Origin of the sequence: Nemorincola caseinilytica (assembly GCF_039540515.1) — a bacterium.
In the GTDB taxonomy this organism is placed as follows: domain Bacteria; phylum Bacteroidota; class Bacteroidia; order Chitinophagales; family Chitinophagaceae; genus Nemorincola; species Nemorincola caseinilytica.
Genome location: NZ_BAABFA010000004.1, coordinates 288,356 through 346,026, shown reverse-complemented (window position 1 = coordinate 346,026; position 57,671 = coordinate 288,356). Strand labels below are relative to the sequence as shown.

Genomic DNA, 57,671 nt, shown 5'->3' with positions numbered 1-57,671 from the left:
GATATGACCATTATAACAAGAACATTGACAATTCGTCAAAAGTCATTTACACAGTCAATGGAGAAGTACTCACAGAATTTAAAGGTGTTTAGAAAAGTTTTTATAGCTTAGGAAAATAATGCACAAGAATTTCAAGAATATAGGTAAAGTGGTCTTCGGCAGGGGTAGTTTCTCTATGCTGGAGAGCATACTGGAGGAAAGGCGCAACGAGAACAACCGTTTTTTCCTGTATGTGGTAGATGATTTCTTCAATGGCAAAGACCTGGCCACCAGACTACCGGTAAAAAATGGCGATGTGGTACGCTTTATAGATGTGGACCCGCACGAGCCTACTACCGAGCAGATAGACGAACTGCGCGATACCGTACTGAAAGAACATGGCCTGCCTGCGGGTGTGATAGGCATAGGCGGTGGCAGCATAATGGATATAGCAAAGGCAGTATCGCTGATGTTCACCAATGAGGGCTCCTCTACCCTATACCAGGGTCTGAACCTGGTAAAGAAGCCGGGCATTTACCACCTGGGCATACCTACCATATCGGGTACGGGTGCAGAGGTGTCTATGACGGCAGTGCTTACAGGACCTGAGAAAAAGCTGGGGCTGAAGTGCGACTGGACGGTATTCGACCAGGTGATACTGGATGCCGAACTGACCGTGACCGTACCCGTGGACAAATGGCTGTATACGGGTATGGATACTTATATTCACTGTATAGAATCGGAGCAGGGCACTCTGAACAATGCCTATAGCCATGCCTATGCCGAGCAGGCGCTGAAACTGTGCCGAGAGATATACCTGGGCGAGAACGCAGGCCAGAACCCCGAGAACGATGACAAGCTGATGGTGGCCAGTATGATGGGCGGCCTGAGCCTTACCTACTCGGAAGTGGGTGTATGCCATGCGCTGTCTTACGGGCTATCGAAGATACTGGGAGAGAAACATTGCTATGCCAATTGCCTGGCGTTTCAGCACCTGGAGGACTATTATGGCGAGGGCGTGCGCGAGCTGAAACAGATGCTTACCCGCCACAATGTGACCCTGCCTACCGGCCTGGCCAAAACATGGACGGACGAGCAGATAACCGCCATGGCACATGTGGCCTACAACCTGCCACATATGTGGAACCACGCCATAGGGCCCGACTGGAAAGAAAAAGTAACTATAAAGACGATAGAGGACCTCTACCGGAGAATGTAAAAAGCCCCCTTTATGCACTTAGTGAAAAAACTTTGTGTCCTTTGTGAAATATCCTTAGTGCCCCTTGTGGTAAAAAAAAAATAAAATGAGCGTTAAAAAAGTAATAGTAGGCAATATAGTATGTGGTAATGAGGAGCTGTTCCTGATATCGGGGCCGTGCGTGATAGAGGATGAAATGACGATGATGAAGACGGCCGAGAAGCTGAAGGAAGTAAGTGCGCGTATGAACATACCCATCATTTACAAATCGTCTTTCCTGAAAGACAACCGCAGCAACCTGAGCTACTATGACGGCCCGGGGCTGGACAAGGGGCTGAAGATACTGGCCAAGGTAAAGGAGCAGTTCGGCTTTACCCTGCTGACGGACATACACTACCCGGACCAGGCAGCACCTGCCGGCGAGGTGTGCGATGTGCTGCAGATACCGGCCTACCTGTGTATGCAGTCGGGCCTGCTGGTAGCGGCGGCCAAAACGGGCAAGGTGGTGAACATAAAACATGGCCAGTTCCTGGCGCCCGACAATATGAAGCATCCCGTGGGCAAGGTGGTGGCCGCAGGCAACGACCAGATAATACTGACGGAGCGCGGCTATACTATGGGCTATAACGATCTGATAGTAGACCCCCGCAGCTTTTACCATATGGCGCAGATAGGCTACCCTGTGGTGTTCGATATAACGCATTCCATACGCAAGTACGGCATACCCAGCGCCGATGCGAAAGGCGGTGCAAGGGAATTTCTGCCGGTACTGAGCCGCGCAGGTGTGGCCGCAGGTGTGGACGGCATATTCATAGAAACGCACCCCGAGCCTGAGAAGGCCCTGTGCGATGCCGCCAGCCAGCTATGCGTATATGACCTGGAAGAGTTTCTGAAACCGCTGATAGAGCTACATGCCATAGAGGTGAAATACAGGAACTGATAAAAGAGAGTATCTTGCAGGCCTTAAAGGAAAAGTAAACACACGATAACAACATAATACAACATAAAATGGAATTATATCTTGACTCGGCCAACCTAAAAGAGATCGAAGAAGGTTTCAAACTGGGGTTCCTTACTGGTCTTACCACTACACCTACCTTCATGCAGCGCGAAGGTATAACCGATATAGACGGCACTATAGTGAAACTGTCTAAAATAGTGCCTGTACTGCAGATAGAGGCGCTGGGCAATACCGCGGAAGATGTGGTAAAGGAGGCTGTGCGCCAGCTGGAACTGGGCCTGGACCCGAAAAGGACGGTCTTCAAGATACCGGTATCGCTGGAAGGCCTGCGTGCGTGCAGGATGCTGCGCGACAAGGGTCTGATGGTGAATGTACACCTGGTGTATACCCTGCAGCAGGCCTATATGGCCATGCAGGCAGGCGCTAACTATGTATGCCCGCTGGTGGGCCGCCTGCAAGACCAGGGCCATGATGCCGTGGCGCTGGTAGAGCAGTGTGTAAAAGCCGTGGAGCGCTATAAGTATGATACAAAGATCATGTTCAGCTCGGTGCGCAACTCAGAGCATGTACGCAATGCACTGAGCGCAGGCGCACATACCATAACCGTACCGCTGAAGATATTGAAGTCGCTCACGGAGAACAACTTCACCACTGTAGGTACAGAGCAGTTCCTCACTGATACCCGCCTGATGACGGTGCGTGTGAAGGATGCCATAAATGGTGTGAACCCGCTGGTACATGCCGATACCAACCTGAAGGACGCGATAGTGAAGATGACAGGTTTCGGCTTTGGCTGTGTGACCGTGGTGAACGATGCGGGCGATACCATAGGCGTATTTACCGATGGCGACCTGCGCAGGCTGCTGCAGAGCGATGGCGAGCATATACTGGACAAGAAGATAGGCGGCCTGGAATACAAAACGCCTATAAGCGTGAATGTGGACGCCCTGCTGAACGATGCCGCGGTCATCTTCAAGAAGACGAGCGTGGACACCATACTGGCCGTGGACAGCAACAACAGGCCTGTGGGCATGCTGGACATACAGGACCTGAAGGGTTTTTAAGTCGAAAGTAGATAGTAATTAGTAGATAGTCGAAAAGGGCGTACCCCTTACTCGACCCTACACAATACCACCCTATCTTTCGGAGAGGGATGGGGAGAGGTCAGCATATGAACGACACCAATATAGAACTGGCAAAAAGCATCTTCGGCGGCACATTCGTGACCGCCGCTGATGTTATTGCAGAGCGTATACCGGGCATCAATGCCTGGATATTCGACTGGGATGGTGTGTTCAACAATGGCAGCAAGGGTGCCGATGGATCGAGCCCCTTCAACGAGGTGGATTCTATGGGCATCAATATGCTTCGTTTCAACCACTATATACGCAAGGGCCGCAATCCCATAGCAGGTATCATTACCGGGGAGAAGAACCCCGTGGCGTTCACATTTGCCCGGCGCGAGCACCTGCATGCGGTATACTACGGTATAAAGAACAAGAAAGATGCGCTGATGCACCTGTGCGCAGCACACGATATACAACCATCGGAAGTAGCCTATTTCTTTGACGATATAACCGACCTGGAGGTGGCATCTATGTGCGGCCTGCGCGTGATGATAGGGCGCAAGGGTATACCCATGCTGCACCGCCTGGCACAGGAGCGGGGCATGGCCGACTATATAACCGCCAACGATGGCGGCAGCAATGCCATTCGCGAGGCCACAGAGCTGATAAAGACCCTGAGCGGCCGCTACGAGGAGACCATAATGCAGCGGGCCACATGGAGCGAGCACTATCGCGACTACCTGAACAGCCGCAACATACCCTCGCCGGCATTCTATTCATTCATCGACTCACGCATCACAGAACATACCCCCAAATGATAGCAGGTATCATACCGGCGCGCTATGCGTCTACCCGTTTTCCCGGCAAGCCCCTTGCCGATATAAAGGGCAAGACGATGATAGAACGTGTATATGAGCAGGCATCGATGAGCAAGGCGCTGTCCACCGTGGTGGTAGCCACCGATGATGAACGCATAGCCGCACATGTACGCAGCTTTGGCGGGAATGTGGTGATGACGGCAGCACACCACCCCAGCGGCACCGATCGCTGCCACGAGGCACTGCTGCAGCTAAAGGGCAGCTACCGCTATGTGATGAACATACAGGGCGATGAACCCTTTATAGTACCTGCACAGATAGACGAGTTGGCGGCAGCGCTGGCAGATGGCACTACCGAGATAGCCACCCAGATGATAGCCGTACGCAGCTATGAAGAACTGGCCGACAAGGGCGAGGTGAAGATAGTGCTGAACAGCCGCAACGAGGCCCTCTACTTCAGCCGGATGACGATACCCTTTATAAAGGGTGTGGACGAGCGCGAGTGGCACCTGCACCATACCTACTACCGCCATGTGGGCATGTATGCCTACCGGGCCGATATACTGGAAGCCATAACGCGCCTGCCGGTATCGGCGCTGGAAAAAGCGGAATCGCTGGAGCAACTGCGATGGGTAGAGAGCGGCTACCGCATACGCTGTGTACCTACCACCTACGAAAGTCACTGTATAGACACCCCCGAGGACCTGGAAAGGATGGTGAGGAGGATGTGATGTGCTACATATGTATCGGGCGTTACAAACGCCCTGCCGTGGCATCCTCGTTGTAAACGAGGACGAGTAGCGACTATATTAGGCAGATGATCGAGGAAACACATACACCAACTTTATCTTTACGTCATAGCTGGGTCTCCTATGCATAGCCTTGTGCCGGGCAGGGACCCGGCGCCTACTTGGCATAGTTATCCAGCTTGCCCATACCCCGAATGGAAAGTATTACATATCTACACCTGCCCATTCATCGCAGCCCTCAGATCAGCCGTAAGTTGTTCAGCCAACTCGGGGTGGCCATGGTAGGCGGCGGGTGTGTTCTGGAAGAGGGCGATGCGCCAGTTGCCATCTATCCTGGTGGCGGTGATGGAATGTATGGCATTGACAGATGGGGTGATATCGGTATGGCCCTCGGCCACCATGCCTGCTACGGCCAGCAGCAGGGCTGCGTCGGCCGATAGTATGCGTACTTCCTTTACGATACTTACATAGGCCGCGGTGGGAAAGTGGGTGAATATCTCATCGAACACGGAATATATCTCCTGCTGGCCATTGAGCTGGCTGCCATCGAACCCTATGAAGGTGCCATTGGGCGCGAGCAGGGCCGTCATACCGGCAGCATTGCGCTTATTCCATTGCTGCAGTGCCTGGTGGTATAGGGCTACTATCTCTTCCTGTGTGGCGGTGGTATCCATATAATTTGGCATTTAGAACCGCAAAAATGGTGCATTTGGCGGAATGCAGCAAAATGAGATGGCGCATGTACGCAGTATTTCATTACACCATATGATAATATGCGCTACCTTTGAAAAGATATATCCTTCTTCATAACCTAAAACTACCTATTATGCTTAGACCACTATTAGTTTCCGCATCCCTTCTTGCCGCTACTACCTCATTCGCACAGGCCACACTTACAGGAGACAATTTTAACCCGCACATCGGCGAGGCTTTCCAGCTACGCATATGCGATACTACGGGCATCACTCCGGGCCCGGCGGGAGCCAGCATCACCTGGAATTTCGCCACGGGCGCCAATGGCCTTACCGTGACCTCGGTAGATACCGGAAGGGCCGTATCATGCCTGTCCACACCGTACTTCTCTAACTATCCTACGGCCACCATAGCGCTGAAAGGGCCGTCCATAACGGCAGATGCCACTACCTACCTCATAGCCAACTCTACCCGGCTGGCGCAGCTAGGTTACTATGCATCGCCTGACACGAACCTGATACTGACCAATGCGGCCGACCAGATACGCTATCCTTTTACCTACCCCAATACCTTTACCGATACCTATGAGGGTACCTTTCACCTGAACCCGCTGACGGCGCACCATACGGGCACCATCACGGTGACATGCGATGGCTGGGGCACCCTGCAGCTGCCCGGCCGTACCGACAACAATGTACTGCGCGTAAAGACCACACAGACCTTTACCGACAGCGCAAATGTATTTGGCACACCTATAATGAAGACGTATGAGATACTGTCTTACGACTGGTACAAGCCCGACTATCATACGGCACTGCTGACCATACAGACAGTGACAGAAGTGGGATCGCCCACTCCCGACTATCGCTTCATAGCATTTGCAGGTATGCAGATAACCGGGGTGCCCGATATGGACCCGACCCTGGCCGATGTACAGCTCTTCCCCACCCCTGCCACCGGCGAGCTGAACATAACCTTTAGCACACCTGTAACACAGCATGTACGCATAACGCTGCACGATATGGCAGGCAGGGAAATAGCGGCTATAGCAGATGGAAAGTACAGCGGCAAACAGCAACTGCGCTACAATACCGCAGACCTGGCAAGAGGCCTTTACTTTGTGAGCGTACATACCGACGCAGGTAGCGTAACAAAGAAAGTAGTGCTGGAGTAGTAAGGTGCATAACCAACAACTATATTACCGGGTACCGAAACATCAGTTTCGGTACCCGGTTTGCTATGTACAGATCTCCTATCTTTGTTATAGATGACATTTACAGACAAACATATCATTGATGCTTATTCCGACATGCTTAAAGGCCTTCAGCCAGACAGTAAACTGGAGTTGATAGAGCGTCTTCTTCGGTCTGTAAGAAAAGACGATCGAAAAAAAGAAAGGGATTTCTTTCGTTCTTATGGCGCATTCGTATCAGACAGTTCTGCTGAGGACATCATAAAGGATATTAAGGCGAATAGAAAATTCAGCAAAAAAGATATACGTCTCTGATGCGTTACCTATTAGATACGAGTATCTGTGTATTTTATTTGCGTGGCAAATTAGATCTGAATGATATCATAAAGGAAAAAGGGCTCACCAATTGTTATATCTCTGAAATAACCGTACTGGAATTACGATATGGAGCTGAGAACAGCAATGACCCTGCCCGATCGAATAAAGCAGTGGATGCATTTTTGTCCGGTCTTGGCATCATACCTATTTCCGGCTGTTATAAAAGATATGCAAAGGAGAAGGTGAGACTTAAAAAAGCGGGGAAACCAATTCACGATGAATTCGACCTGCTGATAGGTGTGACCGCTATAGAACATGACCTGATCCTGGTGACCGATAATACAAAAGACTTTATCAGGCTAAAGGATATAAGAACGGAGAATTGGGTAATAAGAAAATGACCTTGCCCCTTTTATCTTCCACGTTATTATTTATCCACACTGCCCCAACATGCGGTATATACTCATTCGCAGTGCGGGTGCAAGAGAGTAAATTTGGGGCGTGGCAAAAAATGTAGCGGAAACACCCCTGATGAAGCAGCACAAGGATATCAAAGCAAAATATCCTGATGCCGTGCTGCTGTTCCGCGTGGGCGATTTCTATGAGACCTTCAGCGACGATGCGCTCATCGCATCGCGCGTACTGGGCATTACCCTTACCAAGCGTGCCAATGGTTCGGCATCATCTGTAGAGTTGGCGGGTTTTCCGCACCACTCGCTGGAGACCTACCTGCACAAGCTGGTAAAGGCGGGCTACCGCGTGGCCATATGCGACCAGCTAGAGGATCCCAAGCTGACCAAAGGCATAGTGAAACGCGGCGTGACCGAACTGGTGACACCCGGCGTGGCCACCAGCGACAAGCTGCTGGAGAACCGCACCAACAACTTCCTGGCCGTGCTGCACCTGGCCGAACCCATGTGTGGTATCGCCTTCCTGGACATAACGACGGGAGAGTTCTATACCGCCGAGGGCAATACCGAATACATGGACAAGCTGATGCAGAGCTTTCAGCCATCAGAGATCATATTGTCCAAATCGCAGGTGAAGCGATTCAGGGAGCAGTTCGATACCAAGGTGTATACCTTTCAACTGGATGAATGGGTATTCCGCGAGCAGTATACCTATGAGCTACTGCTGCAACACTTCCAGACGCAGTCGCTGAAGGGGTATGGCGTAGAAGATATGAAGGCTGCCACAGTGGCCTGCGGCGTGGCCATACACTACCTGAAAGATACGGAACATGCCAACCTGCAGCACATGAACACACTGCAGCGCATAACGGCCACCGACTTCCTGTGGATGGACCGTTTTACCATCCGCAACCTGGAACTGATACACAGCAGCTACGAGCAGGGATGCTGCCTGCTGCAGGCCATAGACCATACGCATACGCCCATGGGCGCACGCCTCATGAAGCGGTGGATGATATTTCCCCTCTACGACATGCAGCGCATAGAGCAGCGGCTGGACCTCGTGAGCTACTTTGTACGCGAGCAGGAAATGAACCATGCCCTGAGCGCACTGGTAAAACAGACGGGCGATGCAGAACGGCTGGTGGGCAAGATACCGCTGAAAAAGGCGAACCCGCGAGAGGTATTGCAACTGGCCCGCAGCATATACCATATGCAGCATATGCGCGAGCTGTGTGTAGCCTGCGACAATGAGGCACTGCGTGACCTGGCCATGCCCATGCAGCCATTGGCAGAGATAAGACAGCGCATAATAGACACTATAGCAGAGGATGCCCCGGCAGTAGCCGCCAAAGGAGGTATGATACGCGAGGGCATATCTGCCGAGCTGGACCATTTGCGCACCATATCGCGTAGCGGGAAGGACTACCTGCTGCAGATACAGCAGCAGGAGGCACAGCGCACGGGCATCACATCTCTGAAGGTATCTTACAATAATGTGTTCGGGTACTACCTGGAGGTGACACATGCACACAAGGAAAAAGTACCTGCAGAGTGGATACGCAAGCAGACACTGGCGAACGCGGAACGCTACATAACGCCCGAGCTGAAAGAGTACGAAGAGAAGATACTGGGCGCCGAAGACCGCATACTGGCCATAGAGCTGGACCTGTACCAGCAACTGCTGGCAGCCATAGAACCATACATAGCGCCCATACAGCACAATGCCAATGTGACCGCGCAACTGGACTGCCTGCTGTGCTTTGCAGCAAATGCGCAGCGGTATAACTACCACCGCCCGGTAATGGTAACCGAGCCGGTGCTGGAGATAAAGGAGGGGCGTCACCCTGTGATAGAACAGCAATTGCCACCGGGCGAAAGCTATATAGCCAACGACATAACGCTGGACAAAACAGAGCAGCAGGCCATAATACTCACCGGCCCCAACATGAGCGGTAAGAGCGCCCTGCTGCGCCAGACGGCCCTGATAACGCTGATGGCGCACATGGGCAGCTTTGTACCTGCTACCGCAGCCACAGTAGGGCTTACGGACAAGATATTCACCCGGGTAGGGGCATCGGACAACCTGAGCGGGGGCGAGAGCACCTTTATGGTAGAGATGAACGAGACGGCCAGCATCATTAACAACATAAGCGAGCGCAGCCTGGTGCTGCTGGACGAGATAGGCCGTGGAACGAGCACATATGACGGTATATCGCTGGCGTGGAGCATAGTGGAATACCTGCACAACAGCCCGGCAAGGCCCAAGACCCTTTTTGCCACGCACTACCACGAAATAAACGAACTGGAACGCCACCTGCCACGGGTGCGCAACTACCACATAACACATAAGGAAACAGGGAACAAGGTGATATTCCTGCGCAAGATGGCGCCGGGTGGCAGCAGGCACAGCTTTGGTATACAGGTGGCCCGTATGGCGGGTATGCCCCCTAACCTGCTGGATCGCGCCAACGAGATACTGGCACAACTGGAAGAAAAACATGCCGATACGGGTGCGGACAGTAATACCAATGTGCAGGAAAAAGTAAAGAAGATAAAGCCTGCGGATAATTATCAGCTGAACATATTTGACGGTGTGACGGAGGATCTGCGCCGCATACAGCAACTGCTGGATGAGACCGACATCAATACCCTGACGCCCGTAGAAGCCCTGCTGAAACTGAACCAGATGAAGGAGATAGCGCGGCAGTACCGGAAATAAGATAGAAAGACCTGGCTAAATACACGAACAATACTTTATTTGGCCCAACGAAAGCTTTACCCATATCTTTGCAAAAAAACTAACACATGAAACTCACATTTATCACAACTGCCGTGGCTGCCCTGTTCTGCGCCAGCACGGCCCATGCACAACTGGGCGTAGTAAAGAAAGTAGCACCCGTAGTATCTCTTGGCGTGAAGGTAGGCGCCAATATGCAGAAAGTAGATGGCGGTGGCCTGGATGATGCCTACAAAGGCGGTTTCGTTGCCGGAGCATTCGTATGCGTTTCGAAGAAAAAAATGGGCGTGCGCGTGGAAGGCCTGGTAAAGTCGGCCAAGATAGACTACTCTATCTCTACCGTACCATCTGTAAAAACGGTAATGCTGGATGTGCCTGTACTGTTCGAGTATGCACCCATCAAAAGGCTGAAACTGCATGTGGGCCCGCAATTCACTACCATGCTGTCGGCAAAGCAGAACGATGTGGATGTGAAAGACCAGTTCAAGTCTGCAGAGCTGTCTGCAGTTGCCGGTGTAGAAGTGAACCTGCCGCTGAAGTTCATAGTGGGCGCACGTTACATCTATGGCCTTACAGACGTAAGCACTATTTCGGGAACAAAGGTGACGAACTCATCTATACAGGTATCTGTAGGTTACCGCTTCCTGAACTAAGAAAAGCAAAGAACTATATCAACGAAAAAAGACAGGCTTTCGCCTGTCTTTTTTCGTTGGCGCATGTAGCGCCTATAGCAATGTAATAGTACCTACATTGGCGATGACGCCGAAAGAGACATTGACATTGGTACTAAAGGAAGCAAAGGTGAGCACGGCGGGCTCTATGTATAGCTGGTAAGAGCCCTCTGCCAAGCCACTGATGACGAAGTGCCCATCAGGGGCCGGTATGGCAGATACCGTATCTGCGCCATTGATGGCATATACCGTGGCCATAGCGCTGAGGGGTAACACATATCCTTCTATGCGGCCATTGGTAAGGGCGCTGTAGGCGCGTATCACGGGCTTTAGTTGGTATTTGCCGCTGCCGGTATGGTTCACCGACTTGCCTGCATCGAAGTCGATCCACATATCGTAGGAAGCATTGGCCTCGATAGTAGTATGCAGGTTCAGCTTCACTCCGCTCTGCTGGCCCGATGGAGTAGTGAGTGGATAAGTATCGCCATCTACCACCACATAGTTATTGGCGCCCAGTATCAGTCTTACCTGTTCTATATCGCCCACGGGCACGGTGGTATTGACAAGAAGGGTATCGGTACCGTTCCTGAAGTTGAGGACGTTGTACATACCGGGCCTGTTGGGGGTGAGCATGATGGCGGCGCGGCCACGCATCTTGAACTCTACCTGCTGAATGTCGATGTATACCGCATCGTAGTCGGCCGGGGCATCGGTAAGCCGCATGCTTATGCGCCCGGTATCGTCGTTGTTGTTCTTATCCTTGCGGCAGGCAAGGGCACCGATCAGCATCAATAAAAAGATACCGGTCAGTATCAGTCTGTTCGTTCTCATAGGAGTGGTCTTTATTTCACTAAAAAGGGCACAAAAACCGTACCTGAGGCTGTTAAAAAAAGCTAATAATTCTTACCAATAATTAATAAAATATTGAGCAGATAAAACATCAACACACTGCAGACATATAGGAAATTGCAAGACAGAGCGTTGTATCGTTACCCGCTATTGCTGTGTAGCAGTGGGAGGGGCGCATATTTTACTATAGAACGCCAGAGCATCGATAACAGAGCTTTGCTATTCATTGCTGCCGAAAAAAGTTCGAAATTCGCATGTCTTTCCCGGAAGGGGTAAAGGACGAATAACACATCATGCATACCCTGGCACAACTGCGCAATGGCGACCTCGCCGGCACTACCATACTGAAGCTCTCTGAAGACCTTACCCACTTCCCCGAGGAGATATTCGCGCTGGCAGATACGCTGGAGGTGCTGGACCTATCGCGCAACCGGCTGAGCGAACTGCCGCCAGACCTGGGGAGGCTGCGAAAGCTGCGTATCCTCTTCTGTTCCGAAAATCCCTTTACCGTTCTGCCCGAAGTACTGGCCGACCTGCCTGCGCTGGACATAGTGGGCTTCAAAGCCAATAAGATAGAGACCGTTCCCCAACGGGCGCTGAACCCCAACATACGCTGGCTGATACTGACCGATAACCGCATAGCATCACTGCCCGGCGAGATAGGTAAGTGCCACCGCATGCAGAAACTGATGCTGGCCGGGAACCGGCTGAGCGAACTGCCGCAAGAACTGAGCAATTGCCGCCACTTGGCCCTGCTGCGCATCTCTGCCAACCGACTAACGGCACTGCCCCAATGGCTGCTATCTATGCCCCGGCTGGCATGGCTGGCCTTCTCGGGAAACCTCCTTGGTACGGGTACACATGGCACATCTGTCCCCCATATCGCATGGCCGGAGCTCGATGTTCACCACATACTGGGTGAGGGTGCATCGGGTGTCATTTACAAGGCCGTATGGCTCAATGGCTGCTACCGCAAAGATGTGGCCGTCAAGCTCTTCAAAGGCGCCGTTACCAGCGATGGCCTGCCGCAGGACGAGATGGACACCTTCATGGCCGCAGGCACACATCCCGGCTTGGTAGGCCTCATAGGCCAGGTAATACAGCACCCCGATGGCAAAAATGGCCTGGTGATGGAGCTTATTTCACCACGCTTCTGCAACCTGGGCCTGCCGCCCACCTTTGCTACCTGCACCCGCGATGTCTTTAAAGAAGGTACCACCCTTTCTGTAGCACAGGTACTGAAGGTAGCCCGCACCATAGCATCTGTGGCACAGCAGTTGCATGGCCGCGGCATAATGCATGGCGACCTATACGCGCACAATACCCTTATAGATGATGAGGCCACTACCCTGCTGGGCGACCTCGGCGCAGCCTCTTTCTACGATATTGCGGATGCCCCCACGGCCTATGCCCTGGAGCGTATAGAGATATGCGCCTTGGGCTACCTGCTCGATGACCTGCTATCGCTCTGCCACACGCCCGGCCCACATACCGCACTGGTGGAACTGGAAAAAATGCGCGATGCCTGCCTGCTACCGGAAGTGGGTAAGAGACCGGGCTTCAGTGCGCTTATAGCTGCATTAGGAGGGCTATAAAGCACCCACCCCACCACTCCCGGTCATTTTCCGTAACTTTGCAGCGTTTTTTATGGCCAGGATAGGTAATATAGACCTGGGCGAGTTTCCGCTGCTGCTCGCCCCTATGGAAGATGTGAGCGACCCGCCATTCCGCGCGGTGTGTAAGGAGAATGGTGCCGACCTGATGTATACAGAGTTCATATCATCGGAGGGGTTGATACGCGATGCCATCAAAAGCCGCCAGAAACTGGATATCTTCGATTACGAACGTCCCATAGGCATACAGATATTCGGCGGCGATGAGGATGCCATGGCCATGAGCGCCAAAATAGTGGATGCCACCAACCCCGACCTGCTGGATATAAACTTTGGCTGCCCGGTAAAGAAAGTAGTGTGCAAGGGCGCAGGCGCCGCCGTACTGAAAGACCTGGACCTGATGGTGCGCCTCACCAAGGCCTGTATACGATCTACCAGCCTGCCGGTGACCATAAAGACCCGCCTGGGCTGGGACCACGATAGCCGCAACATAGAGGAAGTGGTGGAGCGCATGCAGGATATAGGCGTACAGGCTATATCCATACACGGGCGCACGCGCATGCAGCTATACAAGGGCGATGCCGACTGGACCCTGATAGGCAAAATAAAGAACAACCCACGCATACACATACCCATCTTTGGCAATGGCGATATAGACACCCCCGAAAAAGCCCTGGAATACCGCAACCGCTATGGCGTGGATGGTATAATGATAGGCCGCGCGGCCATAGGTTACCCGTGGATATTCAGGGAGATAAAGCATTATATGGCCACCGGCGAGATACTGCCGCCACCTACCATAGCCGAGCGCCTGGGCGCCTGCCGCAAGCATCTGCAGGGCTCTGTGATGTGGAAGGGAGAAAAACTGGGCATACTGGAGATGCGCCGCCACTATGCCAGCTACCTGAAGGGACTATCGCATGTAAAGGAATTCCGTACACGCCTGGTCTCTACCGACAGCCTTAACCACATAGAGGACATCTTTGGAGAGATAGCCCGGCAGTATGCAGAGATGCAACCCGCATAAGGAGAGCGGTGAACGGGAGCCGAGAGCATAGCCCTGTTCCCTACCCGAGGTTTACCTGAAGTTCATTACCAGCCCTACACCTGCAGCGCCCTGCGGCAATACTACGGGCCTCAGCTGCAGCGATATATCGCGCGACACATCGAAATTGCGCAGGTGTGCCGATGTTATGGCATCCAGTACCTGCATCACATAGGCCACCCCGCTGAATACCACCGTCATGTTCAGCAGGCGCTCTGCATCGTCCTGTAGCTGCTTCAATTGCGAAGCGTCATCGTAAATGCCTACATATTTATCGGTATACGGGCCATTGCCCAGCCTGCCTATGTATGCCTGCCTCAGCGACCTATACTCCTGCCCGTTGCGCACTATGAAGTAGCCCGCTACCGATAGCCCGGCATATACTATAGGCAGCTTCCAGTACTGGCGGTTGTATATCTGCCCCAGCCCCGGCACCAGTGCCGAGTAAAGACCTGCTTTCTTGGGGTTGGGCTGCCACAGTACCTTCCCGGGCAGCATTATGCTATCGGCAGTGGCCTTCTTTTTATCGGTGGCTATAGCGCCACCCTGTGCATATGCCAGCACAGACATGCCGAGGCATGCTGCGAACAGAAGAATAGAAAGACCACTTTTGAACATCACTGCCATATAAGATACGGGCGTAAAATTAGTTCCTGTTCGCGAGAAGTTGCTACTTTTCCACGGCTACCGTATGCATACAGATCTTTTTATAACAATTCCTTGCAGGTGCATTTCTGCCAATTGGCATTAAATTTGTCTCTGCATCATAGCGCAAGCACACACTGCTACGGCCCTGCGCTTCTTACATCACATCCACTGGGGCCAGTGGACAAAAAACAAGAACATGAAAAAAGTATTCTTTCTTCTCCTCGCTGCAAGTGCATTCATTTTCACGGGTTGTACCAAGACCGGCCCCGTAGGCCCGCAGGGTCCCCAAGGGCCACAGGGGCCGCAGGGCAATGCCAATGTCATCCCATCTTCGCCCTTTACGGTCAGCTCATGGTCGACAAGTGGCGCTACTTACACCGCTTCTTTTACCAGTGGCGACATAACCCCCGATATAGTGGATAATGGCATGGTACTTCTGTACAAATCGTACGGCTCTAGCAGCGCCCCCAGGTGGTCGCCCCTGCCCGATATAGATGGCAATGTATCGACCGTGTTCGACTTTTACGATAACGGTTTCCAGATATATGTGCAGACCAGCGACGGCAGCATGCCTCCTTTCCCCGGCTCTGTCACCTTCCGTATGGTAGTGGTGTCAAGCGCATTGCGCAAGGCTAACCCTAATACCAACTGGAAAGACTATGACCAGACCATGGCAGCTATACAGGGCACCAATACTACCGTGCTGAACCTGAAAAAGTAAAAGCCATTAAAACAGACACTATAGAACGGGCGGGCCGGCACAATGATGCCGGCCCGCTTAGTTATTTATACTTAGGTATCAATTACTCTTTACCCCGCTCACATAATTCTCTATGGGCAGCCTGCGCGCTATCGATCGGGCAAGGGTCATCTCATCGGCATATTCCAGTTCGCCGCCAAAGGCTATGCCCCTGGCTATAGTGGTGATATTCACCGGCAGGTCGGCCACCTGACGGGCTATATAGTATACCGTAGTATCGCCCTCTATGGTGGGGCTCAGGGCCATTATCAGCTCTCCTACCCCTGTTTCCCGCACGCGGCTATTCAGGGTGCCTATATTCAGCTGCTCGGGGCCTATGCCATCCAGCGGCGACAGTATGCCACCCAGCACATGGTATAGCCCGCCGTACTGCTGTGTGCTTTCTATAGCTATCACATCGCGAATACTCTCTACCACGCATAGCTGCCCACGGTTGCGCCCGGGATTGGCGCATATATCACATACCTCCTTGTCAGAGATGTTATGACAGTGCGAGCAGAAACGTATCTCGTGCCGCATACGCGCCACCGCCTCTGTGAACCCATCTACCTCGCCCTTATCCGTCTTTAGCAAATGCAGCACCATTCGCAGCGCCGTTTTTTTGCCTATGCCCGGCAACTTTGCGAATTCCTGCACCGCATCCTCTATCAGTTTCGAAGAAAAGATCATCCTGTTCCTTTGTTACGCCCACACAAAAAAGCGTCTGTAAAATTACCCCTTTTACTGCATAGATAGCCGTACTCGTTCAGTGAATATCGCGCTATATCGCAGACACAAAAAGGCGACCTTAGCGAATAGTGTGTTTAACATTTATTTAGTCCACTGCCCTGTGGCTGTTGCACTTTTATTTGTTACTTTGCGCAGATATATATGAAGGGTCTTATCGCATTTTTCTTCTTACTGGTCTTTTCCTTCCAGGTCTTGCCCGTCAAGGCCCTCGGAAAACTGCTGGCCAAGGCCCAGATGACCGAGGAAGTAAAGCATAGCTGCGACGATGATGCTACCGATGACAATGGATGCCCCGACGATGAAGGCCCCGGAGGCAATGAAGGTTCAAAGGACTCTAAAGAAAGCAAGGACGAGACAATTGATAAATTCAACGATCTCATCCACTACGACCACTCCATATTCCCCCTTCTTAGTAAAAGCAGTTCGCCGGGCTCGCTAAGCCATCCGGCAAATGAAGATCTGCTGCATCTTTTCAAAAAGGACATTCACTGTCCCCCTCCCAATTGCTAGAGGTTATTTTCCGCAAAACATATACATGCACAGGTATATACTGTAGCATAGGTATGTGTATACATCCTCATCCTCTCTTTTTTTAACCTCTACATCTACCTTAAACGCAGTGAGAGCGGTAATACCGTTATCGCATTGCTGCATATCAGCATATGGAATCCCGTAAATACACATTCGATATATTCAGGAAGGACTTCCTATCCGGCCTCATCGTCTTTCTTATAGCCCTTCCCCTGTGCCTGGGTATAGCGCAGGCATCGCATGCCCCACTTTTTGCGGGCATAGTGGCAGGCATAGTGGGCGGTATAGTGGTAGGCAGCTTCAGCGGCTCCAGCCTCAGTGTCACTGGTCCGGCGGCAGGTCTTACGGCCATAGTGCTGGCGGCCATCACACAGATGCAGGCATTCGATATCTTCCTGTGTTCTGTTATCATAGCTGGTGCCCTGCAACTGGTCTTCGGCTTTCTGAAGGCCGGCGGCATAGCCAATTACATACCGTCCAGCGTCATAGAAGGTATGCTGGCGGGTATAGGACTCACCATCATCATCAAGCAACTGCCCGAGGCAGTGGGCTACCTGAAGAATGCCGAGGACTATATGGAAGATGCCGACGACGGTTTTGTGGCCAATACCATAGGCCTGGCCATGCACCATATACAGGAAGGTGCGCTTATCATATCTCTTGTGGGTCTTTTTCTGCTCATATTATGGAGTACGAAGGCCTTCAGGCGTATACAGCTCATACCCGCCGGGCTGGTAGTGGTGATAGTGGGTACATTGCTGAACCTGCTGTTCGCGAATGTGGCCCCTACACTGGTGCTGGATAGCGCCCACCTGGTGAAGCTGCCTGTGCCCGATACCTTTTCGGACTTCATGGGAAATTTCATGTTCCCGAACCTGAGCGGCTTTACACTACCCAAGGTATGGGAGACCGGTGTGGTGATAGCAGTAGTGGCATCGATAGAGACACTGCTGTGCATAGAGGCCACAGACAAGCTGGACCCTATGAAACGCTACACATCTACCGACCGGGAGCTGAAAGCACAAGGTATAGGCAATATAGTGAGCGGCCTGCTGGGCGGCCTGCCGGTAACATCGGTGATAGTGCGCTCATCGGCCAACGTGAACGCAGGCGCCAAGACCAAGGCATCGACCATAGTGCATGGTATGCTGCTACTGGTATGTGCGGCCTCTATACCTGCGATACTGAACCTGATACCCAAGGCCGCGCTGGCCGCCATACTGCTGTACACAGGCTATAAGCTGTGCAAGCCATCGTTCTTCATACATATGTGGAAGGGCGGCCGCACGCAGTTCATACCCTTTGTGGCCACAGTAGTGGGCGTAGTAGGGCTGGACCTGCTGAAGGGCGTGGGCATAGGCCTGGCCATAAGCATCTTTTACCTGCTGCGCCACAATGCCCGCATATCGTACTATATGCAGCGCAAGCCTGCTACAGATGGCGAGGCCGTGAAACTGGTGCTGGCACAGGAGGTGTCTTTCCTGAACAAAGCAAGCATAAAGAATACGCTGAACGGCCTGCCGGCCAATAGCAGCGTGACCATAGATGCCAGCCAGGCGCAGTACATAGACTTCGATGTGCTGGATATGATACGCGAGTTCTGCAATACGCAGGCCATAGACAAGAATATCAATATGTCGCTGGTGGGCTTCAGGGATAAGTACAATATATACCCTCACAAACCCAACGGCGGGGGAGATAACGACAATTAACAACAACGATCAACAACTAAAAAACCTGTCCAATGACGGGCAACACAAAACACACAATAAGAACAATGGAAAGATCATATCAGAAACTGCTGGAGAACAATAAGAAATGGGTACTGGAACGCACATCTGCAGATCCCGACTACTTTACCAACCTGGCCAAGGGTCAGTCGCCGGAATACCTGTGGATAGGCTGCTCTGACAGCCGTGTACCTGCCAACGAAGTGACCGGGACAAAACCGGGCGAGATGTTCGTACACAGGAACATAGCCAATATGGTGGTACACAGCGACCTGAACCTGCTGAGCGTGCTTGCCTATGCGGTAGAGGTACTGAAGGTGAAGCACATAATAGTATGCGGCCACTATGGCTGTGGTGGTGTGCAGGCCGCTATGGGCAACAAACAACTGGGCCTTATAGACAACTGGCTGCGCAATATAAAGGACGTATACCGTACACATGCCGAAGAGTTGGATGCCATAACAGACGAGAACCAACGCTTCAGGAAGTTCGTAGAGCTGAATGTGCAGGAGCAGGTATTCGACCTCGGAAAGACATCGATAGTGCAGAACGCATGGGCAAATGGCCAGGAGCTGCATATACATGGCTGGGTGTATGACATAGCCGATGGTATACTGAAGGACCTGAACGTGACCTTCAGGAACGCATCGGACCTGCCACGCGTATACCAGTTCGAAAAATAGTTTCCTATCCCCGTGAGAACCGGAGACCGCCCGACATGGGCGGTCTTTTTTATTTCTTTAGATGCAAAAAGGAGTGCAACGCATCAATATTCGATAGACAGGCCCAGCCCTTCCTTCAACCGGGCAAGGTTGGGGTTCTTACCAGACATCACCTCATATATCTCGTTCTTGCTCAGCACCTTGTTCTGCTCGGGTATAAGGTTCTTGTCCTCGCGTATCTCATTGGTGATGCGAATGACCATACCTGTGTGGCGGCTGAAGTGCTCTATCATGGGGGTGCGCTGCTCGCGTGCATAGGTATCGGTAAGCTCGTGTGGCGATATGATGCGCACCTCATCGGGCGGATGCACCTCTATCTTCATCATAGAGCATTGCGAATAGAGCACGCCCTTACCGGCCGCCTGCAACTCTTTCTTGTATATCTCGAAGACCTCATGTGCACGGGCCTCACTTATCTCCCTGGGCCTGTCGGCCATGGCGGCGGTGGCCTGGCTGATGGCAGCATCGAGATCGCCTATGAGGTTCATGCTCACCTTGCGCGAGCGGGGTACTACCTGGGGGTCGGCCATAGCAACAGGCGCTGCCACAGGCGGCTGAACAGTGGATGCCATAGGCACCGCAGGCTGCGGAGGTGGAACAGGAGCATGTGCTATAGGTGTAGTAACAGGAGCCTCTTGCCTGGGCGGCGGTGCAGCAGCAGGCTGCGCAACATGGGCAGGCTGCGGAGCAGGAGCTACAGGCTGCTGCATGGATGCAGGAGCTACACTACTGGTGTTTTTTTTTTCGGCGGTATGGTCGCCCATACTCATTGCACTGCCGCTAACTGTCTGTAGCAGGAAGCAGAGCCGTATGAGGCACATCTCTACATGCAGTCGCTTATTGGTAGCGTTCTTGTACTGCAGCTCGCTATCGTTGATGACGTTGAGGGCCGATATGACGAAGGCCGGCGGCGCCTGGTTCGCTTTTTCGTAGTAAAGTTGCTTGTGCTCGGCCGGTACATCCAGCAGCTTTGCCATACGGGCATCCTTGCACAACATCAGGTTGCGGAAATGCTCTGCAAGACCGCCAATGATCACATCGCCCTCAAAGCCGCGTTCCAGCGCATTATCGAGCATGAGGAGGGTACCGGCCACATCCTGTGCCAGCATAGCATCGCTCATCCTGAAGTAGAGGTCGGCATCGAGCAGGTTCAGATGCTCCATGGTATTGGTATACGTCAGCATACCATTGGTGAAGCTGGCTATCCTGTCCAGCATGGAGAGGGCATCGCGCATACAGCCCTCGCTCTTCTGAGCTATCACATGCAGGGCGGCCTCGTTGGCTACCATACTTTCCTTGCCTGCTATACTCTGCAGGTGGCCCACTATATCACCGGTAGTGATGCGCTTGAAATCGAATATCTGGCAGCGGCTGAGGATGGTGGGCAGTATCTTGTGCTTTTCGGTGGTGGCCAGTATGAATATGGCATAGGGCGGCGGCTCTTCCAGCGTTTTCAGGAAGGCATTGAAGGCCGAGGCACTGAGCATATGCACCTCATCTATGATGTATACCTTGAACTTGCCATGCTGGGGTGCGAAGCGCACCTGGCTGGTAAGTTCCCTTATATCGTCTACAGAGTTATTACTGGCGGCATCTAGCTCGAAAACATTGAAAGAGGTACTGTCTTTGAAGCTGGTACAGGTGCTGCAGGTACCACAGGCCTCCATATCGGCCGTGGGCGACTCGCAGTTGATGGTCTTGGCCAGTATACGGGCACAGGTGGTCTTGCCCACCCCGCGCGGACCACAGAACAGGTAGGCATGTGCCAGGTGCCTGTTCTTTATGGCATTCTTCAGCGTGGTAGTGATGTGCTCCTGCCCTACAACGGTATCGAATGTTTGGGGGCGATACTTCCTCGCCGATACTATATAACTATCAGACATTTACCTACTCTCCTCTCTTAAAAGCAAATTTACCTTTTATTAAAAGCAAAAATTAAAAAGCAAAAATTAAAAGATCTGTATTATCAGATCATCTCATTGTCATATCGCCACATTGCATATGCGTCTGTTCGTGCTAAGTTCTGCAATTAAATGCTTTTCATTAGCACATTATCGCATTTGCACATTTTTCACATTATCCGTAGTAGGCCACTTCTTCCCTGCCCTCACTGTTGCACATGCCGCGATACATACCTGCCGAATTGAAGCAGAATTCGTACTCCCCACGCGCATTGACAGCTATCATGCCGCCCTCGCCGCCCATCTTCACCAATTTCTCCTTTATCACCATATCGCAGGCCTGGCGCAGCGATAGGCCTTTATATTCTATGAGGCAGGAAACATCGTAAGCAGCCACTGCACGCAGGAACAGCTCGCCATGGCCGGTGCAGGAAATGGCACAGGTGCGGTCGTTGGCATAGGTACCGGCGCCTATAACGGGGCTATCGCCTATGCGGTTGAAGCGCTTGTTGGTCATACCGCCGGTAGAGGTGCCCGCGGCAAGGTTGCCATTGGCATCACAGGCTACGGCGCCCACCGTACCGAACTTGTGACCGGTATTGGGTATGGGGCCTGCGCCTTTGAGGTTATCTCCCTTATGATCGAGCTGGGTATAGTCGGTATCGCGTATCTCTACCCACTGGTCGTAGCGCGACTTGTTGAAGAAATATTCGTCGGGAGCGAACTCCAAGCCCTGCTTCAGGGCGAACTCGGCAGCACCCTCGTTGCTGAGGAACACATGGCCCGAATGCAGCATCACCTCGCGGGCCAGTAGTATGGGGTTCTTTATGTTGCGCACACCGGCCACGGCACCTGCCGAGAGGTCGCGGCCATTCATAATGGCGGCATCCATCTCGTTGAGGCCCTTTTTGGTGAATACAGAGCCACGCCCTGCATTGAAGACGGGGTTATTCTCCATCTCTGCTATAGAGGCGGCTACAGCGGCCACGGCATCGCCACCATTCCTGAGCACAGCCGAACCGGCAGCAAGGGCGGCCCGGAGGGCAGCAGTGTATTCTGCCTCCATTTGAGCGTCCATGATAGCGGGAGTGATATTGCCGGCGCCGCCGTGTATGACCAGAGTATATGACATCTTACTGAAAATGAGCGGCCAAATTAGAAATTAAAACCAAGGTGACCAAGAAGCAAAGTAATATACATCCTACTTTACCTTGGAGATTTTGTATATTATCTTATCAGGAAAGAGGTTGGATGTAGCGACCTGTGTATATGTATCGCCTATTACCTCGGTGATGGTATTGGTAAGCACCATGTTCCTGCTCAGGTCTTTCGTGTTATTATCCGGGTCTCTTATCACCCTTGAGAATGTGAGCTCATAGGTACATTCCTCTATCCACCTGATGTGCAGTTCTATGGTACAGTTCTGCGAGGGTATGATCTCCACCTGTACCGAATCGTTGCGCTCTATGATGGTCTTACCTATTTCGCTTACCATCTCGAATCTTCCCTTCCTGAACTTCTGACAGTTCATTTTTCCACCCCTGTCCCTGCCCTGCGACATGATGGGTAAAAGCAGTAGTGCTGCTATGGCATATATTTTCATGGCCCAAACATATAGAAATTTTACAAAATCATACCAAAACAAAAGCAGGAAACAAGTGTACTCACCCCGGTGCTACGAACTGATGTGGATAATTAAAACAAAAGATAGGCAGAGATGAAGAGTACTCTTCTTATTTTAATGTTACCTTTGCGCAATTTGTTTTTTCAATGACAGCTACACGAACTAATTCCCCTGCATGGCTGCTGCTGCAGGACGGCACTTGTTTTGCAGGTACATCTTTTGGCGCGAAAGGCACGGCAGGTGGCGAAATATGCTTCAATACGGGTATGACGGGCTACCAGGAGGTATTCACCGACCCATCGTACACGGGACAGGTACTGATAATGAACAATGCCTATACGGGCAACTATGGCGTGAAGAACGATGATGTGGAGAGCGACTCGGTGAAGATAAGCGGCCTCATATGCAAGAACATGGCCCACCGCTACTCGCGCATGGTGGCCGACGACGGCCTGGAAAGCTACCTTACCAGGAACAATATAGTGGCCATATACGACGTGGACACCCGCGCACTGGTGCAGCACATACGCAGCAAGGGCGCTATGAACTGTGTCATATCGACAGAGCATTCGGAGATAGAGGCACTGAAGGCAGCACTGGCCAATGTGCCGGATATGGCAGGGCTGGAGCTTTCGTCGCAGATATCTACAAAGGAGCCCTACCATGTGGGCAAGGCCGATGCGCCTATACGCATAGCCGTGATGGACTATGGCGCCAAGATAAACATACTGAAATGCCTGGCCGACAGGGGCGCATACCTGAAGGTATTTCCCGCGAAGACGGGTATAGAAGAGCTGAAAGCCTTTGAGCCGCATGGCTACTTCATATCTAACGGACCGGGCGACCCTGCATCTATGAGCTATGCAGTAGATACCGTAAAGGATATACTGGCCACAGAGAAGCCCCTGTTCGGGATATGCCTGGGACACCAGTTGCTGGCGCTGGCCAATGGTATACCTACCTTCAAGATGCACCACGGCCACCGTGGGCTGAACCACCCGGTAAAGAACCTGGTAACAGGCCGGTCGGAGATAACGACGCAGAACCATGGCTTTGGCGTAGACCCAGAGGCCATAAAGAAGTGCGACCATGTGGAGATAACCCATGTGAACCTGAACGACGGATCGATAGAGGGTATACGCCTGAAGGGAAAACCTGCCTTCTCGGTACAGTACCACCCCGAGGCTACGCCCGGGCCACACGATTCGCGCTACCTTTTCGATGACTTCCTGAAAATGATAGAGGAAAGTATGTAACTGATACTTTTTCGCAAAATGATACAGCCCCGCCATCAATAGGCGGGGCTTTTTTTGTATACACCTGTGATTTATATAGATCATTCGCTGAACCGTATAACACATACGGCTCATATGGTAGCGAACTTTACAGCAGTAAATCGCTAACCAAAAACCAACAGCTATGAAACACAACACCCGAGTAAACGACCCTGCATTTATGCGTTTTCTGAGGAGAGTAAAGATGAGTGTACTAGTACTGACCCTGATGTTATCCGGTATCTCTTTTAATGCCGCCGCTGCCGAAAAGGTCCTGACCAAAGAACAGACCGAGGCAAGGGTGCTGGCCATAAAAGAACGTGTGACCGAGATACAGGCCATGGACATGGAACACATGTCGCGCCTGGAACGTAAGGAGATCCGTACCGAACTGAAAAATATGAACAAGGAGCTGCGCCAGATGCACCCTACATATATATACATATCTGGTGCCGGGCTGCTGCTCATCATCATACTGCTTATACTGCTGCTATAAGCCGAACCGTGCTCTAACAGGCATAATATCATGTTCTCTCTCAGAAGAGACAATTGAAAACACACAGCTCTCCGGTCTGCCCCGGCGGAATAATATTCAAAGGGGTAGCACCTGTGCCTATTTTTCCTTTCCAATTATCACCATAATCATTACCTGCTCACGATCCGCGCTTCCGGCACAGAAGCGCGGATCGTTCTTTTATGCCTGGCCCAAAATACTATCCTATACATGCATGTATACCGTACCGCTACATACAGATAGGCGGGAAATAGCTATCTTTGGGCGTATGCGTAATATAAAGATACTGGAAGTACGCTCGGAGATAGGCGCGGGCACAAGGGGCGCAAGCCTGGGTGTGGATGCCATAAAAATAGCCGCGCTGGACTTCATGAGCAATCTTTTCGTGAATTTCCCATCGGAAGTCGTAGAGACGGAGAACAGGCTGCTGTACGAACCTGTGGCATCGCCCTATGCGAAAAGGATACAGGGTATACATACTATGTACGAGCGGGTATCTACCGCAGTGGCCGATACTGTACGGTCGGGTATATTTCCGCTGGTGCTGGCGGGCGACCACAGCACTGCAGGCGCTACCATAGCCGGCCTGAAAATGGCCAAGCCCAAGCGCCGCCTGGGCGTGGTATGGATAGACGCACATGCAGATATGCATTCGCCCTACACTACCCCATCGGGCAATATGCATGGCATGCCGCTATCCATATCTATAGCCGATGACAATGTAGAGAACCGGATACACAACCCCGATGCGCAGACCACCGAGTTATGGCGCAAGCTGAAGAACATGGGCAAGATAGAGCCGAAAGTGCTGCCGGAGGATATAGTGTTCATAGCCCTGCGCGACTATGAGAAGGAAGAAGAGGCGCTGATAAAGAAGCACAATATAAAAGTGATACCCGTGGCCGAGGTGCGCCGCAAGGGTGTGGAAAGCATAGTAAGGCAAACATTCCTGCACCTGTCTAACTGCGACGATATATATGTGTCGTTCGATGTGGACAGCCTGGACAGCTCTATATCGCGCGGAACGGGTACACCCGTAAGCAATGGACTGAAGGAGCGCGAGGCAGAGGACCTAGTGGCCTCTTTCATGCAGCACCACAAGATATGCTGCTTCGAGATAGCAGAGGTGAACCCCACCCTGGACAAAGAGAACCTGATGGCCGAGATAGCCTTCAACATACTACAGCGCAGTGTGAACCTGCTGATGTTGAATTAGCCGTGAGCAGTAAAGGAACATAAACAAAACAGGCGCGATGATCGCGCCTGTTTTGTTTTTAGGAAGTATAAAGTAGTTTTACCGTATGTCTGACAGGATAAGGAATGCCGGCTATTGGAAAGAAAAGCTGCAACTGACGAGCCATCCCGAGGGAGGCGCGTATGGCGAGATATACAGGGCGGCAATGGTACTGCCGCAGAGTGTGCTGACCACTATGCATAATGGCGACCGCAATGCCATGACAAGCATCTACTTCCTGCTGGGCGAGGGAGAATATTCGGCCTTTCACCGTATAGCATCAGACGAGCTGTGGCACCACTACGATGGCGATACCCTGTGCGTATACGAGATAACGCCCGATGGCGTGCTACACACTCATTTTCTGGGCCTGGAGGATGGAGCCATACCTTTTGCGGTCATAAAGGCAGGTAGCTGGTTCGCATCGCGGGTAGCGGCAGGTGGCAGCTATACCCTGTGCGGCTGTACAGTAGCGCCTGGCTTCGACTTTGCAGATTTTGAGCTGGCCAACAGGACCGATCTACAGGCACAGTACCCGCAACATGCTGCATTGATAGCAGAGCTCACACCTTAAGGGAATTACTCTTCGCGTACCACCCAGTCCTTCAGTATCTGGCAGTCGCGGAACTCGGGGGCTATCCACAAGTAGAAGGTAGGGGCTTTCTGCTGCACCCAGTCCTGTATCTTCTTTTGTTTCTTCTGCTGCAGGGCCACGTCCTGTATACGGCCATAATCCTCTTTCAGGTTGGCACGGTGCGGCTCGGTACGGCTGCGCATATATACTATACGGCAAGAGCGTTCGCGCATCTCGTTCATATACACATGTGGGGCCGATACGCTGCCGGGCTTCAGTGTGTCCAGCATCAGTATCATATCGCGGTCCAGGCGGGTCACATCCAGCTCGGTATTGCCTGTAGTGGGGTCCATCACCATACCGCCCGTACGTTTTGCAGCCTCATCGGTAGAGAATTTGCCCACAGCCTCGGGGAATGATATACGGCCCGACACAATGAGGTTCCTCACGCTATCCAGCTTTGCGATGGCCTTATTGTAGTCTGAAGAAGTGATGGTGGGTTTTATGAGTATATGACGAAGCTCGGCCTCATCGCCCTTGCGGTTCACCATCTGTATGATGTGGTAGCCGAATTTGGTCTTTACTATAGGCGATATCTCACCGTTCTGCAGCTTGAAGGCCGCATTTTCGAACTCGGGTACGAACTGGCCATTGCGTTTTACCTCGTAACGGCCACCCTCATCGCGGCTGCCCGGGTCTTCGCTGTATATGCCCGCTGCGGTCTCGAAGCTGAGCTTGCCTGTAATGATGTCGGCCTTTATATCCTCTATCTTCTTGTGGGCATAATCATCCATTTCGGCGCTCACGGGCGGGTCTATCACTATCTGTCCTACCTCTACCGATGCCGGGAAGAGCGGCAGGCTATCTACGGGTATCTTCTTGTAGAAGGCATCTACTTCGGCCGGCGTTATCTTCACATGCTCCAGCACCTGGCTCTGCACCTTCTCGGCCAGCATCTGCTCGCGCACCACATCGCGGTAGTCTTCTTTCAGTTGGTAAACGGTCTTGCCCGATACCTGCTCCAGCTTTTCTTTAGAGCCGTATAGCTGGGTGAAGTAGCGTATACGGTTATCTAGCTGGCCTTCCACATCCTCATCGGTCACGGCCACACTGTCACGGTCGGCCTGCTCTATGAGCATCTTCTGCAGCACCATGCTGTGCAGGAGTACACAACGCGATGAGTCGCTGAAGTCGGGGTCCTGCTGGCGTGCCTGTGCCACCTGTATATCCAGCTCGGAAAGCTGTATGATGCGGTTGCGGCCGATCTTGATGATTATCTTGTCGAGCACCTGGGCCGTGCACAACTGTGTACCACCCATAGCCAGAACGAGGAATAAGATACTTTTGCTAAAAATATTCATGAAAATATTACTATGATAAGCTAACGGGCAAATTTAGCTTATTTGTATGCTATATACCCGTAACAGGCTGAATTTAACTTTATATAAAACCCTCTCCCTTGGAGAGGGAGGTGGGTTCCGGTATTCACTTAGTGTAATACTGAATTGATGACCGCGAACACACGCTGCAGGTCGTCCTCTGTGAGGTTGGAACCCGAGGGCAGGCACAGACCATTTGCGAACAGCATATCGGACACACCGCTACCATAGTAGGGGTACTGCTCGAAGATGGGCTGCAGGTGCATGGGCTTCCACAGCGGGCGGGACTCTATATTGTCCTTATCGAACGCCAGCCTCAGGTCTTCGCGTGTGGCGCCGGCCTGAGCAGGGTCTATAAGAATGGTAGAGAGCCACCTGTTGCTGTAATAACCGGCAGGTTCCGGCGCCATAGTGACGCCCTTTTTGCCTGCGAAGACCTCTTTATAGCGGTCGTATATGGCGCGGCGCCGCGCGATACGGTCCTGCAATACCTGCATTTGCCCACGGCCCACACCTGCGCACAGGTTGCTCATGCGGTAGTTGTAGCCTATGTGCGAGTGCTGGTAATGAGGCGCCTCATCGCGGGCCTGTGTGGCCAGGAAGCGGGCCTTCTGTACCAGTTGCGCATCGGCGGCGGCAAGTGCACCACCACCCGATGTGGTGATGATCTTATTGCCATTGAACGAAAGGGCCGATATGGCACCGAAGGTACCACACATGCGGCCATCTATAGAAGAGCCTAATGCCTCGGCAGCATCTTCCAGTACCGGTATGGCATAGCGGTCGGCCACCTCCATTATCTCCTGCATACGGGCGGGCATACCATAGAGGTGTACGGGCATAATGGCTTTGGGCTTTTTGCCTTTGGCCATCCTGTCTTTTATGGCGTCTTCCAGCAGGGTGGGCGACATGTTCCAGGTGCCGGGTTCGCTATCTACGAATATGGGTATGGCGCCTATGTACCTGATAGGATTGGCAGTGGCAGAGAAAGTGAAACTCTGGCAAATGACCTCATCGCCGGCCTCTACACCCAGCAGCACCAGCCCCAGGTGAATGGCTGCAGTACCCGAACTGAGAGCGGCCACATGCGCCCCCGAACCCAGGAAGGTCTCGAGGTCCTTCTCGAAGCCGTTCACATTCGGCCCAAGAGGGGCTATCCAGTTGGTATCGAAGGCCTCTTTTACGAAGCCCTCCTCTGCGCCGCCCATGTGGGGCGATGACATCCATATCTTTGAACTCATTATAAGGGGTCTTTTATCTTTATGACTCTGGCGGGATTGCCTACGGCAGTAGCATGGTCGGGTATATCGCGTATCACTACTGCGCCCGCACCTATGGTACACCATTTGCCTATGCGAATGCCCTGTATGGCCACTGCACCACCGCCAAAGTGCGTGCCCTCGCCTATATGCACATCGCCGCTTAGGGTGGCATTGGGCGATACATGCACATAGTCGCCCAGTACGCAGTCGTGGTCTATAGATGCGCTGGTGTTCACAATGCAGTGCTTGCCTATTCGGGTATCGGCATTGATGGTGGCCCCGGCCATGATAACTGTACCCTCGCCTACCGTAGCACGGCGGGAGACACGCGCATGGGCATGTATGGCCTTCACGAAACGCAGCTTGCCTTCCAGCAGGCCGGCCACCTTTTTGCGGGTGGCGTTCACACCTATGCTTATAACGGCCTCGCGGTCTTCGGTGCCGGGAGTAGAAAAAGGCTTTTGTACCGGGTACTGCCACATAGGGGGCTTATCGGCATCGTCCCACACCTCTATGTCGGTGATGCCGTTGCTTTCCAGTATCTCTATTATGACCTTGCCGTGTCCGCTGGCTCCGTATACTATCATGCGTGGCTTTGTTCGCTTACAGGCCTGTGAGCAGTTATTTTGTTGTACTCGTGCAGGGCGGCCTCCAGGCAATCCATGGCCTTGTTTATGGCCTCGGTATTGAGCACATAGGCCAGGCGCACCTCGTTGCGCCCCTTGCCCGGTGTGGCATAGAAGCCTGCTGCAGGCGCCATCATCACTGTAGCGCCCTCGTGAGAAAAACTCTCCAGCAGCCACTGGCAGAACCGCTCGCTGTCGTCTACCGGCAGCGCTGCTATGGCGTAGAAGGCACCACCGGGATTGGGGCAGGTGACCCCTTCCATGGCATTGAGGCGTTTTATGAGCAGGTCGCGGCGCGATGTGTATTCGGCATGTACCTCGTCAAAGTAGTCGGCAGGCAGGTCTACCGCGGCCTCGCCCAGTATCTGTGCGAAAGTGGGCGGGCTCAGGCGGGCCTGGGCGAACTTCATGGCAGCATCTATCACCTCCCTGTTGCGGGCAACGAAGGCGCCTATCCGGCCGCCACATGCGCTGTAGCGCTTTGATATGGTATCGAGCAATATGGCATTATTCTCCAGGCCGGGTATAGACAGTGCAGAGATATGTTTACGACCATCGTAGCAGAACTCGCGGTATGCCTCGTCGCTGAAGAGGAAGAGGTCATACTTCAGGCATATGTCTTTCAGCACGTTCAGCTCTTCGGCGCTATAGAGGTAGCCCGTAGGATTGTTGGGGTTGCATATCATGATGGCCTTGGTACGCGGTGTGATGGCCTTTTCAAAATCGCTGATGGGCGGCAGTGCAAAGCCCGTTTCTATCCCTGATGGTATGGGCACCACCTTTACGCCAGAGCTGGTAGAGAAGCCATTATAGTTGGCATAGAACGGCTCGGGAATGATCATCTCATCGCCGGGATCCAGGCAGCTCATGATGGCGAACATTATGGCCTCCGAGCCACCTGTGGTCACTATTATATTGGCAGGTGTCACATCTATGCCGTTGCGCACATAGTATTCGGCCAGCTTTTTGCGGTAGCTTTCAAAACCGGCGCTGGGGCTGTACTCCAGCACTTTCATATCGGTATGGCGTACGGCATCCAGTATCACCTGTGGTGTCTCTATATCGGGCTGGCCTATATTCAGATGGTATACTTTGGTACCGCGTTTTTTTGCCGCATCGGCAAAAGGCACCAATTTGCGTATGGGAGAAGGCGGCATATGTGCGCCGCGCGATGATATTGAAGGCATAAAGACAAAGGTATATCAAAACGATATACATCGAAAACAGCGGAAAGGCAATTTATAACGTACCAACGGAATTTTGTCTATTATTATGTTCTGATGACCCGTATGCGACACCTTCTCTTTATATATCCTCTTTTTCTTTTATCGTACAGGCGCTATGGCATGTGCATGGCCGTTCTTTTGCTGTGCATCGGCACCCATGCGCAGGACATTTCCTCGTTCAACCTCAATTCCAGGAACGGCCTGCCGTCGGACCACATATACAGCATGACAGTGGACCGGTCGGGCTACCTGTGGATATGCACCGACCGGGGCGTAGTGAAATACAACGGCTATGAATGCAAACAATTTTCTATGGCTACCGGCCTGCCATCGGAGGATGTGTGGGGACTGACAGAGGACCTGACAGGTAAATTGTGGCTATCGTTCAGCTCTGACGAGATAGGATTCATATACAATGACAAATATACCAAAGCCATTACCCCTGGCATGAAAGGCCCCATATTTCCGCATCATGTATCGCGGTACGACAGTGGTATCATCTTTTGCAATCCCTTTTATAACGATAAGCGGCATGAGACCATCTTCATGAATCGTAACGACACGATGTACAGCTACCCCATCACTCACATACCCTTCAGAAAACCCAAAGACAGTTTTCCACCTATACCGACCATATCTATAAACTTTGACAAGAAAATATATGTGATGCTATGGGATTCCATATATGCCCTGGAGGGGATGGAAAATATTCTGAAAGGCCACCCGGAAAAAATAACGGCCAGGACTATACACCTCAAGCCGGTACGAATGTTAGAAATGGCCGGGAAGTATCTCATGTTCCCTATGAAAGGGCACTTGGTGAACCATAGCACCGGCGGAATATCTGATGACCTGGAGCTATACAGCATAGGAAAGGGTACCTTTTCAAAGGTATCTCTATCGAAACTGGGGATAGATGAACCGATAGAATACGCAGGATACAACAACTCGCGGCCCGACCACCAGAACACCTTGCAGGTATACACCAGGCACCATGTGGCCAAGTTCGAAATAACGGACACCGGCATAACCGGGTCTTCGGTCTTTGACATCAGGAGGCTCACCAGCAAAAGAGTGGATAAGGACAGGGTGACCGCCTATAGCGAGGGTACCATATGGGACACCTGCCTCAGCACCAATGCCAGCGGTGTATTCATGCTGGGCAGTGCATCGCGATACAAACCTCTGCCGCTGGAACTTGACGGATTCAAAGTAGCCGGAACGATAAATGACAAAGATGCAGTATGGTGGAATGGGGCCACCAGGATACTGCTGATAATAAGAGACGGGCGCATAATGCACAGGCACTACATACCTGTGACCACACAGATAACCGATATACTGTCTGTGAATAAGGATACGATACTATTGGCAGGTTCGGAGAATCTTTATCTGTATGGGAAAGATATGATCAGTGCACCGCAGGGTGACTATTATTATCTAAAGAACATAAAGGCGATAGAACGAGGAAAAGACAGCACTACCCTCTGCATAACCCGCGTAGGGGCTTATGACCCCGACCTGCAAAAAGGAAAAGAGGGGTGGCAAAAGGTATTCATAGATGTAGACAGGTATGACAATATAGTGTATGACAACATGAGGAACCTGATGTGGGCATACAATCATAAAAAAATACTGCTCTACAACAGAAAGACCACGTCCTTTCTCTACAACACCGATATACCGGGCCTGAAGGGAAAAATAGAAAAGATATGCATAGATGCCCGGCATGGCAATGTATTCATCAAAAGCATGGATATGATACTGAACTATGACCCCGGAACGCGGCGGTCGGCAAGGATATTTCCGAACCTGAACACGCGTAAGGTAGGCATAGACATATGCAAGAACACACTGGTAGTATATGGCGAGTTCGGCGTGATGTTCGCGCTGATAACGGGCAAGGGCACACTATCGGAACCTATAATATACCACAATACGAAAAAGACATTCTATAAGAAGCACTGGGACCACAGCATAACCGCAGGCAAGATGATACTGCAGACAGATAACGGGCCGTTCCAGATAACCATACCCGATGAGGGCGAATTTGCCCATGTGGAAAAAGGAGCCTATGCCCCCCGGCACAAGCTGCTGATGACCTACGGGAACACCACCCGGCACCTGCGACATAACGATACACTGGGAATGACCCAGAACGACCGTACGCTGCACCTGGACATTGTGAACCCCATGGGCAATGGTAATGTGACCTACTGGTACAAGCTGCCCGACGATAGCCTGTGGCGCAGCACCGCCGAAGGAGAGATGACCATGCCGGACAGGTATACCCCCGACAACTACTACGAACTGTGCATGTACTATGCCGACGACGCATGGAAGGGGAATGTTGTAAAAATGCATGTGTACATAGTACCTCATTGGTGGCAGACAAAGACCATGAGAACCATGATATGGGTAAGCGTGATACTGCTGGCCATATCGGTGATAGTGCTGTCCATAGTCATCACGAGGCGGATGGTGCTGCGTGCTACACAGAAGAAACAACTGCAAATGGAAATGGAGCTAAAGGCCATATATGCGCAGATAAACCCGCACTTCATCTTCAACACACTTACATCGGCGCTGCTGCTGGTGAGCAAGAACAAGATGGACGAGGCGTACACGCATATATCTAAATTCTCGAAACTGCTGCGCAGCTACCTTCGATCCTCGCGCAACAAATACATACTCCTTACCGATGAGATAGACAACCTGAGGAACTATACAGAGCTACAGCAGACACGGTTCAAAGACAGGTTCGCATGCGACATAATAGTAGACGCCGAACTGGAGCACACGAACATGAAGATACCCTCGCTGCTGATACAGCCATTCGTAGAGAACGCCATAAACCACGGCATGCTGCACAGCGCTGTGATAGGGCACCTGACCATAGAGTTCAGGAATGTGGCAGAGAAGAATATGATACAGTGCATAGTGACCGACAATGGCATAGGCAGGGAGCAGGCACGAGAGAACAAAATGAATTCCACCACCACGCTGGACTCATATGGCAACTTGCTTATAAAAGACCTGGTGAGTATCTTTAACAAGTACGAGGACATGAAAATAGAGATAGCCTACGAGGACAAAAGGCCGCCGGAGACCGGCACCGCGGTGATCATATCCATCACCAACCCACCCAGGGAATGACCCTGCAGCACAGATGAACGATAAGAACACAACACTATCAACTACACTATAAAACACCAGGCCAATGAACCAGTACAGATGCGCCATTGTAGACGATGAACGCGATGCAATAGAACTTCTATCGAGCCGCATTGAGCAGCTTTTCGGCAATATAGAGGTAGCAGATACTTTCTCTTTCTGGAAGGACGCCCTGCCAGCCCTGCGCAACAATAATTACGACATACTCTTCATAGATGTGTCTATGCCCGAAAAGAGCGGCTTCGACCTGCTGAAACTACTGCCGGGGCTGGACCTGGAGATCATCTTTGTGACGGCCCACGACAATTTCGCGCTGAAAGCGTTCTCGTTCTCGGCCACGGGCTATGTACTGAAACCGATAGACGATGAAGAGCTTTCTACGGCCATAAACAAAGCGCTGGAACGTATAAACAACAAACATGCAGCAAAGAGGCAGACCACTAACCTACCCGTCATCACGGCGGCCACTACCGATAAGGTGCGCATACCCAACAACAGCGGTATAGACTATGTGAACGTGAACGACATCATATACCTGGAAAGTGTGAACAAGTGTACCATAATAGTGACCGGCAAGGCCAAATACACCAGCTCTGCCAACCTGGGCACATACAAATACCTTACCGACGACCATTCTTTCTTCCAGGTACACAGGGCTTTCATCATAAACCTGAACTGCGTAGTGCGCTATGAGTCGGCAGGGGTGGTGGTGATGCAGGACAAGACCGAAGTACCCATAGCCAGGAACATTCGGCAGGAATTCCTGCAACTGTTCGACAAAAAGTAGGCGCTACCACTCTCCGTCGGTAGGGTTATTGCGCACTACCGATACACCACGCATGGTGAGCCCCACGCGTATGCCCGAGTTGCGGCCCATATTGCTGTCCCACGACTGCACGAAGTCCACACGCATAAGACGCATCAGCTTCCAGCCTATATTGTCTATACCTACGAAGGCCTCGGTATAATAGCTGCTATTGTTGATGTAGAGCGCATTGCCGCCCACTAGCAGGTAGTACCGCGCCTGGCGCAGCAGGGGTATCTTGTTGCTCAGCAGGCCGTTCAGGTGGTACTCCACATGGCCCTCGCCATAGAGCGGCGCCGTATTGCTGAACGCATAATAGGGTGCGAACTGGAAGCTCTGCAGGTAGGGCGCAGCATAGCCCGTACCACGCATGCCCTGTATATGCATGAGGTCGGGGAAGGAAACGTAGCGGGTATTGAGGAAACCACCTATGGCGAAATGGTAGCTGAACGAACCGAACAGGCGCAGGTTCAGATCGTCGCGAATGCTGAAGCGCCATTTATCGTAGTCGGTCTTGCTGTTCAGTATACCCGCTATACCCTTGGTGTATTGCAGCGTGAACCTGGGCCACGAGCTGCCGTTGGCTACCTTGTGGTCGGGATACTGGGTGTAGGTGAAACCGGGCTTGTAAGAGATGGTGGCCTTTACAATGGCCGCATCGTGCTGCTCCCATGCAGTGGCCACAGCCAGCAGAGATGCGGGCGTATTGGGTGTATACCCTCCCTTGTCGCTCTTGGCCAGGCTATACGATGTGGTATTTTCCAGCGGTGTGCGCTGCTGCCACGATGCCCGCAGCATCCACTGCAGGCCATTGCCATAGTTGCGGCGCACATAGGCCGTAGCCTCGGTACGCTCATATATTTTCAGGTCGTTCTCGCGGGCGCCCAGTGCGCGCCATGTGTTCAGCATGGGAATGACGGGGTTATCCGGGTTGTACTGGAAAACGTACCTACCAGCATCTGCACCATATATCCATGCCCGGTTCAGCCAAGTGCGGTCGCGCTTGTAGTAGTATACCCTGCCTATACCGTTGAAGCGCTCATTGCTGAACCCATATCGCAATGCCACCTCCATGTTCAGGCTGCTGCTGCTATCCACCCTATGCCGCACCATCATTTTGGGCGCCAGGTTGAAGCCCTCTACGGTATTGAAGTTCAGCATACTGGTCTCTGCCAAGCCCAGCAGTACCGAATTGAAAGTATAGGTGTTCCTGTACTCCTTGCTGCTGTAAGATGGCTCGCTCAGCAGGTGTGCTACCGGTTTGAACTTGTTGCCCTTGCGCCTTACAGAGTCGCGGTAAGCAGGGCTATTGACAATGGTATTGATGCTGTCCTTCACCACAAAATCGCGCTGCTCGTCCTTTTCCAGCGGAACGGGGCGGGCATCCCAATGGGTGCTGTCCTTCTTGTTGGCCGTCTTGTCGTACTGGCTGGTTATCTTGCCGCCGAATATGCTATCGGGTATGGGCTCGTTCACTTTTTGCCGGTTGTATACTGCCACGCCACTACCTGTGACATCGAACATCATGAACTTGACCGTGAAGTAGAGCACCTGGCTTTTTATCACCCAGCTATCCTTTTGCATGGGTACGAACACCTGCTGAATGGCCAGTGTGTCTATCATATCCATCCCCGATCGTTTCTCCAGCAGCATGTCCAGACTGTGTATGCCCCACTCCTCATCGGTGATGTATATGGTGCCGCTGAAGCAGGGCTCGTATGCACGGCGCTGCGATACCTGTATCTTGTATATGGTGCGCCCATGCTCCTCGAAGGTGCCCAGCAACTTGTACTTGTAATAGAGCAGCGCATTGTCGCTGATGGGCGATATGAAACCGCGCGTTCCCCTGCCCAGCATGCTCACATTGTTCTCGTAAAAAGTGATGACAGGCGGAAACTGGGAAAATCCCAGTCCACTCTTGTTGCCGCTCTCATGCACAGCATGTATGATGGTCTTTTCCTTCTCACCTTCCGAATAATAATCGGCCTCTTCCTCGGTAAGGTAGAGCACGCCCTTGCCCGCGGTATCTACACCCAGGTCTGCCGACTTGATGGTCTGCCCCATGAACTTATCGGGCAACCGGCGGGAGCGCATCACTCCTTTGAAGTATATAGATGCCTGGAAGGAGCGCACCTGGTCCAGGTGGAACTTGCGGCGCGCTATGGTATTGCGTATGATGCGGTAGGCGGGGTCCTCGTCGGTGGCCTTTATCACTACCTCTTTCATCTCCAGCGCCTCTTCGGCCAGCTTCATATCGTGTACATGGGCCTCGCTGCCGCTAACAGTGACGGTGAAAGAGCTTTGCCTGTAGCCCACATACTGGCAGGCTATCTTGTATGTGCCTGGCTGTACGGCCAGCTCGTAATACCCAGCTCCATTGGTGGTGGTGCCTATAGTGGTGCCATCTATATATACGGTGGCATATGGCAGTGCCTCGCCCTTGGTATCGGTGACCTTACCTTTTATAACACCTGCAAGGGTAGTGATGGCGCAACATAACAGTAATGCAATAAAGGAGAGCACCCGCATAGGCATATCTTTTTCATAACAAGGCCGGGCTGGCCTGTATCATATATATGCCGCAGGGCGCTAAAATGTTACAGCCCGCGGTCAATATTTTTTATTTTTTGCTGAACAGGCCATAGAGCTGTGCATCTACGCGGCGCACAACATCGGCCAGGTCGTCCTCTTTTTCGGCAAAGTTGCAGTTGTCCACATCTATCACCAGCAGGGGGCCGTCTTTGTAGCCCTCTATCCATTTGTTATAGAAACCGTTCAGCCTTTTCAGGTAGTCCAGGCGAATGTTCTCTTCATAGCCACGGCCGCGCTTCTGTATCTGGTCTACAAGTGTAGGCACCGAGGCCTTGAGGTATATGAGCAGGTCCGGTGGCTTGATGAGCGCCTTCAGGTTCTGGAAGAAAGAGCTGTAGTTCTCAAAATCGCGCTTGGTCATCAGGCCCATATCGAAAAGGTTGGGCGCAAAGATGTAAGCATCCTCATATACGGTACGGTCCTGCACTACGCTGTCCTTGCCATTGTGAATGTCTATGAGATGCTTGATACGATTGTTAAGGAAATATATCTGCAGGTTGAACGACCAGCGGTGCATGTCCTCGTAAAAGTCTACCAGGTATGGATTGTGCTCCACATCCTCGAAATGCGGCTGCCACTTGTAGTGCTTTGCCAGCATAGTTGCAAGAGTGGTCTTGCCGGAACCGATGTTGCCGGCAACAGCTATGTGTTTTATTTCTGACTTTGAAGGCATGCTGGTGAGTTCTTGCTGGCGAAGATAGGTCACTAAGGTAAATATTCCGTCCGGATATTTAGTGGCATGGCGGGAACGCACGTCATATTTTAGGCAGGGACACTTTCATACCCATAAAGGCGGCATAACCTTCGGCCTGCGCCAGTATGGCCCGCTGCTGTGCCTTGCCCATCTTGCCAAAGAACTGCGGTTCTATATGCAGTGTATCTTTTTTGATGGTACGCTTCCATATGCCTACTACCGTACCATTGACAGTGATGATAGGCTTGAAAATGCCATTGCGTGTGAATGCCTGCGCCTGCAGCGGCAGTGGTATAGATGCAGTACGGTCCTTATAGCTTATAAGGAACTCATCGAAGGCAGGAAGGAAGTGAACGGCATCGCCATCGGGGTGCCGATGCGCCATGCTGCGTTCATCCAGGAAATACTCTACCCCATCGGCCATGAAGGATGTAAGTCTGTCTTTTACAGCCGCCAGCCCATTACGCGCATCTGTAAGCGAAAGGCCGCCCCACCAGGCCAGGTCGGCAAGGGTGGCAGGGCCATGGCTTATGAAATATCTTTCGGCAAGTGCTGCCAAGGCCTCCTGCTTTGTTATGGTATTCACGGGCGCTATACGCTCTTCTATGAGCGCATAGGTGAATTGTTTGCCCCGCATGGGGCCATTACATACTATGCCCGATAGCTCGGCATCTATCATCACCAGCGATGGGCGTATATCATTGGGTATGCTACCGGGCAACTGCAGGTGGGCCATTATCTCCTCACGCGTCTGGTAGTTATGATCGCGCAGCAGCCGCTCTATTTTTTTATTGTACTTTTTTATAAAGGCATCATCGAGGCCCAGCGTACGCGCCATGCCCATATACTGCCCCCTGATGCGCGGCGCCGAAAGTGCCAGCATCCACCGTGTGTCTTCGGGAGCTATAAGGTGCCATGTGGGGCGCAGCACATGGGTGCGTATCACTTCGGCATTGTCTATGGCGGCCTGCACCTCTTGCTCGGTAAGGGGCAGGCGTGCGCCTATGGCCCATTTGCACATGGCGGCATCCTGCGCCTGTATGGCGCCAAAGTGGCGCACCATATTGCCGGGCGTGGTAATGGCAGTACCTGCCAGTTGCTGTGCGGCAAGCCGCAGGCGGGCTATGTCTGTGACAAATGGCATATGCAGTGAAACCTATATTCCGGGATCAGCGGCCCTGCACTTCACTCTTTCGGCCTGTATGAAGGGTATGGCCTTGTTGAAGTTGAAAAGGATATTATCGAGCCGGGCCACTATCTCTTCTTTATTGCTCTTGTTGCGCGCCAGCATATCTATACGCGAGAGGTCGTCGAACATGCCCCTGATACGCACTATGCCTGCACTCGATTTGAGGGTATGGGCCTGTTTGTGAATGGCGTCGTAGTCGTCCGTTTCGCGTATGAGTGTCTCCAGGTTGGTAAGCCCTGCCGGGAAGGTCTCTACAAAAAGCGTAAGCACTTCATAGACATATTTGGGGTCGCCGCCGGAGATCTCATTCAAGTAATCAAGATCCAGAATGGGTGCACTCATAAATGGGGTAGTTTCAGGCTGTGATATTAAATTCCTTCGTTATTCTCCGGATAGCATCGAACAATTTATCTGCATCTATCGGCTTAGAGATACAACCATTCATGCCTATGCTCAGGCATTTAGCTATCTCGTCCTCGTAATTGCTGGCCGAAAGGGCCAGTATAGGAACATTACTTTTCAGTGTATGGCGAATATACTGCGTAGCTTCATACCCATCCATCTCAGGCATCTGTATATCCATAAGCACCAGGTCGAAACGGGTGGCCTCTACCAGGCGTATCGCCTCGGCGCCATTGGCCACTGTAGTAATATCTGCGCCGTGCTTGGTAAGCAGAAAAACTGCTATTTTCTGATTGAGGGGGTTGTCTTCAGCAACTAATATTTTCTGTCCTTCAAGCAAATTCATCAGATATGGGTACAAAAAAGGCTACAGTGATGCGTATGTTCGCATATGTATAAGTAAAGATATAAAACCCTATGCAAAGATGAAAGAATAAAGCACTCGTTATTGAATAGTTATTTTTCTTTCATGCAAAGTAAAACATGCATAGGATGGAAATATCAGGGCATCCTGCAAAGTGGGAAATATCTCTTTACTTCAGCTTGCTGTTCTTCTTGCTGTAGCCGAAATAGATGAGGAGGCCCAGCACCAGCCAGCCGCCCAGGCGCGCCCAGTTGGTCCAGCCGAGGCCCAGTATCATAGCGGTACATACCGCTATGCCCAGTATAGATACCACCGGCACCATAGGCACCTTGAACTGGCGGGGCAGATCGGGGTCGGTACGGCGCAGTATCCATACACCGGCGCATACCAGTATGAAGGCAAAAAGGGTGCCTATGCTGGTCATATCGCCCACTATGTCGCCGGGCACAAAGGCCGCAAAGGCGCCCACCAGCACAAAGAATATCCAGTTGGATTTGTAAGGGGTATGGAATTTTGGGTGAAGGTCGGAGAATATCTTGGGCACCAGGCCATCGCGGCTCATAGAGTAGAACACACGCGACTGTCCCATGAGCATCACCAGTATCACCGATGAGAACCCGAAGAGGATGGCCACCGTCACCAGGTTGGCCAGCCAGCCATAGCCTGCCATATAGGTCTTGATGGCATAGACCACCGACGCCTCTTTGCCCTGTGTACGGAAATCGTTCACATTGGCTACGCCTGTGAGCACATGGGCAAATAGTATATACAATATGGTACATACCACCAGCGAACCCAATATGCCTATAGGCATATCTTTCTTGGGGTTCTTGGCCTCCTGCGCGGCGGTAGATACGGCATCGAATCCTATGAAGGCAAAGAACACTACCCCGGCAGCGCCCAGTATGCCCCATATGCCACCATAGTTGTGCGATACGCCCTGTGTATCTACATACTTAGTAACTTCCGGAATGTATTTGGCATGGTTCTCGGGGTTCATATAGCCCCAGCCCAGCACTATGAAAAGCACCACTATGGCCACCTTTGATATAACTATAAGGCCATTCACAAAGGCCGACTCTTTGGTGCCCTTTATAAGCAGCATGGTGAGCATGAGGATGATGAAGAGCGCAGGCACATTCATGATGCCATGCACGCCTGCCTGGGTGGCAAAGGCCCCGCTGCCATCGCAGACCTCGAACGGCGAATGGGACCATTCGTACGGTATATGCCAGCCGAATATCTCTAATAATTTGTTCAGGTACTCGCTCCAGGCTATGCCCACTGTGGCGGCGCCAACTGCGTATTCCAGCACCAGGTCCCACCCTATTATCCAGGCTATGAGCTCGCCCATAGTGGCATACGAATAGGTATAGGCGCTACCTGCTATAGGTATCATAGAGGCGAACTCGGCATAACACAGACCGGCAAAGGCGCAGCCTATGGCCGCAACGATGAACCCGATGGTAACGGAGGGACCCGCATTGTTGGCAGCGGCAGCGGCCGTGCGCACAAAGAGACCGGCGCCTATGATGGCGCCTATGCCCAATGCCACAAGATTGCCTGCGCCCAGGGTGCGCTTCAGGCTTTTCTCACCATCAGAAGAATCGTTGATCAGTTGCCCGATCGGTTTTTTTGTGAATATACCCATGTTGTGCTGTTTGACACGAAGTGGCTAAGATAAACAATATGTTGATAGTAAGAGATGTGCAGGCAAATTATCACCCCGTTGGGGCCATAGCATTTGATGGGTGTACTGCACAAGCTTCTCTATGGTATCATTTACAAAAACGATAAGCATTTCGCCTCATGGTTTTGTGTATTTCATAAATGCAGTTATCTTTGCACATGGCAACAAGATCCAAGTTCTACGGCGAAGGCCTCACGTTCGATGACGTCCTTCTTATGCCGGCTTACTCAGAGGTCCTCCCAAGAGAAGTAAGCATAGTCACCAACATCACAAAAGACATAAAGCTGAACATACCCATGGTATCGGCAGCTATGGACACCGTAACAGAGGCCCCGCTGGCCATAGCGCTATCGCGCGAGGGCGGTATAGGCATTCTGCACAAGAACATGAGCATAGAACGCCAGGCAGAGCAGGTGCGCAAAGTAAAGCGCTCTGAGAACGGCCTGATAATGGACCCCATAACCCTGAAACCCGACGCCACTGTAGGCGACGCCCTGAAAATAATGAGAGAGAACCGCATAGGCGGTATACCTATAGTAGACGACAACTACCTGCTGGTAGGCATGCTCACCAACCGCGACCTGCGTTTTGAGAAGAACAACAAGAAGAAGGTAAACGAGGTGATGACCAAAGAACGCCTGGTGACCGCTCCCATAGGCACAGACATGCAAAAGGCCGAGCGCATACTGGAGCAGCACAAAATAGAGAAACTGCCTATAGTAGATAAAAAAGGCAAGCTGATAGGGCTCATCACCTTCCGCGACACCATACAACTGAAGAGCTACCCCAATGCCAGCAAAGACTCTATGGGCCGCCTGCTGGCGGGCGCGGCCATAGGCATTACCGCCGATATACTGGACCGTGTGGATGCACTGCGCCAGGCCGGTGTGGACATCATAACCCTGGATAGCGCTCACGGCCACTCTAAAGGGGTAATAGATGCCGTGAAGAACGTGAAGAAGAACTTCAAGACACTGCCGGTGATAGCGGGCAATGTGGCCACGGCGGCAGGCGCCAAGGCGCTTGCCGCCGCAGGCGCCGATGCCGTGAAGATAGGCGTAGGCCCGGGTTCGATATGCACTACGCGTGTAGTGACAGGCGCAGGCGCCCCCCAGCTTACGGCCATTATGGAAGCTGCCGAAGCCCTGAAAAAGACAGGCATACCCGTGATAGCCGATGGCGGTATACGCTATACCGGCGATATGGTGAAGGCCATAGCCGCAGGCGCATCGTGCATCATGGCAGGCTCTATATTCGCAGGTACCGAGGAAAGCCCCGGCGAGACCATCATATATGAGGGCCGCAAATTCAAATCGTACCGCGGTATGGGCTCTGTAGAGGCCATGCAGGAGGGCTCTAAGGACCGTTACTTCCAGGATATGGAGGCCGATATAAAGAAACTGGTTCCGGAAGGTATAGTAGGCCGTGTACCCTACAAGGGTCAGCTTAATGAAGTAGTGCAGCAGTTCGTAGGTGGCCTGCGTGCAGGTATGGGCTACTGTGGGGCAAAGGATATAGCTACGCTGCAAAACGCATCGCAGTTCGTGCGCATCACCCCTGCCAGCATGGCAGAAAGCCACCCGCACGATATAGTGATAACCAAGGAAGCGCCTAACTACAGCAGGTAGACAAGGCACCTGAGCCGGCAGCATAGATATTAACAGCAGGTGAATAGCGTTCTTTTGCTATGCCCTGCTTTACGATTATATTTGCAAAAACACCCCAATATGAAGCGGATCATATCATTTGTGACCTGTATGGTGGCTCTTTGCGGGCATTGGCGCGCCGAGGGCAGGGAACTTCGTACCTATAATACGAACGATATACTTCCCAAGGTCACAATGAGTGTGAAGGTAGGGCTGCAGGCACAGTACCTGTCGGGCAATACACTGTGGAACAAGACATATAATACCGGGCCGCTTGCAGGTCTCTGCTTCAGTGTACACCGCAATATGTTCGGCGGCAGGGTGGAAGCCAACGGCCGCTCTATAAAGTACAGCCACGATACCTATGGCACCGAAGTGAACATCGTGAACCTGGACATACCCGTTCTGTTCGAATTTCGCCCCATTAAAGAACTGGCGATACTGGTAGGTGGCCAGGGCTCCCTGTTCCCCCGGGTACAGGATAGGTCGGGCAAAGATGTGAGCAGGTTCTTCTCCTCGCAGGAGGCATCTTTTGTAATAGGCGCAGAAGGTATACTGCCGCTGCGCCTCATAGCAGGTGCAAGGTTCATAAAAGGCATCACAGATATCAATGATACAAGCAGGCCGGGAACATGGACCACTACCGGGGCACAATTCTATGTAGGTTACAGGTTCGTGGATTGATACGCGATACGATCTCCTCATACAATAATAACAGAGAACATTCTTTAAACAAGACCGGCAAAGGCTATATATCGTTTACCTTTGCCACCCCGGATCAATAAATGCTGGATATGAAGAAATATTTTTTTGCCGCATTCGTATCGCTACTGCTGCTGCAGGGCGTAGCGAACGGGCAGGTAATGGGCTTCAGGGAGCCTATAGTGAACATGGGCGTGAAGGTAGGAGGTAGTTTCATGCACCTGTCATCGGCGCCTATACGCACCAGCCCCGGGCCACTGGCAGGTATATATGTATGGAAGAACATAGGCCGTTTCGGCGTACGGCTGGAAGCCCTGGGCACTATGGTCACTCATACTACCAAATATCCGGCATCGGCCTATGTGATACCTACACCCGGTATAGATACGGAAACCAAAGCATCGCTGCAGGCCATATACCTGAACGTGCCCCTGCTGCTGGAATACCAGCTGAACGAGAACCTGCAACTGCTGGGCGGACCACAATTCGGCTACCTGCTGTCGCTTACCGACAAGAACGATGCCTATACCAAGGTATATGGCAATAGCGAAATGCTGACCAAAACAGACTTTGCCGTGGTAGCCGGTGCAGAATATGCCCTTACACGCCGCAAAAAGCTGAAAGCAGGTGCACGCGCCGTAATAGGCGTGACAGATGTGAACAACAGCACCTATTACCTGGTACCACGCACATGGTCTTCGGTGGCATTGCAACTGTCTCTGTCCTATAATATAATGTAATGCCGAAAACACCATCGAACCATACTCACACTTATATTTGCATAAAGATACTGCCTATGAAACGAATATTGACGCTTGCTATATGTTTTGCTGTACTTGCAGTGGCCAATAGCAGCTATGCGCAAAGCAGCAGTTCTGGAAAACTGAAGCCCGATAGCAGGAAAAGAGACCGCCACAGGAGGCATGCTCCCAAAGAGCCGAACTTTGGTATGGGTATAAAAGTAGGGGCCAATATGCAGTACATGCAGGATAGCCGCAAACTTTTCGACAACTGGATAAAGCCGGGCGCAATGGCAGGTATCTACTTCAATATGGAGAGGGGCGTATTCGGTGTGCAGCTGGAAGGTATAGGTAAAACATGCCGCTATTATGTAAAACATGCGGCCTACCTGCACCTCAGGACGTGGAATGTGGACTTCCCCATACTGCTCACCTGCAGGCCATTCCGCCAGATACCCGTACTGGACAGGCTGAAATTTGTGGCAGGCCCTGAGATATCGTTCCTGGTATCGGCCGTGCGCGGCGACAGGAACGAGGTGAAGAACGATTTCACCAATGCCGATGTGGCAGCGGCCGCAGGTATCGAGATAGACCTTCCGCTGAACTTGCATGTGGGCGCCCGTGGTCTGTGGGGCCTTGTGAACATCAACAATACCCTACCCTCTGCCGAATGGCACAATCATTCGCTGCAGTTCACAGTAGGTTACAGGTTCCTGCAATAGCAGCCATCCTCAATGATACTTTCAAAGGCCGTTCTGCAAAGACGGCCTTTTTTATTGCCCTTATCATATATTTCTATTATCTTGGGCCTGTAGCGCCTTTCTTGCCGGCGCATACTTGCTAAATAATTTAATGTTACCAGAAAACGGACGACCGGAAAAAGCCCTTCGGGCCGTCGTGCTCATTACCCTACTGGTAATGGCCGCATGGGGCATGGCATCTGTGGTAGCACAGATACGCCCGTTCTGGATAGATGAATGGCGTATCATTTACAACCTGAAATTCCTTTCGGCCACGGCCATATGGGGCAAGCTGGCTTTTATGCAGCAGTTCCCCCGTGTGTACCTGTTTCTGCTGAAGCTGTTCACATCGGCATGTGGATATAGCTATACCTCGCTGCGGCTTATACCCTACCTGGCCGGGCTGGCCGCCATATGGTGTATATATGATACCGCAAGGCGTATATACGGGCCCCGGGAGCCCTACCGTTACCTGATGGTGATGATGCTGATATCGTGCAGCACCTTTACCGAGTATTTCGTAGAGGTAAAACAATACTCTATGGAGCTGCTGCTGAGCGCTGCCGCCCTATGGCAGTTGCACTACCTGCTGCGCCTTGGCGACCGCCCACTAAAGGCCGCCGGTTATGCACTGTTCTGCATGGCTATGTTGTTGTGTCCGTTCTTCAGCTATACCTATGCTATAGTTATAGCCCCGGTATATGGCGTGGTACTGCTGCACAATATAGCTACCTGGAACAATGGTACCGGCAACGGCAAGATGAGGACCATAGTGATGCAATGGATACCGCTCTGCCTGTGTACGTTCAGCATTACGGTGTTCTACTTGGTAGATGCCGCTCACCTGTCTGCCGACGGCGATATGCAGAACTACTGGCGGCACCTGATGCCGGGTGGCCGTACGCCCTTTGCAGAAAGGATGTTCCACTTCCTGGCACAGGCGGGTTCGGGGCTGCTGTTCTGGTGGCTGTTCGGGCTGGCCTGTACCGGGGCATTGGGTTGGGCCATATTCAGGGTAGCAAAGGCCATACGCAAGCGCGACGTGACCGTAGAGAACAGCATACTGCTTTATGCCCTGCTGGTAGTGCTGCTGGTGGTGACCCTGAACCAGGCAGGCAGGCTACCGCTGGGCGAGCCCAGGCTCAATGCCTTTGGCGTACCGGCACTATCGGTACTGCTTATAGCATTGCTGCAGGCGCTGCGCACAAAGGCCCGGAAAAAACTGTGGCCCGATATACTGGCCTACCTGCTGCTGGCCGGGCTCACAGGCAATATCTATTCTACCATAGCTGCGTGTTTTACAGATGGAAAATATGCGCAGCGCATGGAGACCTACAGGGCATCGGAAAAGGCGTTGCAAATGGCTACCGGGCAGCACCTTCCCATATTGGTAACACCCGAAGTGGCATACCCCTACAATGGTACCGAGAACCTGCCGTGGCGCACACCCATACCTGGCGACTGGGTGCTGATGACATGGCCCGCCTACGATGCCGCTGACATGCTGCCCATATATGCCGTACCCGACACCAACGACCTGGGCAGCTACCTGCAGCGCCTGCCCACCGGCACTGCCCGCGTAATGGTGGGCAATGGCATCAGCTACCGGGTGGTAGATGTAATGCACTGAGTACAGGTCCACTCGTTTTAAGAAAACATTTAACATAGTTGGCTTACCTTTGCGGCACTCCTAAAAAAGTCGGTTCCCTATGATGGTCGGACGCCTGTTGAATGCTGTGTTGTGCGCTGCTATGTGCATAGCTTCGTATTCGTGCAGGGCGCAGGCCGGCGCCGACTTCAAGGCCGGCCAGCTATCGGCCGACAGGGTGGTAAAAGCATGGGCAAAATACAACGACCCGCTCCGCGACCTTTTTACCACGCATGGCCTCAAGTGGCCCGCTACCGATATATACCTGCGGGCCTTCAAACTGCAGAACGAGCTGGAACTATGGGCGCGCGACAATGCCACCGACGAATACAGGCATGTGAAGACCTACCGCATATGTGCCATATCGGGCGCGCTGGGCCCCAAACGCAAACAGGGGGACAGACAGGTACCGGAGGGGTATTACTTCATAGACGAGTTCAACCCGAACAGCGACTACCACCTGTCGCTGCACCTGAGCTACCCCAACTATAGCGACCTGCTGCAGGGCAAAAGCAACCCCGGCGGCGATATATACATACATGGCGGCTGCCTTACGGTAGGCTGCCTGCCTATGGAAGACGAGGGCATACGCGAAATATATACCCTGTGCCTGAACACCCGGCTGAACGGGCAGCAGTATATACCCGTGCACATCTACCCCACCCACATGAACAAGAGCGGCATGAGCTACCTGCAAAAAGAAGTGGCCGGCAATGTGGGCAAACAACAATTCTGGTGGAACCTGAAAAACGGGTACGAACATTTTGAAAAACACCACAAGCTGCAACCGGTGATGTACACCCCGGACGGCAATTACCTGAACTGAACGAACCGATAAACGATATATGGAACGCAACCTACGCACACACAAAAGACCCTTATCCCTTATCCTCATGTCCTTTATAGTACTGATGCTGGCATCGTGCGAGAAGGAAGTACACATAAACCTGGCAAGCGTACCACCCAGCCTGGTGGTACAGGGGCAGATAGAAACGGACGAGCCGCCATTCGTACTGCTCACCACCACCATGGGTTTCTTCTCTAAGATAGACCTGGGCACACTGCAGAATACCTTTGTGCACGATGCCGTGGTAAAAGTATCGGACGGTAGCAGAACGGTGACCCTGAAAGAGTATACCATAGACAGCAGCGGGTATAAGTTCAGTTTCTACACTATAGATTTCCTGGGCGCCGATACCATGTTCGGCCAGGAGAACAAGATATATACCCTTACCATAGACCATAATGGCAAGACCTATACTGCCCGTACCAAGATACCGGTACCGCAGGGCGTGGATTCTATGTGGTTCGATGTACCGGAATTTGCCGGGGAGAACACACCCGACAGCGCGCGCCAGCTATTTGTGAACTATACCGACCCCGATACCCTGGGCGACTATGTACGCTGCTATACCGATCGTAATAATGAGGGTTTCTTCTACTCATCCAACTTCAGCGATGAGATAATAAACGGTAAAAAGATAAGCAAGATAGGACTGGCCGCAGGCTACCAGAACGATGGCACCGACAACAGGAACCGCGATTCGCTCATCTATTTCTTCCCGGGCGACAGTGTATCGCTCAAGTGGTGCGCTGTGGACAAGGCCGTTTACAACTTCTGGAACACGCTTGATTTTGCCAAGGGCTCAGTAGGCAACCCCTTCGCATCGCCCATAAACCCCACTACCAACCTTACCAACGGCGCACTGGGCGTATGGGCAGGCTATGGCACCTATTACAAAAGGGCCAGGGTACCCCACTAGTAGTGGCCTCAAGGCAGGAATTGCTGAAAATTTCGCATCTTTAACCCCCACATCCGCACATTCGGTGAATGCGGAGCATTATACCATAACGATATGAACGAGACAGAAAAAGTACATTGCCTTATCATAGGCTCGGGCCCGGCAGGCTATACCGCGGCCATATATGCATCGCGTGCCAACCTGAAGCCCGTACTGTACCAGGGCATGCAGCCCGGCGGGCAACTGACCATAACCACAGAAGTAGAGAACTATCCCGGCTATCCCAATGGTGTGATGGGCCCGCAAATGATGGTAGATTTCGAGCAGCAGGCACAGCGCATGGGCGCAGATATACGCTGGGGCATGGCCACCAAGGTAGACTTTTCGACACGCCCGTACAGGGTAGAGATAGACGAGGAGAAATGGATAGAGGCCGATGCCGTGATAATAGCCACAGGCGCATCCGCCAAGTGGCTGGGCCTGGAGTCGGAACAGCGGCTGAACGGACATGGCGTATCGGCCTGCGCGGTATGCGACGGTTTCTTCTTCAAAGGACAGGAAGTGATGATAGTAGGCGCCGGCGATACTGCCTGCGAAGAGGCCCTATACCTGTCTAAGCTGTGCAGCAAGGTACACATGCTGGTACGCCGCCACGAGATGCGCGCCAGCAAGGTGATGCAAGCACGCGTACTGAAGACCGAGAATATACAGGTATACTGGAACACCGATACTGTAGAGGTAATGGGCGAACATAAAGTAGACAGTGTGCGCGTACGCAACAATATGACCAACGAAGAGCAGGTGATACCTGTGAAGGCCTTCTTTGTGGCTATAGGCCATGAGCCCAACTCATCGCTGTTCAAAGGTATACTGGACATGGACGAGCAGGGCTACCTCATAACACAGCCCGGCAGCACCCGCACCAACCTGGAGGGTGTTTTTGCCTGCGGCGATGTGCAGGACAAGATATACCGCCAGGCAGTGAGCGCGGCAGGTACCGGCTGTATGGCCGCACTGGATGCCGAACGCTACCTGGGCGCCATGGACCTGCACTAAGAATAGTACGCTATACCAAATAATGAAGGAGGGCTGTCATTTGCAAATGACAGCCCTCCTCGGCTTTATAGCATAAGTATCTTCTATTGCCTGTCGGGGATGATGATGATGAATCTGGCACCTGTACCCTTGCTGCTCTCGGCATATATCACACCCTTGTGGTGTTCCATTATCTTCTTGCATATGGCCAGCCCCACGCCCGACCCGGGATATTCCGACTTGCCATGCAGCCGCTGGAACACCTGGAATATGCGATTGGCATACTGGGCCTCGAAACCGATACCATTGTCCACAACGGTGACCTTGTGGTAGTTCTTTCGCGCAGGCAGGCCTTGTAGCTGCAGCTCATCCTCATCTAGTGGCTGCGAGCTTATCCTGATGACGGGCGGCACACCGGGCTTCTGGAACTTCATGGCATTGCTGATAAGGTTGGTGAACAGTTGCTTCATATGCGTGGCCACGGCATCTACCACAGGCAATACGCCGAATTCTATTACTGTACCTGTTTCCTCTATCTTCAGCTCCAGGTCGGTCATTACCTGTTTTATCACCAGGCTCAGGCTCACCTGTGCAAAGGGGGCCTGTGTCTGTGTGATGCGCGAAAAATCGAGCAGGCCGTTTATGAGCAGGCGCATATTCTCGGCCGATGCGTTCATGCGCGAAAGGTACATTTCGCCTTCGCCGGCAAGCACATCCTTATATTTCTCCAGCAGGCGGTCGCCAAAGGTGGTGATCTTGCGCAGCGGCTCCTGCAGGTCGTGGCTGGCGGCATAGGCAAAATCCTCCAGCTCGCTGTTCGACCGGCGCAACTCTTCCATTTTACTTTTCAGGTGCTCTTCTATGGCTCGCTGGCCACTCACATCGCGCACACTGCCTATATATTTTACCGGCTTGCCGTCGCTGTCCTTTATTATACGGCCCAGGCTGTGTATTATCTTTATGGTATTGCGTGCGGTAATGATGCGGAACTCTATATCCACATCCTTATACTCGCCCATTGCATCGCGCGTTACTCCTATCACCCGCTCCCTGTCCTGTGGATGTACGAAGCGGCGCACGAAATTGTGCGTTATATCGCGCACATCGGGGTCTACCTCGTATATGCGGTATACACCTGACGACCAGAACACCTTATCCACATCCATTATCCATTCGAAGGTACCGTATCCCTCTGCCTCGAAGTGGCGAAGGAAGAGCGCCTTGGTATCGGCAGAGGTATATGGCATGTTCCAGCCGTTCCTGTCGGGTATCATGAAGAACTGGTAGCCGCTCAGGGTACCGGTGCCATATACATCGGCGCCCGATACATATACATAGAAGGGCTTCATTTCTCCGCTGCTTGTGCGCAGGCGGTATACCACAAAGTCCTGTGTGAGCTGAAGGTCGCCACCTATGGCTGCCAGCTGGCGGTATAGCCTATCGCACTCGTAAGGGTCCAGCAGATCGAAGAAGTTCATTCCCCTGGCCTCGGCCACATCATAACCCAAGTGTGTGCTGAACAGCTTATTGGCAAAGAGAATATTGTGATCCTCTGCGCCAATGACCATGGTGATACCGGGACCTCCCATAGCAATACGTTCCGCAAGGGTTCCTTCCATGTTTCTTTCGGTATAAGTGATAGTGTTGTGTCTAGTGATATCCATTCGTTTCTTCCGCTATTGATCGAACTCCTTGAATTGCTTCATCTTGTTGTACAAGGTCTTGCGGTCCACATTCAGCAGCCGCGCGGCCTTGCTTTTGTTGTACCCTGCCTTTTTAAGGGCTTCCAGTATCACGTTATACTCTGCATCTATATTGGCGGCCTTCAGCTTGCCGGCGAACGAGCCCGACCCCAGCGCCCGCTCCTGGGCCACGGTACTATCTGCCGATGCCTGGTGATCGAACTGCAGGCGCGAATAATTGGCTATCTCGAACGGCAGTGAGCGCACGCCTATCAGCGACCCCTCCGAAAGCAGTGTGGCACGCTTTATCACATTCTTCAGCTCCCTGAGGTTGCCATACCACACATAGTTCTCCAGTATATCCTTCACCTCGGGCTCGAAGCCCTGCACATCTTTGCACAGCTCTGTATTGGTAAGCTGCAGAAAGTAATGCGCAAAGAGCATGATGTCCTTCTTCCTGTCGCGCAGGGGCGGCACGTCTATGCTGAACTCGTTGAAACGGTGATAAAGATCCTCCCTGAACTTGCCCGCACGCGCCAGGTCCCACAGGCGTTCGTTGCTGGCTATTATGATGCGTACATCTATATCTATATCCTTGGTACCGCCTACGCGCCTTATCTTCCGCTCCTGCACCACGCGCAGCAGCGATACCTGTATGTCGTATGAAAGGTTGCCTATCTCATCGAGGAAGATGGTGCCGGTATCGGCCAGTTCCAGGCTGCCTGTCTTGCGGGCTATGGCGCCGGTAAAGGCCCCCTTCTCGTGCCCGAAGAGCTCGCTGCCGGCCAGCTCGCGCGAGAGCGCACCGCAGTCTATGGCTATGAAAGGCTTATCGGCACGGGTGCTTTTGAGGTGTATCTGCCGGGCTATCACTTCCTTGCCGCTGCCGCTTTCGCCATATATGATAACGCTGAAATTGGTGGGCGCCACAAGGTCTACCTGCTTCATAATGGTGCCGAACTGGGCACTGTTGCCTGTGAGGAAGGCGTTGTCTATAAAACCTTTAGCGGCTGCCTGGCGTGTGGGCTTGCCCTCTGTCACCGGTTCGGTATGGTTATTGGCCACGGCCAGCGCCTGCCGTATGGTCACCAGTATCTCATCGGGGAAGAGCGGTTTTGTCACATAGTCGTGGGCACCCAGCTTTATCACTTCTACGGCGTCCTTTACATCGCTGTAGCCGGTTATAACTATCACGGCGGCATTGGGGTGCATCTCCCTTATGCTGGGGAGCAGCTCGGTAGCTGTCATATCTTCCAGCCTGAAATCGCACAATACGAGGTCGGGCGTGTTATCGCGCATCCACGCTATAGCGGTAGCGCCACTGCGCACATTATCGGTCTCATAATTGTTCTTGGACAGGAACCGGGTAAGCAAGGTCCGTATATCATTATCATCGTCAACTATCAGTATCCTGTACATAAATGGTCTGTCATTACAAAGTTAAGCCAGATATGCGACGAGCGCATCATAGCGAGGGTAGAGCAAGCGTATCAAACTTAATCAATTTTCGGTTCAAAAGCAACGGAAAACCAAAACAGTTCTGCCATATGCGATATGGTCTCTTTCATCCGATCGTCATATGTGGTCTGTTTTTAAATGAGCAGAACATATTATGGCCGTTCTTTTTTATTTTGGTACGGAAATTGCTACATCACAGGTATCACTTTAAACCAAACACATTGTACAATGAGAAAAACCTTTACTCTTATCGCATTACTTTCGGGAATAGCGGCCGCACAGGCACAGATCGCATTCCCATCGGCCAACGCCACATGGACAGAGCGCCATGGACAGGGCGAGGCCGCTCCCTCCTACGCTATCATCGGTCTTAAAAGCAGCGATGTGGTGATAGGCGGTGTTACCTATCACAAAGTATACCGCTCTACCAACGATGCGGTACTGGATGAAAGCGAATACATAGGCGGCCTGCGCGAAGACGCAGGCAAGGTGTACTATATGGGTGCATCGGCATCGGCAGAAAAACTGATATATGACTTCAATGTAGCGGTAGGCGATACCATAACCGACCCCGCCACCGGCACGAAGAACGGTGTGGTACACAGCATAGAAACGGTAATGATAGGCAGTGTGTCGCACAAGCGCATCAACTTCAGGCAGTTCTCATCTACCAATGCATGGCCCATAGGCTCATGGATAGATGGTATAGGCAACAGCAGCCTGGGTGGCCTGCTGGGATCGCCCATGATGCAGCCTACATGCGATTGTGGCACTAATACAGTATGCCTTACAAAGAACAGCGTACAGGAATACAAGAACCCCGTATACGCATCGGTAGACTGCGAAAGCTCGGTATCTGCCGCCAGCGTAAAGATGAACATACCTGCAGTAGCCATAATGCCCAACCCCGTGACCGGCACCAGCCACCTGGCAGTACCAGCCGAAGGAAAATTTCACAGCATAGCCATCTATGACATGATGGGCCGTAAAGCCTATGATGCACCCCTGAACGGCGCTATGGACATAGCGATAAGCAAAGGCACCTTTGCCCCGGGCGTGTACATGTACCACCTAAGCGGTGCAAATGGCATTGTAACAGGTAAATTCACTGTAGAATAAACTACGGCTAAAAAATGACCTAAAAAGGCTGCTCTGGATGGAGCGGCCTTATTTTTTGCCCGCCAGGCGCAGCAGGCCGGGGGCGAACAGCAGTATGTGATAGTAGACCACCTCGCGCAGGTTCACTTTTTCGGCATATTTCAGGTATTGGGGAAAGTACCGCAGATAATTCCTGAAGCGGGCCATACCCCTTAGCTCGCGCGAGCCGAATATGAGGTCGGTCTTTGCCATTTCGTGGTACTTGCGGTTGAGGGCCTTATCGTACTTATGACCTGTATATTCGTTGAAGCCATTGAGCAGGGCCAGCAGCGCCTCCTCGCCTTTCCGCACCACATCACGGGTCTTGGTCTTGCCGCCTTCGTGATCGCGGTATACGGCCAGCGGGCCGGGAATGGCCTTTGCTACCCCACTGTGTGTGGCAAAGAGCTGTATGGGAATATCGCCCATCAACGCATACTCGAAAAAGGGAGGGTATGGCTGCGGCGGCAGCACACTGCGACGAAAGAGTATAGTAGGTGTGGGTATGATATTGCGGTCGGTACGGATAACATCTTCTATAGTGACGGTATCGGTATCCAGCACGGTAAAGTAGTGATCATAGGGTTTGTTCCAGCCTATATCGTCCTGTATGTGAACGGAGGAGAAACAGAGGCTTACCGATGGATCGGCCTCCAGCAGGTCTACCTGTTTTTGCAGCTTGTGCATATCGCACCAATAGTCATCACCCTCGCACATGGCTATGTACTTGCCGGTACAGGCCTTCAGGGTACGCATGCCATTGCGCACTGCGCCCAGGTTCTCGGTGGCGGGCAGCAGGTCTATGATGTGCGGGTAGCGGGCGGCATATTCCTCGCATATGGCACGGGTACCATCGGGACTACAGTCCTCGCCCAGCACTACCCGGAAGTCGAAATTGGTGACCTGGCCTACAAGGCTGTCCAGGCACTGCGCTATGAAACGCTCGTGCCTGTAGGTGATAACGAATATGCTGACAAGGGGTGTCTTCTGCTGGCTCATATATATGCCGGGAGCGTGGCTGGCTATACCACCACGTTCACCATTTTACCTTTTACGAATATTATCTTCTTAGGCTCTTTGCCCTCCAGCCATTTCAGCACGGTAGGGTCGGCCAGTACGGCCTGCTCTACCTCGGCCTGCCCGGCATCGGCAGCGAAGGCCAACTCGGCACGCTTCTTCCCATTTACCGATATGGCATAGTTGATGCTGCTTTCGGCTATCAGGCTATCATCATGCTGCGAGAAGGCGGCATCCAGTACGGTACCCTTGTTGCCAAGGGCGTTCTGCCACAGCTCCTCGGCTATGTGGGGCGCAAAGGGCGCCAGTATAATCGCAAGTGGTTCCAATACGGCACGCTTGCGGCAGCCTAGGGCCGAAAGCTCGTTCACACATATCATGAACTGGCTCACAGAGGTATTGAAAGAGAAACGCTCTATATCCTCACTCACCTTTTTGATGGTCTTGTGCAGCGACCGCAGCTCGTCGGCCGTGGGTGCCTCGTCGGTCACCACCCAGCCCTTCTGCTCATCGGCATAGAGGCGCCACAGCTTTTTCAGGAAGCGGTGTACCCCCTCTATGCCCTTGGTGTCCCATGGCTTGCTGGCATCCAGCGGGCCCAGGAACATCTCGTACATACGGAAGGTATCTGCGCCATACTGCCTTACAATATCATCGGGGTTAACGACATTGTACTTCGATTTGGACATTTTTTCCACTTCTGCTCCGCAGATATATTTGCCGTCCTCCAGTATAAATTCAGCATCGGCATATTCAGGTCGCCATTTTTTGAAGGCTTCGATGTCCATCTCTACCCCATCTACGAAATTCACATCTACACGCAGTGGTGTAACATCATATTGTTTCCTTAACCCCGCAGATACGAACTTATTGGAACCGTTCACACGGTAAGCAAACCTCGAGCCCCCCTGTATCATCCCCTGGTTCATCAGCTTCTTGAAGGGTTCGTCGAAACCTATGTAGCCTAGGTCGTGGAGAGTTTTTGTCCACATACGGCTGTAGAGCAGGTGGCCTACGGCATGCTCGGTACCACCTATATACAGGTCTACCTGCTGCCAGTAGTCCATGGCCTTGCGGCTGGCAAATTCGGTATCGTTGTGCGGGTCCATATACCGCAGGAAGTACCAGCTACTGCCTGCATAGCCGGGCATGGTATTGGTCTCGCGAAGTGCCTCGGGCCTCTCCCCGACCCTCTCCAAAGGAGAGGGAGGTGTGTCGTAGCCTTGAGTGTTCACCCTTACCCATTCGGGTATATTGGCTAAAGGGCCCTGACCTTCGGGGCCGGGGCTGTAGCTTTTTACATGGGGTAGCTCTACAGGCAGTGTATTTATTGCCGGGTCTGCTATCTCATCGGTGCCATATGGCACATCGTTCACATATACTATGGGAAAAGGCTCGCCCCAGTAGCGCTGGCGGCTGAAGCCCGCATCGCGCAGGCGGTAGTTGATACGACGGCTGCCTGTGCCCATTTTCTCCAATGTGGCTATCACTGCCTCAGCACCATCGGCTATGGTCATGCCGGTCACAAAGTCGCTATTGTGCAGGGTACCCGTCTTTTCGGTATAGGCCGCCTCGCCGGTATAGCTGTCGCCAAAAATGTTAGTGATGGGTATGTTAAAGTATCGCGCAAAGGCATGGTCACGGTCGTCGCCGCTGGGTACAGCCATTATAGCACCCGTACCATAACCCGCCAGTACATATTCAGATATCCAAATGGGGATATCTTTACCAGAGAGAGGATGTATAGCATAAGCACCTGTAAAACATCCTGTTACCTGCTTTACTTCACTCATTCGTTCACGTTCCGACCGGCTCTTTACATATTGCCTGTAGGTGTCTATGGCTTCGCGCTGGGCGGGAATGGTAATGCTATCTACCAGTTCGTGCTCAGGTGCCAGCACCATAAAGTCCACGCCGAAGATGGTGTCGGGACGGGTGGTGAAGACCGACAAAAACCTCTCTCCAACCCTCTCCGAAGGATGTGCAGAAGTCCCTCCCGACCTCCCCTTCGGGGAGGAGATGAGCTGTTCGGAAAGTTGGCCTTTTATTTTCTCAAGAACTGAGTCTATGCTTGTAAGTACTTCTTCATTTGAGAACCGAATGAGCGAGAAACCTCGTTCGTTCAAATTTTCAGTTCTCGCTCTGTCCTCTATCGTCTGCTCTTTATGTATACCGCC

At 52.3% G+C, this 57,671-nt stretch carries 52 protein-coding genes (2 of these 52 running past the window's edge); 31 read left to right on the top strand and 21 right to left on the bottom strand.

The features are described from left to right. From ABD843_RS02255 to kdsB, 6 genes are all read left to right on the top strand, one after another. On the top strand, positions 1 to 92 hold the 3' portion of the coding sequence (locus ABD843_RS02255) for a hypothetical protein (RefSeq protein WP_345077859.1). Its footprint begins 463 nt before the window's first position; the window shows 92 of its 555 coding nt (coding positions 464–555); the start codon falls outside the window, past its left edge; it ends in the stop codon at positions 90 to 92. Positions 93 to 118: 26 nt separating this feature from the next. Next, on the top strand, positions 119 to 1,198 hold the full coding sequence (locus ABD843_RS02250) for an iron-containing alcohol dehydrogenase family protein (protein ID WP_345077856.1): 1,080 nt from the start codon (positions 119 to 121) through the stop codon (positions 1,196 to 1,198). Positions 1,199 to 1,283: 85 nt separating this feature from the next. Further along, positions 1,284 to 2,117, top strand: coding sequence for a 3-deoxy-8-phosphooctulonate synthase (gene kdsA / locus ABD843_RS02245; protein ID WP_345077854.1), 834 nt, complete (start codon positions 1,284 to 1,286; stop codon positions 2,115 to 2,117). A gap of 68 nt (positions 2,118 to 2,185) precedes the next feature. Then, on the top strand, positions 2,186 to 3,202 hold the full coding sequence (locus ABD843_RS02240; RefSeq protein WP_345077852.1) for a transaldolase family protein: 1,017 nt from the start codon (positions 2,186 to 2,188) through the stop codon (positions 3,200 to 3,202). Between the two features lie 107 nt (positions 3,203 to 3,309). After that, complete coding sequence (locus ABD843_RS02235; protein ID WP_345077849.1) at positions 3,310 to 4,023, top strand: hypothetical protein; 714 nt, start codon at positions 3,310 to 3,312, stop codon at positions 4,021 to 4,023. Then, positions 4,020 to 4,754, top strand: coding sequence for a 3-deoxy-manno-octulosonate cytidylyltransferase (gene kdsB / locus ABD843_RS02230; RefSeq protein WP_345077846.1), 735 nt, complete (start codon positions 4,020 to 4,022; stop codon positions 4,752 to 4,754). Before ABD843_RS02235 ends, kdsB begins: the two co-directional genes overlap by 4 nt. Before the next feature lie 230 nt (positions 4,755 to 4,984). Here the strand turns inward: kdsB and ABD843_RS02225 are convergent, their stop codons facing one another. Continuing rightward, complete coding sequence (locus ABD843_RS02225) at positions 4,985 to 5,446, bottom strand: SgcJ/EcaC family oxidoreductase (RefSeq protein ID WP_345077843.1); 462 nt, start codon at positions 5,444 to 5,446, stop codon at positions 4,985 to 4,987. Positions 5,447 to 5,598: 152 nt separating this feature from the next. On the opposite strand from ABD843_RS02225, the gene ABD843_RS02220 reads away from it, so the two are divergent. The 4 genes from ABD843_RS02220 (at position 5,599) to ABD843_RS02205 (ending at position 10,778) form a co-directional block, all read left to right on the top strand. Then, on the top strand, positions 5,599 to 6,639 hold the full coding sequence (locus ABD843_RS02220) for a T9SS type A sorting domain-containing protein (RefSeq protein WP_345077840.1): 1,041 nt from the start codon (positions 5,599 to 5,601) through the stop codon (positions 6,637 to 6,639). A 332-nt stretch (positions 6,640 to 6,971) separates the two neighbouring features. Then, positions 6,972 to 7,376, top strand: a complete 405-nt coding sequence (locus ABD843_RS02215; protein WP_345077837.1) for a type II toxin-antitoxin system VapC family toxin — start codon at positions 6,972 to 6,974, stop codon at positions 7,374 to 7,376. Positions 7,377 to 7,476: 100 nt separating this feature from the next. Further along, the gene (gene mutS, locus ABD843_RS02210; RefSeq protein ID WP_345077834.1) at positions 7,477 to 10,107 is read left to right on the top strand and encodes a DNA mismatch repair protein MutS; all 2,631 of its coding nucleotides are present in this window, start codon (positions 7,477 to 7,479) and stop codon (positions 10,105 to 10,107) included. 86 nt (positions 10,108 to 10,193) lie between these two features. Next, positions 10,194 to 10,778: a porin family protein gene (locus ABD843_RS02205; protein ID WP_345077831.1), complete on the top strand. Its 585-nt coding sequence runs from the start codon at positions 10,194 to 10,196 to the stop codon at positions 10,776 to 10,778. Positions 10,779 to 10,850: 72 nt separating this feature from the next. Here the strand turns inward: ABD843_RS02205 and ABD843_RS02200 are convergent, their stop codons facing one another. Further along, positions 10,851 to 11,627 carry a DUF4382 domain-containing protein gene (locus ABD843_RS02200; protein ID WP_345077828.1) on the bottom strand — a complete coding sequence of 259 codons (777 nt, stop codon included), beginning with the start codon at positions 11,625 to 11,627 and terminating at the stop codon, positions 10,851 to 10,853. Positions 11,628 to 11,938: 311 nt separating this feature from the next. Here ABD843_RS02200 and ABD843_RS02195 point away from each other — a divergent pair, with 311 nt between their 5' ends. Both ABD843_RS02195 and dusB read left to right on the top strand, forming a co-directional pair. Next, positions 11,939 to 13,240: a leucine-rich repeat-containing protein kinase family protein gene (locus tag ABD843_RS02195; protein WP_345077825.1), complete on the top strand. Its 1,302-nt coding sequence runs from the start codon at positions 11,939 to 11,941 to the stop codon at positions 13,238 to 13,240. 52 nt (positions 13,241 to 13,292) lie between these two features. Beyond that, positions 13,293 to 14,285, top strand: coding sequence for a tRNA dihydrouridine synthase DusB (dusB, locus tag ABD843_RS02190; protein WP_345077823.1), 993 nt, complete (start codon positions 13,293 to 13,295; stop codon positions 14,283 to 14,285). 51 nt (positions 14,286 to 14,336) lie between these two features. On the opposite strand, the gene ABD843_RS02185 is transcribed toward dusB, so the two are convergent. Continuing rightward, on the bottom strand, positions 14,337 to 14,930 hold the full coding sequence (locus tag ABD843_RS02185; RefSeq protein WP_345077820.1) for a DUF5683 domain-containing protein: 594 nt from the start codon (positions 14,928 to 14,930) through the stop codon (positions 14,337 to 14,339). 217 nt (positions 14,931 to 15,147) lie between these two features. Here ABD843_RS02185 and ABD843_RS02180 point away from each other — a divergent pair, with 217 nt between their 5' ends. Then, positions 15,148 to 15,672, top strand: a complete 525-nt coding sequence (locus tag ABD843_RS02180; RefSeq protein ID WP_345077817.1) for a hypothetical protein — start codon at positions 15,148 to 15,150, stop codon at positions 15,670 to 15,672. Positions 15,673 to 15,750: 78 nt separating this feature from the next. Here ABD843_RS02180 and recR read toward each other — a convergent pair whose 3' ends face one another. Further along, a complete protein-coding gene (gene recR / locus ABD843_RS02175) occupies positions 15,751 to 16,380 on the bottom strand; it encodes a recombination mediator RecR (protein WP_345077815.1) in 630 nt (209 codons plus the stop codon). A gap of 201 nt (positions 16,381 to 16,581) precedes the next feature. On the opposite strand from recR, the gene ABD843_RS02170 reads away from it, so the two are divergent. The 3 genes from ABD843_RS02170 (at position 16,582) to can (ending at position 19,384) form a co-directional block, all read left to right on the top strand. Beyond that, positions 16,582 to 16,950, top strand: coding sequence for a hypothetical protein (locus tag ABD843_RS02170; RefSeq protein ID WP_345077813.1), 369 nt, complete (start codon positions 16,582 to 16,584; stop codon positions 16,948 to 16,950). 152 nt (positions 16,951 to 17,102) lie between these two features. Then, complete coding sequence (locus ABD843_RS02165) at positions 17,103 to 18,683, top strand: SulP family inorganic anion transporter (protein WP_345077810.1); 1,581 nt, start codon at positions 17,103 to 17,105, stop codon at positions 18,681 to 18,683. Positions 18,684 to 18,748: 65 nt separating this feature from the next. Next, positions 18,749 to 19,384, top strand: coding sequence for a carbonate dehydratase (gene can, locus ABD843_RS02160; protein WP_345077807.1), 636 nt, complete (start codon positions 18,749 to 18,751; stop codon positions 19,382 to 19,384). 83 nt (positions 19,385 to 19,467) lie between these two features. On the opposite strand, the gene ABD843_RS02155 is transcribed toward can, so the two are convergent. The 3 genes from ABD843_RS02155 to ABD843_RS02145 all read right to left on the bottom strand — a co-directional run bounded on the left by ABD843_RS02155 (position 19,468) and on the right by ABD843_RS02145 (position 22,927). Further along, on the bottom strand, positions 19,468 to 21,306 hold the full coding sequence (locus tag ABD843_RS02155; RefSeq protein ID WP_345077804.1) for a DNA polymerase III subunit gamma/tau: 1,839 nt from the start codon (positions 21,304 to 21,306) through the stop codon (positions 19,468 to 19,470). 193 nt (positions 21,307 to 21,499) lie between these two features. Then, positions 21,500 to 22,456 carry an isoaspartyl peptidase/L-asparaginase family protein gene (locus tag ABD843_RS02150; RefSeq protein ID WP_345077801.1) on the bottom strand — a complete coding sequence of 319 codons (957 nt, stop codon included), beginning with the start codon at positions 22,454 to 22,456 and terminating at the stop codon, positions 21,500 to 21,502. A gap of 69 nt (positions 22,457 to 22,525) precedes the next feature. Next, positions 22,526 to 22,927, bottom strand: a complete 402-nt coding sequence (locus ABD843_RS02145; protein WP_345077798.1) for a hypothetical protein — start codon at positions 22,925 to 22,927, stop codon at positions 22,526 to 22,528. Positions 22,928 to 23,094: 167 nt separating this feature from the next. On the opposite strand from ABD843_RS02145, the gene carA reads away from it, so the two are divergent. The 4 genes from carA to ABD843_RS02125 all read left to right on the top strand — a co-directional run bounded on the left by carA (position 23,095) and on the right by ABD843_RS02125 (position 26,544). Beyond that, complete coding sequence (carA, locus tag ABD843_RS02140) at positions 23,095 to 24,204, top strand: glutamine-hydrolyzing carbamoyl-phosphate synthase small subunit (protein ID WP_345077795.1); 1,110 nt, start codon at positions 23,095 to 23,097, stop codon at positions 24,202 to 24,204. Between the two features lie 163 nt (positions 24,205 to 24,367). Continuing rightward, positions 24,368 to 24,718 (top strand): hypothetical protein, encoded by a 351-nt coding sequence (locus ABD843_RS02135; protein ID WP_345077792.1) that lies wholly within the window; start codon positions 24,368 to 24,370, stop codon positions 24,716 to 24,718. Positions 24,719 to 25,004: 286 nt separating this feature from the next. Further along, positions 25,005 to 25,952, top strand: coding sequence for an arginase (locus tag ABD843_RS02130; RefSeq protein ID WP_345077789.1), 948 nt, complete (start codon positions 25,005 to 25,007; stop codon positions 25,950 to 25,952). 85 nt (positions 25,953 to 26,037) lie between these two features. Then, positions 26,038 to 26,544: a cupin domain-containing protein gene (locus ABD843_RS02125; protein ID WP_345077787.1), complete on the top strand. Its 507-nt coding sequence runs from the start codon at positions 26,038 to 26,040 to the stop codon at positions 26,542 to 26,544. Between the two features lie 5 nt (positions 26,545 to 26,549). On the opposite strand, the gene ABD843_RS02120 is transcribed toward ABD843_RS02125, so the two are convergent. From ABD843_RS02120 to ABD843_RS02105, 4 genes are all read right to left on the bottom strand, one after another. Next, positions 26,550 to 27,905 (bottom strand): peptidylprolyl isomerase, encoded by a 1,356-nt coding sequence (locus ABD843_RS02120; RefSeq protein ID WP_345077785.1) that lies wholly within the window; start codon positions 27,903 to 27,905, stop codon positions 26,550 to 26,552. A gap of 128 nt (positions 27,906 to 28,033) precedes the next feature. Beyond that, entirely contained in the window at positions 28,034 to 29,164 is a 1,131-nt protein-coding gene (locus ABD843_RS02115) for a DegT/DnrJ/EryC1/StrS family aminotransferase (RefSeq protein ID WP_345077783.1), read from the bottom strand. Next, positions 29,164 to 29,772 carry an acetyltransferase gene (locus tag ABD843_RS02110; RefSeq protein WP_345077781.1) on the bottom strand — a complete coding sequence of 203 codons (609 nt, stop codon included), beginning with the start codon at positions 29,770 to 29,772 and terminating at the stop codon, positions 29,164 to 29,166. Before ABD843_RS02110 ends, ABD843_RS02115 begins: the two co-directional genes overlap by 1 nt. Continuing rightward, positions 29,769 to 30,998 (bottom strand): pyridoxal phosphate-dependent aminotransferase, encoded by a 1,230-nt coding sequence (locus ABD843_RS02105; RefSeq protein ID WP_345077780.1) that lies wholly within the window; start codon positions 30,996 to 30,998, stop codon positions 29,769 to 29,771. The genes ABD843_RS02110 and ABD843_RS02105 overlap by 4 nt, the downstream gene beginning before the upstream one ends. Positions 30,999 to 31,163: 165 nt before the next feature. On the opposite strand from ABD843_RS02105, the gene ABD843_RS02100 reads away from it, so the two are divergent. Both ABD843_RS02100 and ABD843_RS02095 read left to right on the top strand, forming a co-directional pair. Then, the gene (locus tag ABD843_RS02100) at positions 31,164 to 34,193 is read left to right on the top strand and encodes a sensor histidine kinase (RefSeq protein WP_345077779.1); all 3,030 of its coding nucleotides are present in this window, start codon (positions 31,164 to 31,166) and stop codon (positions 34,191 to 34,193) included. Between the two features lie 64 nt (positions 34,194 to 34,257). Beyond that, on the top strand, positions 34,258 to 34,998 hold the full coding sequence (locus ABD843_RS02095) for a LytR/AlgR family response regulator transcription factor (protein ID WP_345077776.1): 741 nt from the start codon (positions 34,258 to 34,260) through the stop codon (positions 34,996 to 34,998). A gap of 3 nt (positions 34,999 to 35,001) precedes the next feature. Here the strand turns inward: ABD843_RS02095 and ABD843_RS02090 are convergent, their stop codons facing one another. The 6 genes from ABD843_RS02090 to ABD843_RS02065 all read right to left on the bottom strand — a co-directional run bounded on the left by ABD843_RS02090 (position 35,002) and on the right by ABD843_RS02065 (position 41,908). Continuing rightward, positions 35,002 to 37,545: a DUF5686 and carboxypeptidase regulatory-like domain-containing protein gene (locus ABD843_RS02090; protein WP_345077773.1), complete on the bottom strand. Its 2,544-nt coding sequence runs from the start codon at positions 37,543 to 37,545 to the stop codon at positions 35,002 to 35,004. A 91-nt stretch (positions 37,546 to 37,636) separates the two neighbouring features. Further along, on the bottom strand, positions 37,637 to 38,281 hold the full coding sequence (locus ABD843_RS02085; protein ID WP_345077770.1) for a deoxynucleoside kinase: 645 nt from the start codon (positions 38,279 to 38,281) through the stop codon (positions 37,637 to 37,639). Positions 38,282 to 38,363: 82 nt separating this feature from the next. After that, positions 38,364 to 39,446, bottom strand: coding sequence for a winged helix DNA-binding domain-containing protein (locus ABD843_RS02080; protein ID WP_345077768.1), 1,083 nt, complete (start codon positions 39,444 to 39,446; stop codon positions 38,364 to 38,366). 12 nt (positions 39,447 to 39,458) lie between these two features. Then, a complete protein-coding gene (locus ABD843_RS02075) occupies positions 39,459 to 39,833 on the bottom strand; it encodes an Hpt domain-containing protein (protein WP_345077765.1) in 375 nt (124 codons plus the stop codon). Positions 39,834 to 39,846: 13 nt separating this feature from the next. Further along, positions 39,847 to 40,239: a response regulator gene (locus ABD843_RS02070; RefSeq protein ID WP_345077762.1), complete on the bottom strand. Its 393-nt coding sequence runs from the start codon at positions 40,237 to 40,239 to the stop codon at positions 39,847 to 39,849. Between the two features lie 187 nt (positions 40,240 to 40,426). Next, on the bottom strand, positions 40,427 to 41,908 hold the full coding sequence (locus ABD843_RS02065; RefSeq protein WP_345077759.1) for an amino acid permease: 1,482 nt from the start codon (positions 41,906 to 41,908) through the stop codon (positions 40,427 to 40,429). Positions 41,909 to 42,105: 197 nt separating this feature from the next. Between ABD843_RS02065 and guaB the strand changes: the two genes are divergently transcribed. The 8 genes from guaB to trxB all read left to right on the top strand — a co-directional run bounded on the left by guaB (position 42,106) and on the right by trxB (position 50,221). Next, complete coding sequence (gene guaB, locus ABD843_RS02060) at positions 42,106 to 43,575, top strand: IMP dehydrogenase (RefSeq protein ID WP_345077756.1); 1,470 nt, start codon at positions 42,106 to 42,108, stop codon at positions 43,573 to 43,575. A gap of 99 nt (positions 43,576 to 43,674) precedes the next feature. After that, on the top strand, positions 43,675 to 44,277 hold the full coding sequence (locus tag ABD843_RS02055) for a hypothetical protein (protein ID WP_345077754.1): 603 nt from the start codon (positions 43,675 to 43,677) through the stop codon (positions 44,275 to 44,277). A 110-nt stretch (positions 44,278 to 44,387) separates the two neighbouring features. Continuing rightward, on the top strand, positions 44,388 to 45,035 hold the full coding sequence (locus ABD843_RS02050; protein WP_345077751.1) for an outer membrane beta-barrel protein: 648 nt from the start codon (positions 44,388 to 44,390) through the stop codon (positions 45,033 to 45,035). A 56-nt stretch (positions 45,036 to 45,091) separates the two neighbouring features. Continuing rightward, positions 45,092 to 45,757 (top strand): outer membrane beta-barrel protein, encoded by a 666-nt coding sequence (locus ABD843_RS02045; protein WP_345077748.1) that lies wholly within the window; start codon positions 45,092 to 45,094, stop codon positions 45,755 to 45,757. 175 nt (positions 45,758 to 45,932) lie between these two features. Further along, complete coding sequence (locus ABD843_RS02040; protein WP_345077745.1) at positions 45,933 to 47,405, top strand: glycosyltransferase family 39 protein; 1,473 nt, start codon at positions 45,933 to 45,935, stop codon at positions 47,403 to 47,405. 79 nt (positions 47,406 to 47,484) lie between these two features. Then, complete coding sequence (locus ABD843_RS02035; protein ID WP_345077743.1) at positions 47,485 to 48,249, top strand: L,D-transpeptidase family protein; 765 nt, start codon at positions 47,485 to 47,487, stop codon at positions 48,247 to 48,249. Positions 48,250 to 48,268: 19 nt separating this feature from the next. Beyond that, complete coding sequence (locus tag ABD843_RS02030) at positions 48,269 to 49,186, top strand: DUF4249 family protein (RefSeq protein ID WP_345077739.1); 918 nt, start codon at positions 48,269 to 48,271, stop codon at positions 49,184 to 49,186. Between the two features lie 93 nt (positions 49,187 to 49,279). Next, positions 49,280 to 50,221, top strand: a complete 942-nt coding sequence (gene trxB, locus ABD843_RS02025; protein ID WP_345077736.1) for a thioredoxin-disulfide reductase — start codon at positions 49,280 to 49,282, stop codon at positions 50,219 to 50,221. An 83-nt stretch (positions 50,222 to 50,304) separates the two neighbouring features. Here the strand turns inward: trxB and ABD843_RS02020 are convergent, their stop codons facing one another. Together ABD843_RS02020 and ABD843_RS02015 are read right to left on the bottom strand one after the other, a co-directional pair. Continuing rightward, on the bottom strand, positions 50,305 to 51,819 hold the full coding sequence (locus tag ABD843_RS02020; RefSeq protein ID WP_345077734.1) for a PAS domain-containing sensor histidine kinase: 1,515 nt from the start codon (positions 51,817 to 51,819) through the stop codon (positions 50,305 to 50,307). A 57-nt stretch (positions 51,820 to 51,876) separates the two neighbouring features. Further along, positions 51,877 to 53,301, bottom strand: a complete 1,425-nt coding sequence (locus tag ABD843_RS02015; RefSeq protein WP_345077731.1) for a sigma-54-dependent transcriptional regulator — start codon at positions 53,299 to 53,301, stop codon at positions 51,877 to 51,879. A 267-nt stretch (positions 53,302 to 53,568) separates the two neighbouring features. Between ABD843_RS02015 and ABD843_RS02010 the strand changes: the two genes are divergently transcribed. Continuing rightward, on the top strand, positions 53,569 to 54,459 hold the full coding sequence (locus ABD843_RS02010; protein ID WP_345077728.1) for a T9SS type A sorting domain-containing protein: 891 nt from the start codon (positions 53,569 to 53,571) through the stop codon (positions 54,457 to 54,459). Between the two features lie 48 nt (positions 54,460 to 54,507). On the opposite strand, the gene ABD843_RS02005 is transcribed toward ABD843_RS02010, so the two are convergent. Then, a complete protein-coding gene (locus ABD843_RS02005) occupies positions 54,508 to 55,476 on the bottom strand; it encodes a glycosyltransferase family 2 protein (RefSeq protein ID WP_345077725.1) in 969 nt (322 codons plus the stop codon). 23 nt (positions 55,477 to 55,499) lie between these two features. Then, positions 55,500 to 57,671, bottom strand: partial view of a leucine--tRNA ligase gene (gene leuS, locus ABD843_RS02000; RefSeq protein WP_345077722.1) — the 3' portion only. Its footprint extends 1,248 nt past the window's final position; the window shows 2,172 of its 3,420 coding nt (coding positions 1,249–3,420); its start codon lies off the right edge, out of view — the gene reads right to left on this strand; it ends in the stop codon at positions 55,500 to 55,502.

What these genes read in the sequence shown, in the direction of transcription:
- ABD843_RS02250 (WP_345077856.1), top strand. Translation starts at nt 119, where the DNA reads ATGCACAAGAATTTCAAGAATATAGGTAAAGTGGTCTTCGGCAGGGGT.
- kdsA (WP_345077854.1), top strand. Translation starts at nt 1,284, where the DNA reads ATGAGCGTTAAAAAAGTAATAGTAGGCAATATAGTATGTGGTAATGAG.
- ABD843_RS02240 (WP_345077852.1), top strand. Translation starts at nt 2,186, where the DNA reads ATGGAATTATATCTTGACTCGGCCAACCTAAAAGAGATCGAAGAAGGT.
- ABD843_RS02235 (WP_345077849.1), top strand. Translation starts at nt 3,310, where the DNA reads ATGAACGACACCAATATAGAACTGGCAAAAAGCATCTTCGGCGGCACA.
- kdsB (WP_345077846.1), top strand. Translation starts at nt 4,020, where the DNA reads ATGATAGCAGGTATCATACCGGCGCGCTATGCGTCTACCCGTTTTCCC.
- ABD843_RS02225 (WP_345077843.1), bottom strand. Translation starts at nt 5,446, where the DNA reads ATGGATACCACCGCCACACAGGAAGAGATAGTAGCCCTATACCACCAG.
- ABD843_RS02220 (WP_345077840.1), top strand. Translation starts at nt 5,599, where the DNA reads ATGCTTAGACCACTATTAGTTTCCGCATCCCTTCTTGCCGCTACTACC.
- ABD843_RS02215 (WP_345077837.1), top strand. Translation starts at nt 6,972, where the DNA reads ATGCGTTACCTATTAGATACGAGTATCTGTGTATTTTATTTGCGTGGC.
- ABD843_RS02205 (WP_345077831.1), top strand. Translation starts at nt 10,194, where the DNA reads ATGAAACTCACATTTATCACAACTGCCGTGGCTGCCCTGTTCTGCGCC.
- ABD843_RS02200 (WP_345077828.1), bottom strand. Translation starts at nt 11,627, where the DNA reads ATGAGAACGAACAGACTGATACTGACCGGTATCTTTTTATTGATGCTG.
- ABD843_RS02195 (WP_345077825.1), top strand. Translation starts at nt 11,939, where the DNA reads ATGCATACCCTGGCACAACTGCGCAATGGCGACCTCGCCGGCACTACC.
- dusB (WP_345077823.1), top strand. Translation starts at nt 13,293, where the DNA reads ATGGCCAGGATAGGTAATATAGACCTGGGCGAGTTTCCGCTGCTGCTC.
- ABD843_RS02185 (WP_345077820.1), bottom strand. Translation starts at nt 14,930, where the DNA reads ATGGCAGTGATGTTCAAAAGTGGTCTTTCTATTCTTCTGTTCGCAGCA.
- ABD843_RS02180 (WP_345077817.1), top strand. Translation starts at nt 15,148, where the DNA reads ATGAAAAAAGTATTCTTTCTTCTCCTCGCTGCAAGTGCATTCATTTTC.
- recR (WP_345077815.1), bottom strand. Translation starts at nt 16,380, where the DNA reads ATGATCTTTTCTTCGAAACTGATAGAGGATGCGGTGCAGGAATTCGCA.
- ABD843_RS02170 (WP_345077813.1), top strand. Translation starts at nt 16,582, where the DNA reads ATGAAGGGTCTTATCGCATTTTTCTTCTTACTGGTCTTTTCCTTCCAG.
- ABD843_RS02165 (WP_345077810.1), top strand. Translation starts at nt 17,103, where the DNA reads ATGGAATCCCGTAAATACACATTCGATATATTCAGGAAGGACTTCCTA.
- can (WP_345077807.1), top strand. Translation starts at nt 18,749, where the DNA reads ATGGAAAGATCATATCAGAAACTGCTGGAGAACAATAAGAAATGGGTA.
- ABD843_RS02155 (WP_345077804.1), bottom strand. Translation starts at nt 21,306, where the DNA reads ATGTCTGATAGTTATATAGTATCGGCGAGGAAGTATCGCCCCCAAACA.
- ABD843_RS02150 (WP_345077801.1), bottom strand. Translation starts at nt 22,456, where the DNA reads ATGTCATATACTCTGGTCATACACGGCGGCGCCGGCAATATCACTCCC.
- ABD843_RS02145 (WP_345077798.1), bottom strand. Translation starts at nt 22,927, where the DNA reads ATGAAAATATATGCCATAGCAGCACTACTGCTTTTACCCATCATGTCG.
- carA (WP_345077795.1), top strand. Translation starts at nt 23,095, where the DNA reads ATGACAGCTACACGAACTAATTCCCCTGCATGGCTGCTGCTGCAGGAC.
- ABD843_RS02135 (WP_345077792.1), top strand. Translation starts at nt 24,368, where the DNA reads ATGAAACACAACACCCGAGTAAACGACCCTGCATTTATGCGTTTTCTG.
- ABD843_RS02130 (WP_345077789.1), top strand. Translation starts at nt 25,005, where the DNA reads ATGCGTAATATAAAGATACTGGAAGTACGCTCGGAGATAGGCGCGGGC.
- ABD843_RS02125 (WP_345077787.1), top strand. Translation starts at nt 26,038, where the DNA reads ATGTCTGACAGGATAAGGAATGCCGGCTATTGGAAAGAAAAGCTGCAA.
- ABD843_RS02120 (WP_345077785.1), bottom strand. Translation starts at nt 27,905, where the DNA reads ATGAATATTTTTAGCAAAAGTATCTTATTCCTCGTTCTGGCTATGGGT.
- ABD843_RS02115 (WP_345077783.1), bottom strand. Translation starts at nt 29,164, where the DNA reads ATGAGTTCAAAGATATGGATGTCATCGCCCCACATGGGCGGCGCAGAG.
- ABD843_RS02110 (WP_345077781.1), bottom strand. Translation starts at nt 29,772, where the DNA reads ATGATAGTATACGGAGCCAGCGGACACGGCAAGGTCATAATAGAGATA.
- ABD843_RS02105 (WP_345077780.1), bottom strand. Translation starts at nt 30,998, where the DNA reads ATGCCTTCAATATCATCGCGCGGCGCACATATGCCGCCTTCTCCCATA.
- ABD843_RS02100 (WP_345077779.1), top strand. Translation starts at nt 31,164, where the DNA reads ATGGCCGTTCTTTTGCTGTGCATCGGCACCCATGCGCAGGACATTTCC.
- ABD843_RS02095 (WP_345077776.1), top strand. Translation starts at nt 34,258, where the DNA reads ATGAACCAGTACAGATGCGCCATTGTAGACGATGAACGCGATGCAATA.
- ABD843_RS02090 (WP_345077773.1), bottom strand. Translation starts at nt 37,545, where the DNA reads ATGCGGGTGCTCTCCTTTATTGCATTACTGTTATGTTGCGCCATCACT.
- ABD843_RS02085 (WP_345077770.1), bottom strand. Translation starts at nt 38,281, where the DNA reads ATGCCTTCAAAGTCAGAAATAAAACACATAGCTGTTGCCGGCAACATC.
- ABD843_RS02080 (WP_345077768.1), bottom strand. Translation starts at nt 39,446, where the DNA reads ATGCCATTTGTCACAGACATAGCCCGCCTGCGGCTTGCCGCACAGCAA.
- ABD843_RS02075 (WP_345077765.1), bottom strand. Translation starts at nt 39,833, where the DNA reads ATGAGTGCACCCATTCTGGATCTTGATTACTTGAATGAGATCTCCGGC.
- ABD843_RS02070 (WP_345077762.1), bottom strand. Translation starts at nt 40,239, where the DNA reads ATGAATTTGCTTGAAGGACAGAAAATATTAGTTGCTGAAGACAACCCC.
- ABD843_RS02065 (WP_345077759.1), bottom strand. Translation starts at nt 41,908, where the DNA reads ATGGGTATATTCACAAAAAAACCGATCGGGCAACTGATCAACGATTCT.
- guaB (WP_345077756.1), top strand. Translation starts at nt 42,106, where the DNA reads ATGGCAACAAGATCCAAGTTCTACGGCGAAGGCCTCACGTTCGATGAC.
- ABD843_RS02055 (WP_345077754.1), top strand. Translation starts at nt 43,675, where the DNA reads ATGAAGCGGATCATATCATTTGTGACCTGTATGGTGGCTCTTTGCGGG.
- ABD843_RS02050 (WP_345077751.1), top strand. Translation starts at nt 44,388, where the DNA reads ATGAAGAAATATTTTTTTGCCGCATTCGTATCGCTACTGCTGCTGCAG.
- ABD843_RS02045 (WP_345077748.1), top strand. Translation starts at nt 45,092, where the DNA reads ATGAAACGAATATTGACGCTTGCTATATGTTTTGCTGTACTTGCAGTG.
- ABD843_RS02035 (WP_345077743.1), top strand. Translation starts at nt 47,485, where the DNA reads ATGATGGTCGGACGCCTGTTGAATGCTGTGTTGTGCGCTGCTATGTGC.
- ABD843_RS02030 (WP_345077739.1), top strand. Translation starts at nt 48,269, where the DNA reads ATGGAACGCAACCTACGCACACACAAAAGACCCTTATCCCTTATCCTC.
- trxB (WP_345077736.1), top strand. Translation starts at nt 49,280, where the DNA reads ATGAACGAGACAGAAAAAGTACATTGCCTTATCATAGGCTCGGGCCCG.
- ABD843_RS02020 (WP_345077734.1), bottom strand. Translation starts at nt 51,819, where the DNA reads ATGGAAGGAACCCTTGCGGAACGTATTGCTATGGGAGGTCCCGGTATC.
- ABD843_RS02015 (WP_345077731.1), bottom strand. Translation starts at nt 53,301, where the DNA reads ATGTACAGGATACTGATAGTTGACGATGATAATGATATACGGACCTTG.
- ABD843_RS02010 (WP_345077728.1), top strand. Translation starts at nt 53,569, where the DNA reads ATGAGAAAAACCTTTACTCTTATCGCATTACTTTCGGGAATAGCGGCC.
- ABD843_RS02005 (WP_345077725.1), bottom strand. Translation starts at nt 55,476, where the DNA reads ATGAGCCAGCAGAAGACACCCCTTGTCAGCATATTCGTTATCACCTAC.